This window comes from Paraglaciecola sp. G1-13, assembly GCF_055809255.1.
Genome location: NZ_CM147903.1, coordinates 1,959,403 through 2,017,073, shown reverse-complemented (window position 1 = coordinate 2,017,073; position 57,671 = coordinate 1,959,403). Strand labels below are relative to the sequence as shown.

General features: G+C 43.8%; 60 protein-coding genes (2 of these 60 only partly in view). 30 read left to right on the top strand and 30 right to left on the bottom strand.

Annotated elements, in window-relative coordinates; genetic code table 11:
* Positions 1 to 540, top strand: the end of a protein-coding gene (locus tag AC0L6N_RS08430; RefSeq protein ID WP_473480464.1) for a response regulator. It extends 1,665 nt beyond the left edge of the window; 540 of the gene's 2,205 nt are visible here — the last part of the coding sequence; the start codon falls outside the window, past its left edge; it ends in the stop codon at positions 538 to 540.
* Positions 541 to 624: 84 nt separating this feature from the next.
* Here AC0L6N_RS08430 and AC0L6N_RS08425 read toward each other — a convergent pair whose 3' ends face one another.
* The 5 genes from AC0L6N_RS08425 to AC0L6N_RS08405 form a co-directional block, all read right to left on the bottom strand.
* A complete protein-coding gene (locus AC0L6N_RS08425) occupies positions 625 to 1,515 on the bottom strand; it encodes a phospholipase A (RefSeq protein ID WP_473481288.1) in 891 nt (296 codons plus the stop codon).
* Between the two features lie 302 nt (positions 1,516 to 1,817).
* A complete protein-coding gene (locus AC0L6N_RS08420) occupies positions 1,818 to 2,918 on the bottom strand; it encodes an OmpA family protein (protein ID WP_473480463.1) in 1,101 nt (366 codons plus the stop codon).
* 607 nt (positions 2,919 to 3,525) lie between these two features.
* Positions 3,526 to 4,056: an RNA polymerase sigma factor gene (locus AC0L6N_RS08415; protein ID WP_011574885.1), complete on the bottom strand. Its 531-nt coding sequence runs from the start codon at positions 4,054 to 4,056 to the stop codon at positions 3,526 to 3,528.
* A 23-nt stretch (positions 4,057 to 4,079) separates the two neighbouring features.
* On the bottom strand, positions 4,080 to 4,910 hold the full coding sequence (locus AC0L6N_RS08410; protein ID WP_473480461.1) for a mechanosensitive ion channel family protein: 831 nt from the start codon (positions 4,908 to 4,910) through the stop codon (positions 4,080 to 4,082).
* On the bottom strand, positions 4,907 to 5,140 hold the full coding sequence (locus tag AC0L6N_RS08405) for a hypothetical protein (protein WP_011574883.1): 234 nt from the start codon (positions 5,138 to 5,140) through the stop codon (positions 4,907 to 4,909). The genes AC0L6N_RS08410 and AC0L6N_RS08405 overlap by 4 nt, the downstream gene beginning before the upstream one ends.
* 472 nt (positions 5,141 to 5,612) lie before the next feature.
* Between AC0L6N_RS08405 and bfr (AC0L6N_RS08400) the strand changes: the two genes are divergently transcribed.
* Together bfr (AC0L6N_RS08400) and bfr (AC0L6N_RS08395) are read left to right on the top strand one after the other, a co-directional pair.
* Entirely contained in the window at positions 5,613 to 6,092 is a 480-nt protein-coding gene (bfr, locus tag AC0L6N_RS08400) for a bacterioferritin (protein WP_473480459.1), read from the top strand.
* Positions 6,092 to 6,559, top strand: coding sequence for a bacterioferritin (gene bfr / locus AC0L6N_RS08395; protein ID WP_011574881.1), 468 nt, complete (start codon positions 6,092 to 6,094; stop codon positions 6,557 to 6,559). The genes bfr (AC0L6N_RS08400) and bfr (AC0L6N_RS08395) overlap by 1 nt, the downstream gene beginning before the upstream one ends.
* A 166-nt stretch (positions 6,560 to 6,725) precedes the next feature.
* Here the strand turns inward: bfr (AC0L6N_RS08395) and AC0L6N_RS08390 are convergent, their stop codons facing one another.
* Complete coding sequence (locus tag AC0L6N_RS08390) at positions 6,726 to 7,187, bottom strand: hypothetical protein (protein ID WP_473480457.1); 462 nt, start codon at positions 7,185 to 7,187, stop codon at positions 6,726 to 6,728.
* A 239-nt stretch (positions 7,188 to 7,426) separates the two neighbouring features.
* On the opposite strand from AC0L6N_RS08390, the gene ccoN reads away from it, so the two are divergent.
* The 11 genes from ccoN to AC0L6N_RS08335 all read left to right on the top strand — a co-directional run bounded on the left by ccoN (position 7,427) and on the right by AC0L6N_RS08335 (position 17,888).
* Entirely contained in the window at positions 7,427 to 8,866 is a 1,440-nt protein-coding gene (gene ccoN, locus AC0L6N_RS08385; protein ID WP_011574879.1) for a cytochrome-c oxidase, cbb3-type subunit I, read from the top strand.
* An 11-nt stretch (positions 8,867 to 8,877) separates the two neighbouring features.
* A complete protein-coding gene (gene ccoO / locus AC0L6N_RS08380; protein ID WP_011574878.1) occupies positions 8,878 to 9,483 on the top strand; it encodes a cytochrome-c oxidase, cbb3-type subunit II in 606 nt (201 codons plus the stop codon).
* 1 nt (position 9,484) lies between these two features.
* Positions 9,485 to 9,658 carry a CcoQ/FixQ family Cbb3-type cytochrome c oxidase assembly chaperone gene (locus tag AC0L6N_RS08375; RefSeq protein ID WP_006993928.1) on the top strand — a complete coding sequence of 58 codons (174 nt, stop codon included), beginning with the start codon at positions 9,485 to 9,487 and terminating at the stop codon, positions 9,656 to 9,658.
* Complete coding sequence (ccoP, locus tag AC0L6N_RS08370) at positions 9,651 to 10,604, top strand: cytochrome-c oxidase, cbb3-type subunit III (protein WP_006993929.1); 954 nt, start codon at positions 9,651 to 9,653, stop codon at positions 10,602 to 10,604. The genes AC0L6N_RS08375 and ccoP overlap by 8 nt, the downstream gene beginning before the upstream one ends.
* 71 nt (positions 10,605 to 10,675) lie before the next feature.
* Positions 10,676 to 11,185 carry a FixH family protein gene (locus AC0L6N_RS08365; RefSeq protein ID WP_011574877.1) on the top strand — a complete coding sequence of 170 codons (510 nt, stop codon included), beginning with the start codon at positions 10,676 to 10,678 and terminating at the stop codon, positions 11,183 to 11,185.
* Positions 11,185 to 13,560 (top strand): heavy metal translocating P-type ATPase, encoded by a 2,376-nt coding sequence (locus AC0L6N_RS08360; protein ID WP_473480454.1) that lies wholly within the window; start codon positions 11,185 to 11,187, stop codon positions 13,558 to 13,560. The genes AC0L6N_RS08365 and AC0L6N_RS08360 overlap by 1 nt, the downstream gene beginning before the upstream one ends.
* Positions 13,561 to 13,577: 17 nt before the next feature.
* Positions 13,578 to 13,826: a cbb3-type cytochrome oxidase assembly protein CcoS gene (gene ccoS / locus AC0L6N_RS08355; RefSeq protein ID WP_473480452.1), complete on the top strand. Its 249-nt coding sequence runs from the start codon at positions 13,578 to 13,580 to the stop codon at positions 13,824 to 13,826.
* On the top strand, positions 13,813 to 14,475 hold the full coding sequence (locus tag AC0L6N_RS08350; protein WP_473480450.1) for a sulfite exporter TauE/SafE family protein: 663 nt from the start codon (positions 13,813 to 13,815) through the stop codon (positions 14,473 to 14,475). The genes ccoS and AC0L6N_RS08350 overlap by 14 nt, the downstream gene beginning before the upstream one ends.
* Before the next feature lie 162 nt (positions 14,476 to 14,637).
* On the top strand, positions 14,638 to 15,573 hold the full coding sequence (gene uspE, locus AC0L6N_RS08345; protein ID WP_011574873.1) for a universal stress protein UspE: 936 nt from the start codon (positions 14,638 to 14,640) through the stop codon (positions 15,571 to 15,573).
* A gap of 364 nt (positions 15,574 to 15,937) precedes the next feature.
* Positions 15,938 to 16,894, top strand: a complete 957-nt coding sequence (gene ttcA, locus AC0L6N_RS08340) for a tRNA 2-thiocytidine(32) synthetase TtcA (RefSeq protein ID WP_473480448.1) — start codon at positions 15,938 to 15,940, stop codon at positions 16,892 to 16,894.
* Between the two features lie 10 nt (positions 16,895 to 16,904).
* The gene (locus tag AC0L6N_RS08335; RefSeq protein ID WP_473480446.1) at positions 16,905 to 17,888 is read left to right on the top strand and encodes a patatin-like phospholipase family protein; all 984 of its coding nucleotides are present in this window, start codon (positions 16,905 to 16,907) and stop codon (positions 17,886 to 17,888) included.
* Between the two features lie 218 nt (positions 17,889 to 18,106).
* On the opposite strand, the gene AC0L6N_RS08330 is transcribed toward AC0L6N_RS08335, so the two are convergent.
* From AC0L6N_RS08330 to cobB, 5 genes are all read right to left on the bottom strand, one after another.
* Positions 18,107 to 18,778 carry a DUF2987 domain-containing protein gene (locus tag AC0L6N_RS08330; RefSeq protein ID WP_473480444.1) on the bottom strand — a complete coding sequence of 224 codons (672 nt, stop codon included), beginning with the start codon at positions 18,776 to 18,778 and terminating at the stop codon, positions 18,107 to 18,109.
* Positions 18,775 to 19,635, bottom strand: coding sequence for a glucosaminidase domain-containing protein (locus AC0L6N_RS08325; RefSeq protein ID WP_473480442.1), 861 nt, complete (start codon positions 19,633 to 19,635; stop codon positions 18,775 to 18,777). The genes AC0L6N_RS08330 and AC0L6N_RS08325 overlap by 4 nt, the downstream gene beginning before the upstream one ends.
* The gene (locus tag AC0L6N_RS08320; RefSeq protein ID WP_473480440.1) at positions 19,628 to 20,371 is read right to left on the bottom strand and encodes a hypothetical protein; all 744 of its coding nucleotides are present in this window, start codon (positions 20,369 to 20,371) and stop codon (positions 19,628 to 19,630) included. The genes AC0L6N_RS08325 and AC0L6N_RS08320 overlap by 8 nt, the downstream gene beginning before the upstream one ends.
* Before the next feature lie 103 nt (positions 20,372 to 20,474).
* Positions 20,475 to 21,110: a LysE family translocator gene (locus AC0L6N_RS08315; protein ID WP_473480438.1), complete on the bottom strand. Its 636-nt coding sequence runs from the start codon at positions 21,108 to 21,110 to the stop codon at positions 20,475 to 20,477.
* Entirely contained in the window at positions 21,111 to 21,830 is a 720-nt protein-coding gene (gene cobB / locus AC0L6N_RS08310) for a Sir2 family NAD+-dependent deacetylase (protein WP_473481286.1), read from the bottom strand. It lies immediately after the preceding gene.
* A 320-nt stretch (positions 21,831 to 22,150) separates the two neighbouring features.
* On the opposite strand from cobB, the gene AC0L6N_RS08305 reads away from it, so the two are divergent.
* The 7 genes from AC0L6N_RS08305 (at position 22,151) to AC0L6N_RS08275 (ending at position 31,072) form a co-directional block, all read left to right on the top strand.
* The gene (locus tag AC0L6N_RS08305) at positions 22,151 to 22,969 is read left to right on the top strand and encodes a MurR/RpiR family transcriptional regulator (protein WP_011574865.1); all 819 of its coding nucleotides are present in this window, start codon (positions 22,151 to 22,153) and stop codon (positions 22,967 to 22,969) included.
* 143 nt (positions 22,970 to 23,112) lie between these two features.
* The gene (locus tag AC0L6N_RS08300) at positions 23,113 to 24,522 is read left to right on the top strand and encodes a class II fumarate hydratase (RefSeq protein ID WP_473480436.1); all 1,410 of its coding nucleotides are present in this window, start codon (positions 23,113 to 23,115) and stop codon (positions 24,520 to 24,522) included.
* A gap of 350 nt (positions 24,523 to 24,872) precedes the next feature.
* Positions 24,873 to 26,090 carry an amidase gene (locus AC0L6N_RS08295; protein WP_473480434.1) on the top strand — a complete coding sequence of 406 codons (1,218 nt, stop codon included), beginning with the start codon at positions 24,873 to 24,875 and terminating at the stop codon, positions 26,088 to 26,090.
* A 2-nt stretch (positions 26,091 to 26,092) separates the two neighbouring features.
* On the top strand, positions 26,093 to 27,679 hold the full coding sequence (locus AC0L6N_RS08290; RefSeq protein ID WP_473480432.1) for a gamma-glutamyltransferase family protein: 1,587 nt from the start codon (positions 26,093 to 26,095) through the stop codon (positions 27,677 to 27,679).
* Positions 27,680 to 27,740: 61 nt separating this feature from the next.
* Positions 27,741 to 28,562, top strand: coding sequence for a sulfite exporter TauE/SafE family protein (locus AC0L6N_RS08285; RefSeq protein ID WP_473481284.1), 822 nt, complete (start codon positions 27,741 to 27,743; stop codon positions 28,560 to 28,562).
* Positions 28,563 to 28,658: 96 nt separating this feature from the next.
* Positions 28,659 to 29,846, top strand: a complete 1,188-nt coding sequence (locus tag AC0L6N_RS08280; protein ID WP_198136287.1) for a pyridoxal-phosphate-dependent aminotransferase family protein — start codon at positions 28,659 to 28,661, stop codon at positions 29,844 to 29,846.
* Complete coding sequence (locus AC0L6N_RS08275; RefSeq protein ID WP_473480430.1) at positions 29,846 to 31,072, top strand: allantoate amidohydrolase; 1,227 nt, start codon at positions 29,846 to 29,848, stop codon at positions 31,070 to 31,072. Before AC0L6N_RS08280 ends, AC0L6N_RS08275 begins: the two co-directional genes overlap by 1 nt.
* Before the next feature lie 55 nt (positions 31,073 to 31,127).
* On the opposite strand, the gene AC0L6N_RS08270 is transcribed toward AC0L6N_RS08275, so the two are convergent.
* The 16 genes from AC0L6N_RS08270 to AC0L6N_RS08195 all read right to left on the bottom strand — a co-directional run bounded on the left by AC0L6N_RS08270 (position 31,128) and on the right by AC0L6N_RS08195 (position 48,250).
* Positions 31,128 to 31,439 (bottom strand): cupin domain-containing protein, encoded by a 312-nt coding sequence (locus tag AC0L6N_RS08270; protein ID WP_006993949.1) that lies wholly within the window; start codon positions 31,437 to 31,439, stop codon positions 31,128 to 31,130.
* 36 nt (positions 31,440 to 31,475) lie between these two features.
* The gene (locus AC0L6N_RS08265) at positions 31,476 to 32,093 is read right to left on the bottom strand and encodes a flavin reductase family protein (protein WP_473480428.1); all 618 of its coding nucleotides are present in this window, start codon (positions 32,091 to 32,093) and stop codon (positions 31,476 to 31,478) included.
* Between the two features lie 104 nt (positions 32,094 to 32,197).
* Complete coding sequence (locus tag AC0L6N_RS08260; protein ID WP_011574857.1) at positions 32,198 to 33,118, bottom strand: glutaminase; 921 nt, start codon at positions 33,116 to 33,118, stop codon at positions 32,198 to 32,200.
* A gap of 162 nt (positions 33,119 to 33,280) precedes the next feature.
* Positions 33,281 to 33,835, bottom strand: coding sequence for a GNAT family N-acetyltransferase (locus tag AC0L6N_RS08255; protein WP_473480426.1), 555 nt, complete (start codon positions 33,833 to 33,835; stop codon positions 33,281 to 33,283).
* A 178-nt stretch (positions 33,836 to 34,013) separates the two neighbouring features.
* Positions 34,014 to 35,489, bottom strand: a complete 1,476-nt coding sequence (gene modF / locus AC0L6N_RS08250) for a molybdate ABC transporter ATP-binding protein ModF (RefSeq protein WP_473480424.1) — start codon at positions 35,487 to 35,489, stop codon at positions 34,014 to 34,016.
* Positions 35,490 to 35,561: 72 nt separating this feature from the next.
* Positions 35,562 to 35,984, bottom strand: coding sequence for a MarR family winged helix-turn-helix transcriptional regulator (locus AC0L6N_RS08245; RefSeq protein ID WP_473480422.1), 423 nt, complete (start codon positions 35,982 to 35,984; stop codon positions 35,562 to 35,564).
* Between the two features lie 402 nt (positions 35,985 to 36,386).
* Positions 36,387 to 37,148: a glycosyltransferase family 2 protein gene (locus tag AC0L6N_RS08240; protein WP_473480420.1), complete on the bottom strand. Its 762-nt coding sequence runs from the start codon at positions 37,146 to 37,148 to the stop codon at positions 36,387 to 36,389.
* Between the two features lie 136 nt (positions 37,149 to 37,284).
* Positions 37,285 to 38,412, bottom strand: coding sequence for a pyridoxal-phosphate-dependent aminotransferase family protein (locus tag AC0L6N_RS08235; RefSeq protein WP_473480418.1), 1,128 nt, complete (start codon positions 38,410 to 38,412; stop codon positions 37,285 to 37,287).
* A 369-nt stretch (positions 38,413 to 38,781) separates the two neighbouring features.
* Positions 38,782 to 39,309, bottom strand: coding sequence for a gamma carbonic anhydrase family protein (locus tag AC0L6N_RS08230; RefSeq protein WP_473480416.1), 528 nt, complete (start codon positions 39,307 to 39,309; stop codon positions 38,782 to 38,784).
* Positions 39,310 to 39,323: 14 nt separating this feature from the next.
* A complete protein-coding gene (locus AC0L6N_RS08225; RefSeq protein ID WP_011574850.1) occupies positions 39,324 to 40,178 on the bottom strand; it encodes an acyl-CoA thioesterase domain-containing protein in 855 nt (284 codons plus the stop codon).
* Positions 40,179 to 40,220: 42 nt separating this feature from the next.
* Positions 40,221 to 42,071 (bottom strand): protein kinase domain-containing protein, encoded by a 1,851-nt coding sequence (locus tag AC0L6N_RS08220; protein WP_473480414.1) that lies wholly within the window; start codon positions 42,069 to 42,071, stop codon positions 40,221 to 40,223.
* 24 nt (positions 42,072 to 42,095) lie between these two features.
* Complete coding sequence (locus AC0L6N_RS08215) at positions 42,096 to 42,977, bottom strand: 23S rRNA (adenine(2030)-N(6))-methyltransferase RlmJ (protein WP_473480412.1); 882 nt, start codon at positions 42,975 to 42,977, stop codon at positions 42,096 to 42,098.
* Positions 42,978 to 43,145: 168 nt separating this feature from the next.
* A complete protein-coding gene (locus AC0L6N_RS08210; RefSeq protein ID WP_473480410.1) occupies positions 43,146 to 44,813 on the bottom strand; it encodes a dihydrolipoyllysine-residue acetyltransferase in 1,668 nt (555 codons plus the stop codon).
* A gap of 23 nt (positions 44,814 to 44,836) precedes the next feature.
* Positions 44,837 to 45,814 carry an alpha-ketoacid dehydrogenase subunit beta gene (locus AC0L6N_RS08205; RefSeq protein ID WP_473480408.1) on the bottom strand — a complete coding sequence of 326 codons (978 nt, stop codon included), beginning with the start codon at positions 45,812 to 45,814 and terminating at the stop codon, positions 44,837 to 44,839.
* A complete protein-coding gene (locus tag AC0L6N_RS08200) occupies positions 45,807 to 47,003 on the bottom strand; it encodes a thiamine pyrophosphate-dependent dehydrogenase E1 component subunit alpha (RefSeq protein ID WP_473480406.1) in 1,197 nt (398 codons plus the stop codon). The genes AC0L6N_RS08205 and AC0L6N_RS08200 overlap by 8 nt, the downstream gene beginning before the upstream one ends.
* A gap of 416 nt (positions 47,004 to 47,419) precedes the next feature.
* Positions 47,420 to 48,250, bottom strand: coding sequence for a DUF2189 domain-containing protein (locus AC0L6N_RS08195; RefSeq protein WP_473480404.1), 831 nt, complete (start codon positions 48,248 to 48,250; stop codon positions 47,420 to 47,422).
* Positions 48,251 to 48,575: 325 nt separating this feature from the next.
* On the opposite strand from AC0L6N_RS08195, the gene AC0L6N_RS08190 reads away from it, so the two are divergent.
* The 8 genes from AC0L6N_RS08190 (at position 48,576) to AC0L6N_RS08155 (ending at position 55,654) form a co-directional block, all read left to right on the top strand.
* The gene (locus tag AC0L6N_RS08190; RefSeq protein WP_473480402.1) at positions 48,576 to 49,805 is read left to right on the top strand and encodes a pyridoxal phosphate-dependent aminotransferase; all 1,230 of its coding nucleotides are present in this window, start codon (positions 48,576 to 48,578) and stop codon (positions 49,803 to 49,805) included.
* A complete protein-coding gene (gene yfbR / locus AC0L6N_RS08185; protein ID WP_473480401.1) occupies positions 49,802 to 50,413 on the top strand; it encodes a 5'-deoxynucleotidase in 612 nt (203 codons plus the stop codon). Before AC0L6N_RS08190 ends, yfbR begins: the two co-directional genes overlap by 4 nt.
* 162 nt (positions 50,414 to 50,575) lie before the next feature.
* On the top strand, positions 50,576 to 51,370 hold the full coding sequence (locus AC0L6N_RS08180; RefSeq protein WP_473480399.1) for a ThuA domain-containing protein: 795 nt from the start codon (positions 50,576 to 50,578) through the stop codon (positions 51,368 to 51,370).
* Between the two features lie 20 nt (positions 51,371 to 51,390).
* A complete protein-coding gene (locus tag AC0L6N_RS08175) occupies positions 51,391 to 52,785 on the top strand; it encodes an anti-phage deoxyguanosine triphosphatase (RefSeq protein ID WP_473480397.1) in 1,395 nt (464 codons plus the stop codon).
* Between the two features lie 87 nt (positions 52,786 to 52,872).
* Positions 52,873 to 53,871, top strand: coding sequence for a protein-methionine-sulfoxide reductase catalytic subunit MsrP (msrP, locus tag AC0L6N_RS08170; protein WP_473480395.1), 999 nt, complete (start codon positions 52,873 to 52,875; stop codon positions 53,869 to 53,871).
* Positions 53,871 to 54,518, top strand: a complete 648-nt coding sequence (gene msrQ / locus AC0L6N_RS08165) for a protein-methionine-sulfoxide reductase heme-binding subunit MsrQ (protein WP_473480393.1) — start codon at positions 53,871 to 53,873, stop codon at positions 54,516 to 54,518. The genes msrP and msrQ overlap by 1 nt, the downstream gene beginning before the upstream one ends.
* Before the next feature lie 67 nt (positions 54,519 to 54,585).
* Positions 54,586 to 54,969 carry a hypothetical protein gene (locus AC0L6N_RS08160; RefSeq protein WP_011574822.1) on the top strand — a complete coding sequence of 128 codons (384 nt, stop codon included), beginning with the start codon at positions 54,586 to 54,588 and terminating at the stop codon, positions 54,967 to 54,969.
* A gap of 208 nt (positions 54,970 to 55,177) precedes the next feature.
* Complete coding sequence (locus AC0L6N_RS08155) at positions 55,178 to 55,654, top strand: YchJ family protein (RefSeq protein ID WP_473480391.1); 477 nt, start codon at positions 55,178 to 55,180, stop codon at positions 55,652 to 55,654.
* Between the two features lie 297 nt (positions 55,655 to 55,951).
* Here AC0L6N_RS08155 and AC0L6N_RS08150 read toward each other — a convergent pair whose 3' ends face one another.
* Positions 55,952 to 56,203: a hypothetical protein gene (locus AC0L6N_RS08150; RefSeq protein ID WP_033187345.1), complete on the bottom strand. Its 252-nt coding sequence runs from the start codon at positions 56,201 to 56,203 to the stop codon at positions 55,952 to 55,954.
* Positions 56,204 to 56,355: 152 nt separating this feature from the next.
* Here AC0L6N_RS08150 and fabA point away from each other — a divergent pair, with 152 nt between their 5' ends.
* The gene (gene fabA, locus AC0L6N_RS08145) at positions 56,356 to 56,874 is read left to right on the top strand and encodes a 3-hydroxyacyl-[acyl-carrier-protein] dehydratase FabA (protein ID WP_006993975.1); all 519 of its coding nucleotides are present in this window, start codon (positions 56,356 to 56,358) and stop codon (positions 56,872 to 56,874) included.
* A 106-nt stretch (positions 56,875 to 56,980) separates the two neighbouring features.
* Here the strand turns inward: fabA and rmf are convergent, their stop codons facing one another.
* Together rmf and AC0L6N_RS08135 are read right to left on the bottom strand one after the other, a co-directional pair.
* Complete coding sequence (rmf, locus tag AC0L6N_RS08140; protein WP_011574819.1) at positions 56,981 to 57,154, bottom strand: ribosome modulation factor; 174 nt, start codon at positions 57,152 to 57,154, stop codon at positions 56,981 to 56,983.
* Between the two features lie 264 nt (positions 57,155 to 57,418).
* On the bottom strand, positions 57,419 to 57,671 hold the 3' end of the coding sequence (locus AC0L6N_RS08135; RefSeq protein WP_473480389.1) for a DUF3466 family protein. It continues 1,445 nt past the right edge of the window; the window shows 253 of its 1,698 coding nt (coding positions 1,446–1,698); the start codon falls outside the window, past its right edge; its stop codon occupies positions 57,419 to 57,421.

Sequence of the window (57,671 nt, the reverse complement as noted above, 5' to 3'; positions counted from 1 at the left end):
ACCAGTGCCCCGCCCTTTATCTTCATATCAGCTTCGCCTGAGTCCATTCGTCATGATCGATTTAATACCGAACATATGTGGCAAGGTTTCGCAAAACCAATGGATAAAAATCGATTTATTGACTCAATCAGAGTGCTGTCTGACAAAAGCTCTTTAAAAACAGAAGCCTTTGAGCCTGCTAGCGTACTTCTTGTGGAGGACGAGCCAATTAATGCAGAGGTCGTTAAAACAATGCTCGAGCGAAACGGACACACAGTCGAAGTGGCAACGACTGGTGCAGCGGCTCTTCATTTAGCAACAACGGTACCTTTCAACTTAATCTTAATGGATATTAACCTGCCTGATATGAGTGGTATTGAAACAACAAAATGCATTAAAGCCCAAGGTGTGGATACTGAAATTGTAGCGCTTACCGGCAATGCCTACGAAGAAGACAAACTGAAAACAAAGGAAGCTGGCATGAGCTATCACTTGGTGAAACCCGTTATGTATCATGAATTGAACAACGTGATTAAATTAGCTCTACGCGTTGTACATTAAGCTAGTGAGGACAAAATGCGTTAGCATGCTTAGAATTTAAGCTAACCGTCCACTTTATCACGCAGAGCCATTTACCGATTTCACTTATAACCAGTTGGTAAGTTTAACCCCAAGACCCAAGCGTTGAGTATGTTGATTGTAATAGATTAAGCTTTCTCCGTATCCATTGAAGTACTCCACATACCCTCTGAGATGACGAGTGATTGGAAAGGTCCAGCCCAGTTGCACTGCGCCGCGATTATCACTTCTAAAGTTATTTCTCAACAAGAGTTCTAAGGTGTGATTGTCAGATATACTCCATACTCCGCCAATTTCACCATACCCCATGTAGCGCTCGATATAAGGGTTGTCGTCTCCGTCTGGATCATCAAAAGACTGCTTATCTTCTTCTGGTATTCGCCACCATGTTCGTAAACCCCAAGTGACATTCGCATTCTGCGCAAAAACAACACCACCAATAATACGATTCCAACTTCTGGATAACTCGCCTGTTTGACCATTAGATTGATGGTTTAGCGATACGAAAGTTTGCTCTATCGGTAACCCGAGTAAAGTCCATGGACGGCTATAGTTAAAAATAATTTCAGGCTCGTAATTTGTTTCTCGAAATGGTGCCGATATCTCCCCATTGTAAGCTTGCCAATAGCTAGCGACCGTAAAGGCAACTTGTACATCAAGTCCATCCCACATTAAATCTTCAACCGCTAAATATTTCAAAGAGATTTGAAATTTTGCTTCTGTGTCTTGGTATTTTTCAGCTTTAGGATCTCCCTCGTAGGGCCGCTTGCTGATATTCGCAAAAGTAACGGGTAATAAGTAATTCGGTTTGTGAGGTAAGAGCGCAAATGGATTGAGTGACGCTCTATGTTCGAGGCGATCTCGTTTTTGCACACGGTTGGCGCTGTCTTGTGAGCAGATTGCTCGTATCTCCCCGAGCGTTATTTCATCGGCAGATAATTCCATTTGCTTGAGCATACATTGCTCCAACGATTTTTCACCAGAAGCAAGCTGCTGCGCCGTGCTTATGCATGGAATTAACGCTAAAGCGCAGGAAAATGAATAGGTTAAAAAGATTTGCACAATAAATACCTGTGTAGAGTTATCGTTTTATACAGTTCGCAATGTTAATGCTCAAGCATATTGATAAGGCTTGTTCTGCAAATAGTATGTCATAAAAAAGGCACTCATTAGAGTGCCTTTAGCATAAATATCGATATCACGACTGCTTTTACAGTGCTAATTAGTTAATGCAGTGCACAGCAAAAGACTAACGTGTTTTATTTTGATACTGCAATCTTAACCGTTGCTGTGACATAAGCTTCTATACGACGGTTTTTCTGGTGCGCTTCTCGGGTATTGGCCGAGTCCAATAATTTCGTTTCACCGTAGCCGACTGCTTCTAAGCGCGAGCCAGCAATGTTGTACTGAGCGACTAGATATTGACGAACATTTTGTGCTCGCTCAACTGACAATTTCATATTGTATGCATCCGTACCTGGCGCTGAAGCGTAACCTTCTATTACAGCGTTGGTTGTTCCGTAACGGCGCATAAAATCAACAAACTCTTGCACGCTAGCACTATCAATATTCTTTAACTTACTTGAATTATTGTCGAACATAATTTTTAGCGACATTGTTTTAGACTCTTCAGTGAAAATACTGCAACCTTTGTCATCTACTTTGTCGTTCATTGGCGTGTTAGCGCACGCATCTTTGGCATCGATTACACCGTCATTGTCGCTATCAACCGCTGTCATCGGGCAACCATCAACATCAACGCTTGTTCCATAAGGTGTATTCGGGCATAAATCGCGTTGGTCAATGACACCATCGTTATCTGAATCTTTACTGACTCGCTTACCACCGGTTTTACCAAAACTATACGCTAAACCAAGTTTGGCGCTGTACTCAGGGTTACCTTGACCAAAGTCATAGTACCCTGCAAGTTCGGTGATCACTTTCCATTTGTCGTTCAACTGCCAATGGGCACCTAAACCTAGATCAGCCATACGGTAGCTTTCGTCAAAGCGCTGGTTTTTCAGACCACCAAAAATGTAATAGTTGCTCTGATTGATGAAGTACATCGCATCTACACCGATACGCTCACCGGTTATGTTGCCATTACCTGTGTCGGCATCTATGTCTAACTTAGCCACTTCAAAACGAAAACCCCAATCTGGATTTAGTTTAATTCCAATTTCGCCGCCCCAGCCTAACCCACTGTCATAGTCAGTGTTAGGCTCAAATTTGTCAGGATAAACTGAGTAATACTCACCAAATACGCCGCCCCAAATCTCTTTTTCAGATGATGATTGAGCGTGAGCAGTTGCGCCAATCAAGGCACAAGAAATGGCTACTGCTAGCGTGTGTTTTTTCATTATTATTTCTCCATTAAGTGTTTATATTTTTATTTTTTAACGTCGCCAACACTGCTAAGGCTGCATTAGCGAGATAGTTGCTGAATAGACGCTGCCTATTCAAAAAAGTCACTGAATTGCCATTTATTTTTTCTGGGGCAGTAATTTTCTAAATGGAACGAGGGCCCCTATAATAATGCCGACAAGCAGCGTGCTTAAAATTAAAAGTAATCGCGGCATCGCAAAATCCCAAAAGAGAAAAGAGACATAATCTAACTGCATATTTTGCAACACAAATATGGCAAATAGGACGACCAACACTATGTAAGTGTTGCGTTTAAAATGGCCTTTGAATAAATTCACTGAATCACTCCTGTACTAGTCAATATTGCGCGTTAACGTCACGCAAAGGTTTCTATATACCCTTGCTGTTAACCTGCTTTGAGAAATAGACGCTGGTTGTAACCAAAAAGTCACAAATTCAATGTAAATGCAGAGGTTTATGAACAGAGGGGTTATTACTGGAGGAAGTCAATAATGGAGGAAGTTATAAACAGCGAAAATTATTAATCAATGTTCATAATATTATGACTTTGCTTAATGGTGACGGGTCTTATGAAGGCAGATGTCACTGCTGGGATAAATCGCTTTTCACTTTGTCGAGTGCGCGATAATAGCGCATCTTACTGGCACTTAACGCTAAACCTAACTGCAAGCTTATTTCGTCAAATGAGCACTCTAGTATCGCTTTCATGACCACTATTTCCCGGTCTAGGGGCTCCAAGCTTGCGAGCATTTGTTCAGTTGCTCCAAGGTCGAGCTCTTCCTCGGTTTCGGACTCCTCTTGATTTAACAGATGACTGATATCGTCTACGCGCTTTTTTTCACGTAATACATCCATAGCGGTGTTACGCGCAATGGTAACCACCCAAGGAAAAAACTTATCATGCTCTTTGAGTTGCTCTAGCTTGTGCCATGCAGTCATGAAGGTGTCTTGCAGTACATCGTCTACTAAGGACGAGTTGTACAGAACCTTCGCTGCAATATAAGCGGCGATTTTCCCTTGGTATCGTCCATACAGCTTAGCAAAGGCCATCGATGCATCGCCGCGGCGCTGCAAAGTACGTTTTACTAGTTGAACATCCGTTAAGTCATGCACATTAATTAACCGCTACATCAGGCTTAATGTATGGTTAGTCCGTCCAAAAACACCTTGTTATCAATCACTTTTAGGCTTTCGTCCGATGTACGAATAATGGTGACCACGGCCGTAATCTCTACTACGTTGCCCTTAATACCGTCCTTTGTAGTGACGGTATCACCAACTTTGACCGTGTCGGATATATATAAAGAGTAAATAATGTTCTGCGAAGCTTCACGGCTTCCTAAACCTAACGAGATAGCAGTACCAACCCCTAGCGTCGCCAGGGCAATGGCGATGATCGTATCCAGTAACACAGTGTCAATATCAAGCTGATTGATAGTCAAAGACAAGGTTAAAATAGCGACCAATCCATATGCCGCTTTTGACAACGGCCGAGCGAAATCAAACTCTGCGGCTTTGGCGGCATTGAAAATAGCGTTTTTAATTAAGTTGGCAGCGGCAAGTCCGAAAAGCAGGATTAACGTGGCAGCAATGATTTTAGGAATAAAACGTAGGAACTGATCCATCGTTTCGCCCAATTGTGATAAGCCTAACGAATCTGCGGCGGTTACGATAAAGACCAAAAAAGTAATCCAAAATACCAACATGGCGAGAGTGCTAGATACAGACACGTCTTTACCAAACTTGGCCAACTGCTGATCTATACCAGTGGCCTTCGCTAATTTGTCTAGGCCCACTTTATTCAATACTGCAAAGACTGCGAAGCGCAAAACCCGTGATATAAAATAGCCCACAAGCAGAATGACGAGTGCTGCAAATAACGAAGGGATGAATGCGGCGATTTCTTCTAGCAGCGCTGCAAGGGAGCCCGACACCGCTTCAAACCAAATACTAATATTCTCTTTCATTGAGGTTTAACCTTTTTCTTTAATAGTTTTTTACTGTGGCTCATCATCAGTGGGGCAAAGAGCGTTAACAACATAGAGAAAACACCATGCACGCCTAGGCGCACGAGTTCTTTTGATTTATCGTGCTTCACCACTTTCGCTGCCATGGCCTCAGGCTCTGGAAGCACTTGATTGGTCAATGCACCTTTAGCAAGCTGACGCTCAAGTGCTTTATATTCATCATCACTCATGTATTTTCTCCTACGTGCAGATGTACACTTTATCACCCGAACAGATCCCAACTAGGAACGTGTAACACTTTCCAGATAAGCGCTAGAGGCGATGTATTATATATTGGACGAAGTGCGACGCTAAAAAGTCACACATTTAATGTAAATTTCTGCACTCATCAGCAAGTTACTCATTAAGGCAAGTAAACATGGCGTTGTGTGATTTTATTCCCGACTATGCTGTCTTACGACACCACTGCTATTATACTTGCTGATTAACGACACTGAACGGAGTGTCGACTGTATCATTTTAGCCACGTTTTCTACGCGGTTAAGAATCAAGATACAATCATCAATTATTCTCATTTCTATTATCTATCTATATGAAATAAAAGGTTTTTTTGATTTGCTCGCAATAGTATTCTATACTCCGCGCATTCGGTTACAGATAGGGCTGCTTTGCACCTTATCACACTATTCAATAGGTGAAATTATGTTGCGCAGCAAAAAAGTTGTTTCTGCATTAAACGATGTGTTAACTGGCGAGCTTACGTCAATTAACCAGTATTTTCTGCATGCTCGAATGTATAAAAACTGGGGCTTAAATGCGCTAGATAAAAAATGCTATAAGAAGTCTATTAAGGATATGAAACAAGCGGATGCAATCATCGAGCGCGTATTATTCTTACAAGGCTTACCCAACTTGCAAATGTTAGGCAAGTTGTTGATCGGTGAAGACACCGAAGAAATGTTGCAATGCGATGCAACGTTTCAAAAACATCAGATCCCTGTGCTCAAAGACGCCATTAGTTTATGTGAGCAGGAGCAGGACTATGTGTCGCGCGAACTATTAGAAGATATTCTAGAGTACGAAGAAGATCATCTAGATTGGATTGAGACGCAAGAATATCAAATACAACACATGGGCTTGCAAAACTATCTTCAAGCTCAAGTGACTGAAGGGGAAGACTAATGAAAGGTAAAAGTAACGTTATTTCAGGCCTTAATGCCCTACTCGCTTACGAATTAGCTGCGATGGATCAGTACTTTGTACATTCACAAATGTACTTAGACTGGGGCTTAAACAAATTATATGAACGTATCAATCATGAGTTTGATGATGAAAAAGGTCATGCAACTAAGTTGATAGAGCGTATGTTGTTTCTTGAAGGCACGCCGAACATGGTTGATCGTGACGGTCTGGTGATTGGTACTGATGTTCCTTCGATGCTGGAAAGTGATTTGCGCGTAGAATATGCAGTGGGTGACAAACTAAAAGAAGTCATCGCTCTGGCAGAAACTGAACAAGATTATGTCACTCGGGACATGTTAATGGTTTTACTCGATGACACGGAAATGGATCATGCCCATTGGCTAGAGCAACAACTTGGTTTAATTAAACGTATTGGTCTGTCTAATTACTTGCAGTCTCAGATGTAAACTACAGCAGCAAATTATTTCTGTCATCAATGCCTAGTCAGCCCCTGTCTAGGCATTTTTTTGAGTCTGACGTGTACAACGAGTTCTCGGTTGCTTACTTTACACTTAACATTATCATCGTGCTTGAACCGCCCAATGACTAACCTTCGACATTTTCAATAGCCACTCAATAATGTGTTTCAAAGTTAAAGAACACTCGTTTCTCATCCTCTGTAGCTGGATTGACAAAAAGTAACACTAGTTGCCAGCGCATATCTCGTTCACTGCATGCCCCTAGAAACAACAGATTCTCTGAGATAGTTTTATTGTCTACGGTCGAAACATTGCTATTCAACAATGCAGTCTGGCCCATATACATATTCACACCTTGCACGTAACTCTGCTGTAAATCGTATTGACTTGGGTAGACCAATTCTATGCTCAGTTCCTCTTCAACTTCAGCATTTTGTAAAAAACGCCCAGAAAATCGCACGCCATTTAGATCTATCTGGCACTTGTTTGTGCCGCTTAACTGACACTGGGCTCCCTTTTGCGCACTCACATTAACGACTGAATTAACGTAAACAATACAAATGATGAGTAAAATTAATGCAAATGGCAAAAAACGAGTAATAATTATACGATTCACGAGCTGCTATTTTAATAACTTGATTTGTATCAAGTTTGCAATATAGAAACACGGCTTACAAGTGTGTTTGAGCCTATCTTTTTGGGCTCATTTTGATTATTATACGCGGGTTTTTAGCATGCTAATTTTGTGTATGGGTATTGCTTACCTTAAATGATGTACTTATACACAAAACGAACATGCGCTAGAACACACACGAGACACACATACATCCTTATTGAAGTGGAAGATTCATTAAAATGAGTGAAGCGATTCAAGTACACCCTGACTACAACTACAAAGTTGTTCGTCAGTTTGCAGTTATGACGGTCGTCTGGGGCATTATTGGCATGTCGTTAGGCGTGTTTATTGCGGCCCAGTTATATTGGCCAGCCCTTAATTTTGACACACCATGGTTAACGTTTTCACGTTTAAGGCCTTTACACACCAATGCCGTTATTTTCGCGTTTGGTGGGTGTGCATTGATGGCAACCTCATTTTATGTGGTTCAACGTACCTCTCAGGTACGTATATTCAGTGACAAGCTCGCGGCATTCACTTTTTGGGGATGGCAAGCGGTTATTCTTTCGGCGGTAGTCACCTTACCTATGGGTTTGACCTCAACCAAAGAATACGCTGAATTAGAGTGGCCTATCGATATCCTCATCGCATTAGTTTGGTCCGCATACATGATTAACTTTTTCGGAACGATGATTATCCGAAAGGTTTCTCATATATATGTAGCCAACTGGTTCTTCGGTGCATTTATCCTTACCGTGCTTGTACTTCACATTGGTAACAGTATGGCCGTGCCCGTTTCGTTGTTTAAATCTTATTCAATGTATGCTGGTGCGGTAGATGCCATCATGCAGTGGTGGTATGGACACAACGCTGTTGGTTTCTTCTTAACAGCCGGATTCTTAGGGATGATGTACTACTTCGTACCTAAGCAAGCTGGACGTCCGGTGTACTCTTACCGTTTGTCAGTTGTTCACTTCTGGGCTTTGATTTCACTTTACATTTGGGCTGGTCCTCATCACCTTCATTACACTGCCTTGCCAGATTGGACCCAATCTGTCGGTATGGTGATGTCCATCATCCTGTTCGTTCCTTCATGGGGCGGCATGATAAACGGTATTATGACCCTATCAGGCGCTTGGCATAAACTGCGCACCGATCCCATTTTGCGCTTCTTAGTGGTTTCATTGTCATTCTACGGGATGTCTACGTTTGAAGGCCCGATGATGGCAATCAAAACGGTTAATGCACTGTCTCACTATACTGACTGGACTATAGGACATGTTCACTCAGGTGCATTAGGCTGGGTAGCTATGGTGTCTATCGGCTCTATTTACCACCTTATTCCTGTGCTATTTAATAAACCCAAAATGCACAGCATCTACCTTATCAACGTTCACTTCTGGTTAGCGACAATTGGCGTGGTGTTATACATAGTGGCGATGTGGATGTCAGGTGTACTACAAGGTCTAATGTGGCGCGCGGTGAATGCTGATGGCACACTTACCTATAGCTTTGTTGAAGCGCTTGAAGCGTCTAAACCTTTCTACTTTGTACGCTTCCTAGGCGGTGTCTTTGTTGTCGTTGGTATGCTGATTATGGCTTACAACTGCTACATGACCATCCGTTCTAAGTCTGAAGACGAGACTGCTCGTTCAGACGCCGAAGTTCAACCAGCGTAGGAGTCGCATAGATGAAGAATGCACACGAGATAGTAGAAAAGAACGTTGGTTTATTAACAATCTTAATTTTGGTCGCCATCAGTTTTGGCGCCATGGTTGAAATTACCCCGTTAATGTTTCAACAACAAACAATGAAACCAGTGGATGGTCTTGAGCCGTACACTGCCCTAGAAATGGAAGGTCGTGACATTTACATTCGAGAAGGGTGTGTTGGTTGTCATAGCCAGATGATCCGTCCTTTTCGAGCTGAAACTGAACGCTACGGCCACTACTCTGTTGCTGGTGAGTCAGTTTGGGAACACCCATTCCTGTGGGGCTCCAAGCGCACAGGTCCTGATTTGGCCCGTGTGGGTGGTCGCTACAGTGATGAATGGCACCGTGTTCATTTAAGAAACCCACGTGATGTGGTACCTGAATCGAATATGCCTGGTTTTCCGTGGTTATTTGAAAATCAGCTTTCGGGCGATTTAACGGCGAAAAAACTTGCTGTATTTCGTGACTTTGGTGTGCCTTACACCGACGAAGATATTGCAGGGGCGAAAGCTGCGGTTGAAGGTAAATATGAGATTGATGCGTTGGTTGCATACCTACAGTCTCTTGGAACTGCGTTGAAGTAATATGGATTACGCAATTACAGGAACCATATTTACCCTAATCGTATTCGTTGTATTTATAGGTATTGTTATTTGGGCCTACAGCAAACGTTCTAAGGCCGGCTTCGACGAAGCCGCCAATTTGATTTTTGCTGATGAGGACAAAAAAGAAAAGCGGGAGTCAGGCACACATGAGTAGCTTTTGGAGCATTTGGATCACAGTTATTACACTGGGAACAATTATTGGATGTTTTTTGTTATTGCGGTGGTGTTTAAGCAATAAAACCGGCGTTGCTGAAGGTGAAGATATGCATCATGAATTTGATGGCATCATCGAAATCAACAATCAGTTACCTCGCTGGTGGACAATTATGTTTTACGCCACCATCGTTTGGGGCTTCTTGTACTTCATACTTTACCCTGGGCTAGGTAGTTTTGAAGGTGTGCTAGGTTGGAAGAGTTCTAACCAAGATATACGTTCACTGGCGGAGTCTGAACAAGCTCGCATTGATGCAAAAGAAAATGGCGACATCGTTCAATACGACCGCGAATTAGATTTTGCCGAAGAGCGTTTCGCACCTATTTTTGATGCGTATGCAAAGCAACCTATCGAAACATTAGCGAAAGATCCTGAAGCGTTAAAAGTGGGTCAGCGCTTGTTTAGCCAAAACTGTTCACAGTGCCACGGTTCTGATGCTCGCGGTCAGCGCGGATTCCCTAACCTAACGGATCACGATTGGTTATATGGCGGCACGCCTGCCAAAATTATTGAAACCTTGACCTTGGGCCGCCAAGCAGCGATGCCGGCACAGCTAGCGTCTATGGGTGAAAAAGGCATTGAAGAAGTTGCTGCGTATGCATTGAGCCTAAGCGGACGTCAGGTTGACCCAGACTTAGCTGAGAAAGGTAAAGTTCGTTTTGCTATCTGTTCAGCGTGTCATGGTCCTGACGGTAAAGGTAATCAAGCACTTGGTGCGCCGAACTTAACCGATAATATTTGGTTATATGGCGGCAGCCACAAAGCGGTAACGGAAACCTTAACCTATGGTCGTAACGGTGTAATGCCATCATTCAAGAAAACCTTGGGCGATGAGAAAATTCACTTGGTTGCAGCATATGTTTACAGTTTATCGCAAGATAAATAGCACCGTTTTCGGTTAGAATAAGCCTCGCTTGTGCGAGGCTTTTTTATATACATCATTTATTTAAGGTTGTTATGTCCCCTACTTCTGAGCCGTCCATTACAGATAACAAAAAATGGTATAAACAATTCTGGCCGTGGTTTCTTATTACCATTCCAGTGTGCTCCATGATTCTAAGCTTTAATATGCTGCGTTTCGCGTTTGACGGACAAGACGCCATGGTAGTCGATGATTATTATAAACAAGGTAAAGCAATCAATATTAGCCTTGAGAAAATTCAAGCTGCAAAAGCCCTTAACATTCAAACTGAGCTTAACGTCACTGAAAAAGATGTCAGTGTACGTTTTATCAGCGGTGCTCCCCAAACCGGTGCAGCTTTGCGTTTAGCCTTTTATCACGTCACGCAGGCGCCTAAAGATCAAACCATTGATTTGTTTCGCGATGCTCAAGGCATCTATCGTGGCAGTGCTGAAAATGACTTGACCGGTAAATGGCAGGTAGCATTGATGCCACACGATCAAGTATGGAAGATTCAACAGACACTTTCTTTTCCAAGTGACGACAGCATAGCTTTTAATCCCTAATGACTGACAGCGTATCTTGTTACCACTGCGGCCTACCTGCGGTAGATGGCGATAAATATAACGTCTCCGTTTTAGGCCAAGAGCGACAAATGTGTTGCCCAGGCTGCCAAGCGGTCGCCCAAGCCATCGTAGAGAATGGCTTAGACGATTATTACCGATTTCGTACCGAGCCTGGGGTAAAAGCCAATGACAATATTCAAGACACACTCGAGCAATTATCCATATTCGACGAACAGAGTATCCAACAAGATTTTGTTGTTCATCAAGGTGATATCAGCGAAATTCAACTTAGCTTGAGTGGGATCAGCTGTGCTGCATGTGGTTGGTTAATTGAAAAGCAGTTATCAAAAGTCAGCGGCATTAAGCAAGTCTCTGTTAACGTTACGGCGAACCGCGCATTAGTCAGTTGGTATTCTGACGCGTTAAGCTTGAGCCAGATCATGGCATCCATTGAACGTATTGGTTATCACCCTAGCCCCTTTCAACAAGAACAGCACGAGGCCCTATTTCAACAATCTCACAAAGCACAATTGAAACGTATTGGGCTCGCTGGCTTGATGACAATGCAAGTTATGATGCTTGCAATAGGCGTGTATTTTGATTTATTTGGTGATTTAGAGAGGGAAACTAGCTCATTTTTCAATTGGATCAGTCTGGTGTTGAGCACGCCAGTGGTGTTCTATTCGGGTGCGGGGTTTTATCAAAGTGCCTTTAAAGCCCTCAGGGCCAAAAGCGTGAACATGGATGTCCCCGTGTCAATAGCGCTCCTCGGCACCTATTTTTCTGGCGTTTGGGCGACAGTATTCGAACAGGGGCAGGTGTATTTTGAGTCCGTTTGTATGTTTATCTTCCTGTTACTCGTGAGCCGTTTTATTGAGCATCAGGCGCGGCACAAAGCAGCACAAATTTCGGCTAATATGCTGCAATATATTCCCCTCACTGCAAATTTGATGGTAGAAAACGAAATTCAGCCAACGCTTGCAAAATCACTGCAGCTCGACGATGTTATTTTAGTTAAGGCTGGCGAAACCGTGCCTATCGATGGCACTGTGCTAAGCGGGCAGGCGCAAGTTGATGAATCGCTGCTGACGGGAGAATTCTACCCAGTCAATAAAACTGTTGGCGATGCGGCATACGGCGGCACTATCAACAAAAGCGGTACTTTGACCTTAAAAGTCACCTCACAATTTAAATACGCTTTAGTCAATCAAATTGCCCGTTTGCAAGAGCAAGCCATGGCCAACAAACCAAGAATTGCCGCCATGGCAGACCAATTCTCCCAGTACTTCGTTGTCGCAGTACTGTTTTTTGCATCTGGCAGTTTTATTTATTGGTGGTTACAAGGTGATCCTGATGCATTTTGGATTGCTATTTCGGTACTTATCGCTACCTGCCCCTGTGCGCTAGGCCTAGCAACGCCCTCGGCGTTATCATTTGCTATGGCAAATTTGAACAAACAAGGGGTGCTGTTGAAGCGCTCCGATGTCCTAGAACAACTGACGCAGGTAGATCATATTGTATTAGATAAAACCGGCACCTTAACTGAAGGCGAAGTGTCACTAGCGGCCATACATAATATTTCTTTATTCGATGACGAAACGCTTCTTACGTACGCTCACAGTGTAGAACAATATTCTGAGCATCCTATTGCTAAAGCGTTTGAAGCATATCCGGTTTTCTCTGATGTGAAGGCGTTCTGCTTTACGTTGGGTGAAGGTGTGAGTGCGAACGTTAATCACAAACACGTAGAAATAAGTGCAGCCCATAGCCGTGACCTCCCTAATGATCCGGCCTTAAAAAGCAGCAGTGTGCTCATGCATATCGACGGTGACCTAGTCTGCGGATTTGAGCTAAGCGATACACTTAGACCTGATGTACCGGATATGCTGTTGCGAATGAGCCGCAAAGACATCACGTTATTAAGTGGTGACAATCAAAAAAATGTAAGTCAAATCGCATCAGATATCGGCATTTCAAATTGGCTAGCTCAACAAACGCCACAAGATAAACTAGCTTACGTTCAAAAATTACAAGCAAACGAGCATAGCGTGTTGATGATTGGCGACGGTATAAACGATGCCCCAGTATTGGCCCAAGCTGATGTGGCTGTCACCTTAGGTGCCGGAGCTGATTTAGCAAAATCATCGGCAGATATCATTTTGCTTAAAAATGCGTTAGGTAAGCTGCCCGATGTATTCATTGTGGCCCAGCGCTGCAAACAAAAAATCAGACAAAATATGGCATGGGCCTTAGGGTACAATATGCTGGTACTGCCCTTAGCCGTGAGCGGAGTTCTCACGCCTTGGATGGCAGTCATTGGTATGTCCCTTAGCTCCATTATTGTTGTGATTAATTCCGTGCGGTTACTTAAATAAACACCTAAGGCTTCATCATGAGTATCATTTATATCCTAATCCCGCTTGCTATTATCATTGTCGCTCTTGCCATCGGGATTTTTTTCTGGGCGGTCAAAAGTAACCAATTTGAAGATTTAGAGCGCCATGGCTACAGCATACTTTTCGACGATGATATAAAATCCGATTCAACGAAAAAGCGCCAGACGAGCCAACCGCAAGACGCCACTGAGCAAAAGAGCCGCTCCCAAGGCAAAGAAACCCAGAGTGACAATGAACAGCCTTAGTATTGCTTCGGCCTTTTTAATCGGATTAGCTGGCAGTGTGCATTGCTTTGGTATGTGCGGTGGCGTTGTCAGCGCCTTCAGCTTTGCGGTGCCAAAAGGGGCAAAGCAGTGGCCTTATGTTCTAACTTACAATATTGGTCGTATCGCCAGTTATACCGCTTTAGGTGCTCTGACAGGCTATTTAGGCAGTATTGTTGAGCGAGCTGAAATATTAAAAGCCATACCACTGCTACACACTATAAGTGCCCTATTTCTTATTGCAATGGCCTGTTATGTGGGGAACTGGTGGCGGGGTTTACATTATGTAGAAAGGGTTGGAGCAAAACTTTGGGTCCACATTCGCCCACTTTCCAAAGCATTATTGCCCTTTAAAAACCCGCTCTATGCCCTTCCCTATGGCGTTATTTGGGGTTGGCTTCCCTGTGGCTTGGTCTACTCGACACTGACTTGGAGTCTAGCCAGTGGTAACTCTATAAATGGCGCTTTAGTCATGCTGTTCTTTGGTTTGGGCACTTTACCGGCTTTGGTGGTTATGGCGGCGGGCGTAGAATCGATTAAACAGATTTTAGCGGCCCCTAAAACCCGTCAAGTGGTTGCAATATGCTTGCTGGTGTTCGGGCTATATATGCTTTGGCAAGCTTATGCCTAATCTGTTGACGTCGATAACCATACTCGTTTTCACCTACTGTTTCTAACTAACACATCGCCTTTTATCAAAATAACTTGCGTTAAATCAGTAAAATAGTAACTTAAATGGCAATTATAACGTTACTCTCATACACTCAAAGTGTCACATCAGCGACGGAGAATAATGATGAAATATCAAAAAATACTCGCAGTTATCGATCCTGAAGACGAAGAGCAAAAATCGCTTTTGCGTGCCATCGAAATCGCGCAAATAACCCGCGCCAAAATCACTGCGTTTTTACCCATTTATGACTTGTCATACGAAATGACCACTATGTTGTCCACTGACGAACGCGAAAATATGCGTTTCGCTGTGATTGAAGACAAGAGCGCTTGGCTCGCTGAAATGGTAGCGCCCATTGAGAAACAACACGGAATTAAAATTGATCTGAATGTAGAGTGGCATAATCGCGCGTGGGAAAGCATTATTTGCCGGGTTATCAAACATGACTACGACCTGATCGTGAAAGGCACGCAACTCAATGACACCCTCAAAGCGGTTATTTTTACCCCCACAGATTGGCACATTATGCGAAAAAGCCCTGTGCCGGTTTTATTGGTTAAAGATCATGATTGGCCCACAGGGGGCAAAGTACTTGCGGCTGTTAGCGTGGGTGTTGAAGATGACGACCATACCGCCCTCAACGATTGCGTAACACGCACTGCCAAAGCGTTTGCTGGGTTACTCTCAGCAGAAGTGCATTTAGTCAATGCGTATCCCGGCACGCCAGTTAACATTGCCATCGAAATTCCTGAGTTTGACCCACAAGTGTACAGTGATTCAGTCAAAGACCATCATCAAGGTGCCATGACGCGACACGCTCAAAAACACGCCATTCCTGAAATATGTAGTCATATTGAAGAAGGATTACCAGAAGACGTTATCCCTGCCCTTGCTGAAAAAATTGATGCTGAGCTTGTGATCCTTGGCACTGTTGGGCGTCAAGGTATTTCAGGGGTATTGATCGGCAATACTGCTGAACATGTCATTGATAAGCTAAATTGTGACGTACTGGCCATCAAACCTGACGGCTACGAGTCCCCGGTGGACTGTTCTTGAAAAGAATAATGAGTGATAGTCCACTTCTTTAGACCGCCGCGAAGGTTGCTTAGTATTACATTAGAATACCCTTTGTACTTGGGGTCCAGCGTGTTTTATCTAGGTCATCGGCTGTTAGCACATACCGCTTGAGGGCACTTTCGGTAAAAATGGGCAATTTAAGCGTGTTTCGCTCAAACTCAATGAAACTGAGATTTTTGAAATCGACCAAAACGATTTGACCTCTTCAGAAATAGTGCTCAAAAATTTGAGGATACGATAAGCACCTTTGTGCTTCAGCAAGTGAATGTCGCTTAAATTAAACCAATAACTTCGCTATAATCCGCTGGTACTTTCTTTTTATTATCCAACAGTTGCCTAATCCATGAACCATGTTTCTAGTACCAAACCTGACACCGCGCCAAGTAAGCACCTCACCTCATCACACATTGATGCGACAGACCAAAACGACAAGCGCCTAAAAAAACTCACAACAAAACTTCGTCGTAAAACCGGTCAAGCCATCGCTGATTTTAATATGATTGAAGAAGGCGACAAAGTCATGGTGTGCTTATCAGGGGGTAAAGACAGTTACACCATGCTCGACATGTTGTTACATATGCAAAAGGCTGCCCCGATTAGCTTTTCGATTATTGCTGTAAACCTAGACCAGAAACAACCAGGCTTTCCCGAGCACGTTTTACCAAATTATCTTGAGAGCCTAGGCGTAGACTTCGCCATTATCGAAGAAGATACATACTCAATCGTCGTTGATAAGGTGCCTGAAGGAAAAACGACTTGCTCGCTTTGCTCACGTTTGCGTCGCGGAATTTTGTATTCCAACGCGATTAAAATGGGCGTCACAAAAATCGCTTTGGGTCACCACCGGGATGATATGCTCGAAACATTGTTCTTGAACATGTTTCACAATGGACGTTTAAAATCTATGCCACCCAAGTTAACCAGTGATGATGGCCGCAATGTGGTGATCCGCCCCCTTGCCTATTGTGCTGAACAAGATATTGCGGATTATTCGATTTTATCAGGCTTCCCTATTATCCCCTGTAACCTATGCGGCTCTCAAGAAAACTTACAACGTAAGCAAGTTAAACTAATGTTAGCGCAATGGAATACGCAATTTCCTGGTCGTATTGAAACCATGTTTAAGGCGCTGCAGAATGTCGTGCCGTCACATCTAGCAGACCCTGGTGCGTTTAATTTCAATGATCTTGACCACAGCAACAGCACAAGCATTGAAGGCGATACCGCGTTTGATCCCCTTGAACTAACGCCCGTAACAAAAGTGGATACCTTGGCAGTCCCCATTACACGAATAGATTAGGAGCCACACATTGAAGATAGGAATAGCCCTCGGCAGTGGAGCCGCTCGTGGCTGGGCACACATAGGTGTGATCCAAGCGCTTGAAGAGCTAGGGATAAAAATTGATGTGGTTGCCGGTTGCTCAATTGGTGCTTACGTTGGCGCAGCCTATTCGTCGAACAAACTAGACCCATTAGAAGAGTGGGTTCGCAGTTTAACCGAGTGGCAAGTGTTCGCTTTAATGGGGGTCGGCTTGTACCGCGGCGGTTTAGTCAGCGGTTTGAAAGTTTTCAAAGCATTGCAAGATAACTTCAGTGAAGAAACGTTTGAAGAGCTATGTAAACCATTTGCTTGTGTCGCAACCGATTTATACAGCGGCCGAGAAATCAATTTTTTAACTGGCTCTGTGGTTGATGCGGTGCGCGCGTCTTGTGCTATTCCAGGCTTATTCCCCCCTACAACCTTCAACGACCGCTGGCTAGTTGACGGTGGTGTGGTTAACCCGGTCCCCGTAAACTTATGTCGTCATTTAGGTGCAGATATCGTTTTTGCCGTTAACCTCAGTGCTGATTTTCGGCCACAAGCTATGGATAACAACGAAAAAGAACGTGAGCGCAATCAACAAAAAATCTCAGACATGTTCAGTAAAAGTCAAAACTCACTGTCAAAATGGTTCAAAAGCGATAAGAAAGACAAAGACAGCAAAGACATTAATGAAGACAGAAAACCTGATGATCAAGATGATGTGGAGCTTCACAGTGAAGCAGCTCGCCCCCGGGCGGCTAAAAACCATCCCCCCAGCATGATAGGTGTTATGGCTGGCTCTTTAGATATATTACAAGCACGTGTCACCCGTTCACGTTTAGCCGGTAATCCCCCTGATATTCTGATAGAGCCACAACTACGTGATTTCGGCATGATGGAGTTCTACCGGGCGGGAGAACTAATTGAAGAAGGTCGAAACAGTGTAAAGCGTATTGCTGATCAAATTCGCTATCAATTACGCTTAGATTAGTTCAGACAACACACTACTAATGAGCCGTTTACAGTGGTTGCGTTAACGCGTTTACCTGAAGCGATTTGGCATCTGATTTATGACTAAATATGTTAGCTTTTTGCCTAGCATGGTGTCGATTGTATACTTTTTTGCTTCATAGCATCACAGATTATCCGCTTATAAGGCTAGCATCTTCACTAGCCTTTATAAAACAGACATTTAATATAAAAACCAGCTTACTTAGTGGTCTTAGCGGTTATGCGTAACGGTGAAAGCGGTAATTCCAAGCTGTGTTTCTCGTTCAACCAGTCCTTAGAAAGGTGCAAACTGCCATGTTCGATTACAGCACCGTCCGCAAGCGTTTTGTTGAGGGAAAGGTCAGAGAAGTGCACGACTAGCCCATCGACAGAGGGCATCAGAAACGACAGAAAACTGCCCATGTCATCAAAGAAAGTTTGGTATTGAGTGAACAAGGTTGCTAATTCGTCTGCAGTATATTGCCTTTTTAGCCACTCTGGCTTGGTTTCAAGCTGCACTGACATATCACATTGATTCGCAGGCTCAGTCAACGTTAACGCGACTTGGGCTTTCGCCATATTCAAGGCTTTTTCGCTAGGTACAGTAAAGCGTTGTTCGTTTGTAACCGTGAGTGGAATATCCTGCTTTTGAGTGTGAATATACGCCTGAGTAATATGACAAAGCGCTTTGCTCTGCACGTGCTTGAAGCCAAACGCAAATTGTAGAGCACTGGTATCTTTGTCATCCAATTTGCGCACATGACTGTAAAAACTGCTGTACTCAACATTTAATGTAGGCGTTTTCGCGATTGATGATTGATTGTGACTTTGTTGTTGCGCTACTGCGAAGCAGCTTGGTATGACCCAAGCGACTAATAACCACTTTTTCATAAATTCATGTACTCTTTATTGACTCTCATCATGCTTAATAATTCATCGATATAATCTTGGCCGCGCTCTGAATAGCTTTGCAAGCCATGCACTAACGCGCTAGCGGTAATTGTTTTATCTTGAGCGCGAAGGTCAGCGCGAATATCCCGTAGTTCCTTATAAGCATAATGTCGGTTTAGGTTTCTGATATAGGTTTTAACTGCGTGGGATAAGTCTTTAAATTTTGCCACTTCGTGCACAGTGCCTTCATTTCTGCGCTTAGGAACAAAACCGCAACCTTTTTTAAAACACCACAAGCCAAAGAAGTTATAGCCCTTTCTGGCGAAGCGAGATGTGCCCCATCCTGATTCGTTAGCCGCTTGAATGAGCACCAGCTCAGGGGGGATCATATCTACCCGATGCAGCAACACTGCTGTCGCTTGAAGATCTGTCAGACCCTTGTCAATCTTGTACTCGCGGCGCATATTTTTCAGCAATTTAACAGTAAAGGGGCTTAAAGTATGATGCGCTTCAAGTTGTTGGGCGATGCTTTTGACCGCGCGGCGCTTAATCAATGTTACCGTATTTTGATGTTGTATTTCAGGTAATAAATAGGCGAAAAATGCACGCTTCTTTTCAATGACGTCATCATATTTTTTGAAGTTTGGGATTTTTTTGGCCTCAAGGGAATGAGGGGAAGCTTGAGACTGCCGGCCAATATCATCAATTAAAATACGCATCTCATCGTCACTGAGTTGCAGTGCAGTATCAGGTAATTGGTTTTTAAAATAATCATCGGCAATATACATAATGGCGAACAGGCCACATGCGACTGCAAAATATCGAAATTTTTGATATGTTTTATGGGTGTTATGCATAAAAAACCGAGTCTTTATTGTCTGTTTTATCCGAAGGTTGGCCACTGACTTCAACACCAAACAAAGTACGGTACAACACGCCTTTAGTATGAAGATACCAAGGCACAATCCAAACAAGCGCAATACCAAAGGTAAACAGGCCTGCAATAAAGAGGACAAAAGAGACAATATAAAACTGGCTCAACGGCAACCAATAGCGATTAAACACGCGCATTGATACCAATATGGCTTGGCTGGGTCGGTATTTCTTTTCAACTAAAAGAATTAGGGTAAATCCGGTGGACATAGCCAGATATATCCCAGGCAAAATATATAAGCCCAATCCCAAATTGACGAGAGCACCTAGCATCAAAGCACAGAAAATCAACATAGCCGACCCCGCCATTCGCTTTACCAAGCTCATAAAGGCCACTTGTAGGCCAACGCTATGGCCAATCCCCATCATCATTAGCGCAGTGATAAGCGGCGTGGTAATGAGTGTAAAAAGCAAGTTTAGGCCGAAACTGAGGGACACCGACGGGTTTTGTAATTCTTCAATGCTGACGAATCGACCTATCAACATCAGCAACAGCAGGATCATGCCTAAGGTGAATAATGCCCCTTGCAAAATACGATAAAAGTGACGTTTTGACAGTAACCAGCCTTCTTTAACGCACGCATTGAGATCTAGCTGCGTATCGCCAGACAACGATTGATTAATATCACCGCCCAGTGTGTTTTTATTGTTTTGTTCCACCAAATTACCTTTTGCTCTTACGACTTAATTATTTTATCTGAAATGCAGAAAAGTTGCGAAGATAGACGCGTCAACGACGAACGCAAACGCGCGCTTATCTAGCTTACGTCATGACTAATTTTGCTGCCAGCAGCAAAAGAACTCCCCCCATGATGCGGTCAAACCAATGGCTATATTGGCGAATAAAGGCACGGACTTTTCGCGTGCCAAGTAAATATGACAAGAAGCAAAACCATACGCCTGTTGCTACTGCGAGATACAATCCATAGACCAATTTGATACTGCTTGGCGTTTCGGCTGATACAGCCACAGCAAATACCGATAAAAAGAACAAGGTTGCCTTGGGGTTCAATCCGTTCGTTAAAAATCCCACAGCAAATGCTTTTTTGTCACTGATGGTGCTTTGTGTCACGTTGGCCGACACCGGTGCAGTGTTATCTGGCGCCTTACTTTTAAGTGCGCCTATCGCGATATAGACTAGATAAGCCGCTGCTAAATAACTAAATATGGTGTAAACCAAAGGGTTCGTTTTGAGCAGCAGACCAATACCCAGCAAAGAGTAAGTCACATGCAAGAGTATCGCAGTGCCGACCCCCACACTGGTTATCATCGCGATGCGCCGACCATAACTGATGCTGTGCTTTAGCACAATTGCGAAGTCTGGACCTGGACTTGCCACTGCCAACAAGTGTACCCCGGCGATTGTTAAGAACTCGCCCCAATAAAGACTCAGCTCCATTTAATTACCCTTAATATATTTTTTTATGTAGTTAGGTACGACATCACTGGCTAAACCGTAGTACGCCTCTAAAAAATTATTATTCCCCTCACTTGGCGCTAAGTTAAGCTCAACAGTATGTGCTCCATATTCATTCGCTATTTGCACTAAACCCGCTGCAGGATAAACGTTGCCTGACGTACCGATGGATATAAACACGTCGGCCTCTTGCACTGAACGCTCTATCTCCTGCATATAAAAGGGCATTTCACCAAACCAGACAATATCCGGTCTAATATTTTGGCTTGGTGTACAACATTTACATCGGCTGTTGCCATCAAACTGGTTTTTCATCGAAAAGCGGCGTTGACTATGGCAGCAGCGAGCAGATAATAACTCACCGTGCATGTGCAATACATTTTTACTTCCTGCCCGCTCATGCAAGTCATCAACGTTCTGGGTAATCACCAATACTTGACCAGGTAGTACAGATTCTAATTGAGCAAGTGCAATATGTGCTGCATTCGGCTTTACATTGTCACTTTGCAATTGCGCTCTGCGCTGGTTGTAAAATCGATAGAGCAATTCAGGGTTTCGAACAAAGGCTTCTGGCGTTGCAACATCCTGTACTGAATGCTCTTCCCATAATCCGTTATTATCGCGGAACGTCTTTAAACCTGATTCCGCTGAAATGCCTGCCCCTGTTAAAATAACGATTTTTGGCCAACCCTCAGCTGCCATCGTAGGGCTAAATTGAGATCCTCTTTCAAACACTAGGAACGCTCTCTATTAGGTGTATCTAAATGAATGCAATGGCCTATTTTAACCTTATGGCTTTCTAAGCGCTATCATCGCGTGGTTAGGGTAGCTAGGTTTCATCGACCTAGGGATACAATTGCCGTCAAATACACCAAAAATTCTAATGGTCATTTATAGGGTATCGATCAAATTACCGGGCGAATTCTTCAAGCTGCAAAGAGCAACTGAGTGGAGCAATGGTTCCTTTATAACAACAAATTGGTATAAGCTATACAGCCACTTATTATAATGAACGCGACATTTTGGCAAAAATACCCTTCATTGAGCGCATTGAACAGCAGTATCAAGGCCTTTCTCCAAATGCCCGATTAATTGCCGATCATTTACAGCATACCCCGTTAGATGTTCTCAGTTGTTCTGTGGCGCAAATCGCCGAAAAGACACAAACGTCTAAAGCCACGGTGAGTCGTTTTTTTCGCCAATTAGGCTATGACTCACATCATGACGCCAAACAAGAGCTGAACACGTTTCGCGCCAATGGTTACCCCATGTATATGGAGTCTGATCAGGGAGGAGCCCTTAATCGGGAGATCCAGCGCATAGAGCAGACGTGGAGCAATCTTGATCAGACTCAGTTAAATGGCCTGATCCAATCTATTTGCCAGGCGTCTCGAATTACCCTCATTGGTTTTCGCAATAGCTATCCAGTTGCACTGCATTTTAGGCAGCAATTGCTGCAGATCCGCAGCAAAGTGCGCTTATTACCCCAACCAGGGCAAACTTTAAGTGAAGAATTACGAGATATAAGTGAAGACGAATTGGTTATTCTGGTTGGCTTTCGCCGCCGACCTAAAATATTTAAACCCTTACTGGATAAAATTCAACACCACAACGTGGCCTTATTAGCCGATCCCTCGGGGCAAATTTATGCTGATCAAGTGAAGCAATTGATAATCTGTCAACTAGGGCAAGAGCAAGCCTTAGATAGCTATGCAGCGCCCATGAGTGTGATATCAATTATCTGCAATCAAGTCTTCACCTTGCTTGATAAAACCGCTGATCGTCGCATCAGTGAAATCTCTTCTTTGTATGAAGAGTTAGACGAGCTAGAAAAACGCTAAAGACTACGTGGTGGGCTGCATGATGGCTTGGCTTTAAGGCTGACAATGAGTAAATAAGCAGTTGCTCCCTTGAAAACCATCTATTCACACCAAGGTCTACTGTAGATAATTTTTATTCCCCTACAGTACTGTAAGGAACACCTATGCATAGCCCACGTGACAAGAACGCTGATTCATCTCCAGAACATCTAACTTCACTAAGTTCATCATCTGAGACCTTATCTGGCGACACTCAAGCACCGGAAACGCTATATAAAGAGCAAACTTCCCTCGCGTTAGATAATTTCAAAATAAGCGGCACGCCCATGCCAAGTGAGTTCATTCATGCGTTAGCCTTACTAAAAGCAAGCGCGGCGTATGCCAATGCTGAAGTAGCTGGGTTAGACAGTGAAATAGCCATCGACATACAGCGCGCTGCTATGGAGGTTGCACAAGGCGATCACGATAACGCATTTATGGTTGATGTGTATCAAACAGGATCTGGCACCAGCACCAATATGAACGCCAACGAAGTTATTGCGAGCTTAGCCGAACGAAAACTTGGCAGGCATGTACACCCTAACGATCATGTGAACATGGGGCAAAGTTCAAACGATGTTATCCCTAGCGCTATTCATGTAAGCGCAACATTAGCCCTAAGCCAGCACTTAATACCTGGATTGCAAAGTTTACAATCAGCTGTTGATGCCAAAAGCATTTTGTATCGAGATACGGTGAAAACAGGTCGCACTCATTTAATGGATGCTATGCCGATCACCCTGGGCCAAGAATTAAGTGGTTGGAGCAAGCAGATTCAACAATCAATTAGCCGGCTAATTGAAGTGTTACCGCGTATTTCCGCATTGGCATTAGGGGGCACAGCCGTCGGCACTGGGATCAATACCCACCGCGATTTTGCCGCCACTGCGTGTCGCCATTTAAGTCAATTAACTGGCCTGCGTTTTATGCCAGTGGATAATTATTTTTCTGCCATCAGCAGTCAAGACACAGCGGTTGAAGTCAGCGGACATCTCAATACGCTGGCAGTAAGCTTAATGAAGATATGCAATGACCTCAGGTGGATGAACAGCGGCCCACTGACTGGACTTGGGGAAATAGCGCTAGATAAACTGCAAGCAGGAAGTAGCATCATGCCGGGGAAGGTGAACCCCGTTATACCTGAAGCTTTGGCTATGGTGTGCGCACAAGTCATGGGGTATCACCAAAGCATCACGATTGCAGGCCAGTCAGGTAATTTTCAACTAAATACCATGCTACCTCTTATTGGGTACAACTTGTTAACCAGCATTTCCATCTTGAGTAACGGCATTAACGCCCTCACCCATAAAGCGATTGTCACTATGAGGGCCAACAGTGATCGTATGGCCGAATCAATCAGCATGAACCCCATATTAGTTACAGCATTAAACAATAGAGTGGGTTATGAGAAAGGCGCATTGATTGCCAAAGCGGCGTATGAGGAAAAACGCCCAGTCATTGATGTTGCCGCACAAGTGACAGACATTCCTCGGGAGGAACTAGAAAAATTACTCGATCCTAAATCGATGACTTAATTAACGTATCGACGAAACCGCGCAGGTTTAATGAGGCCTTCCTCAAGTGGCGCAATCCACAGTAGCGCCTGCGCGGTGTTCCCATCTATTGTGAGTAGCCCCCTTCGCTAAGAGCAGCACCCACTCAGTATGATCTCAACCTAATAAACGATGATTTATGCCTATTTCGTTTCAAGCCTTGTGGCTCGCTCACGTTTCAGTTCATTGCTCTTTAGCCGCTGATTTATCGCGGTTATTTTATATTCAGCGCATAATGATCCCGATATAGTAAATATTACACATGTTTCTCTTGACTATTTGATGAAACATTTGTTTCATATAGGACCATTTGGTCAACTTTCTAAGTTTATATGAGTAACGCTGCATCGCATTTTATCAGTCAGACACCATACGTATTACAACTAAACCAAGAACCCGGCCAAGAATCAGACCAAAACAAGCAAAGCAGCGATGCATCCCTCAACGGTGTGTCGTTAGCGGTTAAAGACTTATTTCATATTAAGGGATTACCCACCACCGCTGGGAATCCAGACTGGTTAGCGAGCCACCCTACACCGCAGCAAACGTCGCCTGCAGTTAACGCTCTTTTACATGCCGGTGCATCTTTAGTCGGTAAAACCATCACCGACGAATTGGCGTATAGCTTAAATGGCCAGAATATTCATTACGGCACGCCATTTAATATATCCGCACCAGATAGACTGCCCGGAGGCTCATCAAGTGGATCGGCAGTGGCTGTGCGCGAAGGCAGCGCACAAGTAGGTTTGGGCACTGATACCGGTGGCTCAATACGTGTACCGGCTAGCTATAACGGCTTGTTTGGTTTGCGCCCCACGCATGGGCGTGTTAGCTGTGAGCATATGGTCAGCCTTGCACCGAGTTTTGATACTGTGGGTTGGATAACCCGGGATTTATCGACCTTAGATAAGGTCGCGCAGGTATTGCTTAACAAGGACGACGACCAAACACCTTGCTCAGTGAAAGACGCTAAAATCGGCTTCGCTGAAGAGTTAGCCGCCCAATGTGAATACTCTGACACACTGGGTACTGCGTACAATAGAATGGTTAAGCGCCAGTGCACTCTATCCTCCGGTTTATCTTCAGATTTATTAACACAGGCCAGCGGAACCTTTCGTATCTTGCAAGGCTATGAAATCTGGCAAACCCATGGGCAGTGGATAACAGAGCAAAAACCTACCTTTGCTCCTGATATACAAGAGCGATTCGAATGGTGTGCCACTATCACTGAAGATCAGCAGCAAAATGCAAAGAAAAAACAAAAACAATTTATTTCTCACATCCAACATCTATTTAGTCAATGCGATGTGATATTTTTACCAACAACGCCCGGCGCCGCGCCACTAATAAATACGCCGAGTGAACAATTAGCCACTTATCGGAATACCCTGATGAACCTTACCTGTATTGCAGGTCTATGTGGTCTACCTCAGTTACATATTCCGCTAGCCATTAACCCGCAGGCGCCTATTGGATTTTCATTAATTGGCCAAAAAAATCATGACAAACAGTTAATCGAAATCGCACGCATGCTTTTAGAGAATGAATAATAATGAGTAACACATCAAAACCTGTCGCATTTACAGCGCCACATTACGCAGCGAGTCAAGTTGGACAAAATGTCTTGCAACATGGTGGTACCGCCATAGAAGCCATGGTGGCTGCTGCTGCGTCTATTTCAGTGGTCTACCCACACATGAACAGCATGGGCGGTGACGGCTTTTGGCTAATCAGTGAGCCCGGAAAAGCCCCCATAGCGATTGATGCCAGCGGTACGGCGTGTAAAAACGCTACTCTTAGTTATTACGCTGGGCAATCTGCTATTCCTTCAAGAGGTTCTAAAGCCGCGTTGACCATGGCAGGCGCTGTCGCAGGTTGGCATAAAGCACTGGAGATCAGTAAAACATGGCAAACACCTTTGCCGCTGAGTGAACTACTCGCCCCAGCGATAGGCCAAGCTGAATGGGGTATCGAAGTCACACAAAGTTTGCAAGACGCCAGTGAAAAAACCTTCGAGGAATTATCAACAATCCCTCACTTTGAACAATTTTTGATCAAAGGTAAGAGTTTGAAAAAAGGGAAGATCCTAAAACTGCCAACCATCGCAAAAACCTTGAACAAATTAGCAGAAAATGGATTGCAGGATTTTTACCAAGGCGAAATAGCCCAGGCGTTAGCAGAAGATTTGCACGCAGCCGGCTCCCCTATCACCCTTGAAGATATTAACGCTTACGAAGCTAAAATTGTTGAGCCGCTCTCGGTAACCACATCCGTAGGTACCTTATACAACTTACCGGCCCCTACTCAAGGCGTTGCTTCGTTATTAATACTGGCTTTATTCGATAAAGTACAACACTTGGCCACAACAGAAGCCGAGTTTGTGCATTTGTTAGTGGAGTGCACAAAGCAAGCCTTTATCAAGCGCAATCAATTTGTCGGTGATGCCAGTCGCTTGAACGTCGAGTTGCAAAGCCTGCTATCGGCAGAATCACTAGATAGTATGCTAGCTGACATCACCCTTGAACACGCGTTACCTTGGCCACATCAAGCGAAACCCGGAGACACAATATGGATGGGAGCATGTGATGGTGAAGGCCGAATGGTTAGTTACATCCAAAGTATTTACTGGGAATTTGGTAGTGGTGTTGTCTCGCCACAAACGGGGATTGTGTGGAATAACCGTGGCACATCATTCTCGTTAACCCCTGATAACTTGCAAGAACTGGCCCCAGGCATGAAACCATTTCATACCTTAAACCCTGCCTTTGCTGAGCTGAAAGACGGTCGACGCTTAAGCTATGGCACCATGGGCGGCGAAGGCCAACCTCAAACACAAGCCGCCTTGTTCGCGCGCTATATTTATCAACAAAAGTCGTTGCCTGAATCTATTCGCTTAGGTCGCTGGTTACTTGGCAGAACTTGGGGTGATGAGAGTCACAATTTGAAAATTGAGCAAGACTTAGCAAATACTATTCAAAACGAACTCATAGCTAAAGGTCATGATATTGCGCTGGTTGATTCATGTAATGAATTAATGGGTCACGCTGGCGCGGTTGTTAAACGACCTGACAATACGGTAACAGCTGCCACCGACCCTCGCAGTGACGGAAACGCATTTGCAGCACACACTTTAGAGTAATCGCGCTACACGCATAACTGAAAACATACTTTACAACTTTATAGAGACGAATAATAAAATGATGGAATTAGTGTTAAACAACCTGCCAACAATCGCCGCATTGATCGGCACAGGCATTTTCGCAGGTTTACTGGCAGGATTGCTTGGTGTGGGCGGCGGAATAGTGATCGTACCCGTGTTGTTTTTCTTGTTCCAGTCCTTCGGTGTCAGCCCAGAAAGTGCCATGTATATTGCAACAGGCACCTCCTTAGCAACCATTATTCCGACCTCTATCAGCTCGATTCGCTCACACCGCAAAAAAGGCAATGTTGATGCAGACTTACTCAAGCAATGGGGGTTATTGATTTTAATTGGCGTACTGATTGGCAGTTGGCTTGTGACCAAAGTAGATGGCCGATACCTAACAACCTTATTTGGGATCGTAGCGACGCTATCTGCCCTTAACATGTTGTTCAGAACAGGAAAATCAGCGCTAGCGGATAGCTTACCTGGCCGTATAGGTCAATCTATTATCGCAGGTTGTATCGGTTTTTTCAGTTCAATGGTAGGCATCGGTGGCGGCACGTTATCCGTGCCGATTTTAACCGCTTTTAATTATCCTGCCCACAAGGCCGTGGGCACGGCTGCTGCGATTGGCCTGATCATCTCGTTTCCTGCTGCACTTTACTTACTGATTTTCGGCCAAACACCGCAAGATGCACCACTTGGCACTTTCGGTTACATCAATCTTGTAGGCTTTGCTTGCATTGTGCCGTTAACCGTTATTTGCGCGCCTATCGGTGCAGGTATCGCCTCTAAACTTGATGCCAATATGTTGAAAAAAATCTTCGCCGTGGTGTTACTCATCACCGGCACACGCATGCTTGCACAGTTATTTATATAACGGTGTGAGTAAAACCCATTTTTAATTTTATCTTTTAATGTTTACCTTGGAGCGCAACGCATAGTGAAACACCTTACTCCCCCTCCTCGCCTGCTAATGGGCCCTGGACCAATAAACTGTTATCCCCGGGTGTTGAGTGCCATGTCTACGCAACTGATCGGTCAGTACGACCCAGTTATGACCGGTTATATGAACGAAGTCATGAGTTTATATCGTGATGTGTTTATGACCAAAAATAAGGCTACGCTATTGATTGACGGTACCTCAAGAGCTGGAATTGAAGCTGTTTTAGTGTCATGCATCGAACCAGGAGATAAAGTTCTGGTACCCATTTTTGGTCGTTTCGGGCATTTACTTAAAGAAATTGCCGAACGAGCAGGCGCAGATGTGCACTGCATTGAAGCCACATGGGGCGAAATATTCGAGCCTGAGCAAATTGAAGAGGCGATTAAGCGCGTTCAACCTAAAGTCCTCGCTTTAGTGCAAGGTGACACCTCTACTACCATGTTGCAGCCGCTTGAGCACATAGGTGAAATTTGCCGTCGCCATGATGTCATTTTTTACTCAGACGCCACCGCCTCCATTGGCGGCAACCCTTTTGAAACCGATAAATGGCAATTAGATGCAGTGTCCGTTGGTTTACAAAAATGTTTAGGCGGCCCCAGTGGAAGTGCGCCAATTACACTAAGCGAACGTTACGTCGAATTAGTCCGCGGGCGTCAACATGTTGAGGCCGGCATAAAAGCCGATCATCATAATGCCGGCAATGGTAGCCGCATTCGTTCGAACTACTTTGATATTCCCATGATCCTTGATTACTGGGGAGAAGAGCGCTTAAACCATCACACCGAAGCAACGTCCATGCTTTATTGTGCCCGCGAATGCGCGATAAATTTGTTAGAAGAAGGCGTTGAAGCGTCCATCGCCCGTCATGAATTACACGGAAATGCCATGCTGGCTGGTATTCAAGGGATGAACCTGAAACCTTTTGGGGACTTACGTCACAAGATGAACAACGTGGTCGGGGTCTATATTCCACAGGGTGTCGATGGTGAACAAATTCGTCATCAATTACTGCACGATTTTAATATAGAGATCGGCACGAGCTTTGGGCCGCTACACGGTAAGATTTGGCGTATCGGCACCATGGGTTATAACGCTCGTCAGGACACGGTATTGCATACGTTGCAATCCCTTGAAACCTTACTGCGCAGAGCCGGCCACACATTACAGGCTGGCCAAGCCATTGATAGCGCGTTCTCTGTGTACAGCGGGAAAGGTTAATGACCACATTAGCCCCCTACGCTATTCAAACATACGAGCGCTGTGATGTGCTCGCCCATTTTAGTCAAGACCCGGATTGTATTGACCGGCAGTACCTAACGCCTGAGCATTTACAAGCTAACCGCCAGGTGGCTTTATGGATGGAACAAGCAGGCATGGAAACCTGGCAAGATGCAGCCGCCAATCAATGGGGGCGTTATCCAAGTAGTCATCCTGATGCCAAAACGTTAGTCATAGGTAGCCACTTAGATACCGTGCCCAATAGCGGAAAATACGATGGGATCTTAGGTGTATTGGCGCCATTGAGCTTAATTCATTATCTACATGATCATCATATCGAGTTACCTTTTCATCTAGAATTAGTGGGGTTTGGTGACGAAGAAGGCACACGATTTGGAGCAACCTTATTAGGTAGCTGTGCGGTTGCCGGTACGTGGCAAGAAAAATGGAACGATTTGACTGATGAAAATGGTGTGTCGTTGACCCAAGCGTTTCTCGATGCTGGGCTTGATATTGCCGAAGTACACAACGCATCCCGCAGCCAATCTAATGTCAGCGACTTTTTCGAGTTTCATATCGAACAAGGCCCAGTACTTGAAGACAACGATTTAGCCGTTGGTGTGGTCAATGGCATTGCTGGAGCAAAACGTTTTGCTATCACCCTAAAAGGCTTAGCAGGTCACGCGGGGACAGTCCCCATGCCCATGCGCCAAGATGCACTTGCTGCAGCGAGTGAAATGATTTTAGCCATTGAGCGTTTGGCCACAGAAAAAGGCATAGTGGCGACTGTGGGTCATCTAAAATGTTTGTCAGGTGCGGTTAATGTTATATCAGGCGCGACCACTTTTAGCTTAGACATACGCAGTATTGATGACGCCCTAAGGGATGAGACCTTAAAACTCATCATTGATGAATTAAACCTTATCGCACAGAAAAGACGTGTAAAAATGGATATCGCGCCAACGCACCAAGCGCCAGCGGTAAAATGTGACGAGAATTTGCAGCAACAATTGTTGAATGCGTGTAAAACTAGTGAAGTTCTGCCTTTTACGCTCGCATCTGGTGCTGGGCATGACACCATGGCCATGGCTGATGTATGCCCCGTTGCTATGCTGTTTATGCGCTGCGAAAAAGGATTAAGTCATCATCCTGGCGAAGCGATAGAGGTGCCAGATATAGAAATCGCACTGAAAGTCATGTTTGCATTCTTACAAAATTATGCATAAGCAAGCCACCCGAGTCGTCGCCTCGACTTGGGCTTAGCATTACACTAGATAAACCTTAAATACTGCCTTCAGTTTCCACCACTAAAATACGTGCTTCCCCCACCGGGCTGGCGACATGCTCGGTTCCCTCATTGGCATAAAAAATATCACCTTGATTGAGCAAGCTGGTGTGCACCACCCCGTCCTTCATGTATTGCATTTCAACCATGCCATCGAGTACGGCAAACACTTCCTCACCTTCATTAACATGCCAGCGATAGGGTTCGTTTGCCCAATGCAGCTTAGTGGTTATCCCGTTCATGTTAGCTATTTTCATTGATCCCCAAGGAAGTGATGCGGTAAATTTTTTACTTCTGATAATTTCCATATTTCCTCTATATCAAGTATTTCATTAGCTTCTTTATTATGGCCTAGATAAGGTAAATTTCTGTTCGGGATCGATTTTAAAATAATCCCCGGCTCCACCGCCTCGTAATACGGGCTTTGCTAATGCTGTGTTATAAACTTCATCAACAATGAATGCTGTATCAATATGTACACCGACTACTTCACCCATTACCATCCATGTATCGACCAACTTCCCATCGGCACCAGTCAACTGAATGATTTGACTTTTTCGGCACTCCAAAACAGATGGGCTCGCCGCGACGTGAGGTACATCAATCACATGTGATTCACCTAATGCCAAGCCAGCGAAGTCAAATTCACTCTCACGGCTTGGCAGGGTTGCGCTGGTCTGATTCATCGCTTGAGCAAGCGATTCCGTCACTAGGTTCCAGCAGAACTCGCCACTTTGTTCGATATTTTTAACGGTGTCTTTATAACCGATACTGGCAAAACCGATGATAGGTGGATGATAGTTGAACGCATTAAAAAAGCTGTAAGGAGCGAGGTTTAATTCCCCCGAAGATGCTTTAGTAGAAATCCACCCAATAGGACGCGGCGCGACTATCGCATTAAAAGGATCATGTTTTAATGCGTGCCCTTGATGAGGCTGATAAAAATGACGATGGGTTGACATGCAGTTTCCCTAACGAGGCACAATAAAAAAGCAGGTTATAGCTAGAGTGCTACCTAAAGCCGTATCTCCTTATTTTATATACTATTTTTAGAAAAGGTAGTGTCTTAGTGGCCGAAAATGGACCAACCAGTTTCTTGTACTAGCATTTCCAACGCTTCAGTACCTAATTTACTGTTACCAATCTTGTCTAACCCAGGGGACCACACTGCGATAGACGCTTTGCCAGGGGCAATGGCCAAAATACCACCGCCTACTCCACTTTTACCCGGTAAGCCTACTCGATAAGCAAACTCCCCTGAACCATCGTAATGACCACACATCAACATTAATGAATTAATGCGCCTGGCACGATGCTCAGGTACAACACGCATACCCGTGCAGTGATTAGTGCCGTTTGACACTAAAAACATGCCAGCTCTGGCCAATTGTTCTGTGGTCATGGATATCGAACAGTGATGAAAATAGGTGCCCAGTACCTTGTCTACTGGGTTTTCTAAGCGCTCAAAAGACGCCATAAAATGCGCTAGAGAGGCATTTCTGCTGCCCGTCATCATTTCTGATTGAGCGACCTTCTCATCAATTGAGATACTGTCATCATTTGCCACAAAACGCACAAAATGCAGGATTTCAGCTAAGGTTTCTTTAGGTTCATTGTGGCCCATAATAGCATCAGCGACCGCAATGGCCCCGGCGTTAATAAATGGGTTTCGCGGGATCCCGCCTTCATGCTCAAGCTGAACAATGGAGTTGAATGGGTCACCAGAGGGCTCTCTTCCTACTTGTGCCCATAAAGCATCGCCTAGTTTGCCTAATGCCATCGTTAGGGTAAACACTTTGGAAATACTTTGAATAGAAAACAAAGTCTGTGCACAACCAGCACTAAACACCTCACCTTCTTGAGTGACCACGGTCAGCGCGAATTGGTTGGGATCAACACAGGCTAGTTGCGGTATGTAATTAGCGACTTTGCCGCGATCCGTGCGACTACGCATCTCTTGGTAAATGCTATCCACAATATTTTGCATTTATAGCCCTTCTTATTTTTCTCTTTATCCTGCTTTTTTATCGCGATTTTAACGCGCCATTGCAGGTGTTTGACATACCTGTAAGCAGTAGTGTTAAAACGCGCTTACGCCTTGTTTATGTGTCGCTAGGTAAAGTAACCCCATACCGATGAGCAAGGTACCTCAACAGCGGGACAAGTCACAGCATTGCATAGAGACTTTTTTATGTGTTTTGACATTAATTTCATCATCAGCCGTTAATGTCGCTGTGCTGCTCTTATTAAGAGGCAACCATTGAAAACCCACTTCTTTGAAACCTAATCGTTGATGAAATTTGGCTGATGGCAGATTCGGTGGCATCACATTATATTCGCACACGACATGGATAACGTTTTGTTCTTGAGTCCATGAAAATAGATCTTGATATAATAGTTGTCCCAGTCGCTTACCTTGGTATTCGGCATCAAGCACAATGCGATCGATGTACATATAGCTAGGATAATGCACTTTAAACCATGCATAATTGTCATTTATGTAAGGGCTCTTAGGCCCCATAGCGAGTAAAAAACCAGCAATGATATCGTCAAACATTATGACTCGGTGGTAGGCTGATATGGCATGCAAACGCGCTACGTCTTCAATGCTCATGGTGCTGGTATGTGCCACTTCAGCAAGGTTAAGTTCGACAATTCGCTCAAAATCTTGTTCGCTGACATCTCTGATCTCAATATTGCTCATTTTTCTTTATCTCTTTTGTTCATTCGCGCTTTATCCAGCGACTTCTGCCCTGCGTTCTCACTATTTGAAAGGGAACAACCATTACTACATAGTAACGCCTTAATCAAAAACGCTGGACGCATTCTGAGGGGCATTTATTAATGCGGATTGGTATAAACTCCTAGGGGCAGATCTTTAGTTATGCATCACTGCAGGCATAACGAACTTCACAGTCAGGAGAATCGCCATCCAGTAAAATGTGGTTAGTGATACCATCAATCACGTCATCACTGTGATGGTTGACGTAAATAACCGATGTACTAGTAGACTTAGCGATAGTTTCAATGACCGCGAGAATACGTTGACGATTGATTTCGTCAAGACCATTACACGGCTCATCTAAAATCAACAAAGGTGGGTGTTTGACCATAGCCCTTACAATGAGGGCTAACCGCTGATCGCCAAATGATAATTGCTGAAAAGGCGTGGCTTCGTGATCGGCTAAGCCAATCACGCCTAACCATTGTTGCGCTAACTGTATTTGTTTTTTCGTCGGCTGTTGATACAAACCGATACTGTCATAAAACCCAGAAAGCACCACATGCACCAAGCTGCAATTTACTCTGTATGAAAGGTGAAACGCATTGGAAAGAAACCCTATGTGCTTCTTAATGTCCCAGATACTTTCACCACTTCCACGTTTAAAACCGAACACAAAAATATCGTTTATATAACACTGAGGATGATCGCCAGAAATAAGCTGCAAAAGACAGGTTTTACCCGAGCCATTAGGGCCACTTAACTGCCAATGTTGCCCCAATTTTATCTGCCAAGACAAATCTTCGATTATAGCTCCTTGTGGATAATTGATGGCGACTTTATTAAGGGAGACTATTGTATTTCCTGGCACGAAAGAGTTACGCGTAACATCGGAATCAGCTTCAGGCAGCACAAAATAAGACTGCTGAAGGGACAATAAGCGCGATAAATCCCCAACGGCTGATGTATCTTTCGCTGAGATAGTCGCCTGTAATTCCCCCCGGGAAACCAGTGCGTAATGAGAGACAAATTGAGGAATTTCCGACCAACGATTGAGGACAAAAACTAGGGTAATATCCACTGAAAGCTCATCTAATAACTGACGTAATCTGAGCTGCATATCAGCGTCTAAACCATCAAAAGGTTCATCCAAAATAAGCAAGTCTGGTTTGGCCAATAGTGCTTTAATAAGCAATAGTTTTCGCGTTTCTCCAGTCGACAACGCCACAAAATCTCTTGATAAAAGGCCGCTAAACTTAAACAGTTCAATCAGCCTAAGACACAATGGTGACTGCAAGCTGGTACACCCACTTCCATCAGCGGCACACAGTAGTTCATGCACCTTGGTGGGAATCGCTATGGCATCTAAAATATCAGCAGAGTCTTTTTCTCGTTCTTTTTCAATCAACGCTTGTTGGCTTTCATAGGACACGAGCTCGATACGTTTGAAATCTGAAGTTAGCGCTCCGTCTTGCAGCTCCCCGTAGCCTGCAAGCAGTGCGGCTAAGGCGGACTTTCCCGCACCGTTATGGCCTACGAGCACCCAATGTTGACCTTTTTCAATGGACCAATTGATTTCATGCAACCCAAACGTTGATGAAAACTCGGCGCTAACGTTTAATAAACTGATACTCATGTACGTCCTTTCTCTTATCCCATTGTCATTCAATGTATCTTTGCAAAAATTGGCAAACAGATGCGCTTTTGCTTAAGAAAGTTTTTTCAACACGTCTAATACGGTTGATAGCTGCTTAGGGCTGATATCTTTAACGGCTTCATCAAACGTATTTTTACAACTGAGAAATGCGTACTTGTATATGTCACGCCCTGTGAAAGTCAGTTTAACCAAACTGACCCGTGCATCTCGATTGTTTTTTTCTTTTTCAACGAGATGGATCTTCTCCATCGGTATCAATAGGCGTGTCACCCCCGACGCGGTGAGGTTGACAGCATCAGCAAGCTCGGTGCGACTCATCACTTGATTCTGAGCATAATGTAAATGATGCAGCACCATAAATTCACTCAAACTAATGCCGTGTACACCAAGCGCACGGTCTGCTTTTTTACTTAATTTCCCGACCGTTCCCGACAATGAGAATAGTAACGCTAAAGAGGAAGGAAGTTGTTCCATGCCGTTTTCTCCAATTGAAAAAGTACTCGTTGAGTGCCCCTAGACGAATACTTTACAACAAAGAACAATGAATGACAAATGCTTGATTAATCAAGTATACATGAAGCATTAATCAATTAATTAAAAAGGAAGCCTCAAAAAAATAAACTAAGGGTATATTCTTAAATCCACTACTAGCATGACTTTAAATGGTAGTCAGCGCTTGCTAGCTATCTACTGTTCGAGAATATATTATGTTTGGAAGGTGTTTGATTGAATTTTGGCCGAGAAAACAGTAACTACTTTATATTAAGTTGTAGGCAAGCAGCCGGAGGGAAGAACCTTCAAAGCGCGTTAGATTTTGCCATACCATATCAAACTTGGTTGCTGAGACTAGCAACCAGGTTTTAGTGTGGAATTGAGTTAACTGTTAGTTAGATATTTAAACTTTAAAAAATTGTATTTATTGAATGTGTATTGCATTTGGATCTTAGCGATTAAATATCCATGGTAACCGTCCAAGAACCCTAACTGAATTACATAATGACGTATGAAAGCAAAAAGAGAGTGAGAGATAATAGAAAATACACTTACCTTTTTGCCCTGCTCATACTTGCCTTTAGCCCATGCCTTAGCGTATCTATTCCGTTTATCTATATACTCCTCTAGCGAGTCAAAAGTGTAATGGTAAAGTTTACCGTCAATGTTCACTTTCTCTGCGGATTTGCAAGATACCGTTTCATGTACAATTTTATCATTAAAAGTATAATTCTTTTTGTTAAATAAGCGTACGATGCGGCTTGGATACCACCCGCTGTGATAGATAAATTTCCCACAAAAATGGGTCAATCGATTGATGCGATAAACTTTTTCATTGTCTAGTGAATCTAAGTGCGATAACAACTCAGCTTTTAATTCTTCGCTCACCACCTCATCTGAGTCAAGGGACAAAATCCAATCATTAGTGGCTTTGCTCACTGCTAATTTTTTTTGGTACCCAAATCCTTGCCAATCAGTATTAACAAATATCTTATCGGTATACTCTGACACAATGTCGATTGTTTTATCTGTACTACCAGAATCAACGATTACAATTTCATCTGCCCACGTTACTGACTCTAGACAGCGCTTTATAATTCGCTCTTCGTTTTTACAAATAATAACCACAGATAATTTATTTTTCATTTATACATATACTTGATTAGATAGGGATAACATGAAAATCGATTGTATAACAGTCGCTTAACTGTTGTATAGAATGGAATTTTGAATTTATAGTGAAGTAAGCAGACCCATTTATCTGGGTCTGCAATTTTATTAATTAGCGCTTAAGCACGCGTGTGAGTGCACTCACGCAGTAATCAACGTTTTTCTTGTTGCTACCATATCCCATCAGGCCGATACGCCATACTTTTCCAGCCAACTCCCCTAGCCCGGCACCAATCTCTAAGCCAAATTCATTTAACAATTGGCTGCGGACTTGTGCATCGTCCACGCCGCTTGGAATGCTCACCATGTTGAGCTGCGGTAAACGATAGCCTTCATCAACAACAAACTCCAGGCCAATGCCTTCGAGGCCTGTCTTTAATGCTTGATGCATGTCTGCATGGCGTTTCCATGCCTGCTCAAGCCCTTCGTTATGTAAAATGCGTAACGATTCGTGCAAGGCATATAAACTATTTACTGGTGCTGTGTGATGATACGCGCGTTTGCCGCCCTTGCCCCAGTACCCCATCACCAAATCCATATCCAAAAACCAACTTTGCACGGGGGTCTTGCGATTTTTGATCACTTCTACGGCAGTCGGGCTGAATGAAACAGGTGATAGGCCAGGTACACATGACAGACACTTTTGAGTTCCTGAATAAATAGCATCAATATTCCAACCATCAACGTCCAGCTCAATGCCGCCCAATGAGGTGACCGCATCGACTATGGTTAAGCAATCGTATCGCTTTGCAAGCTCACAAATTGCCTTGGCATCGTTACGCACACCGGTGGAGGTTTCTGCATGAACGAATGCCACAGCTTTTGCATCAGGATTTGCCTTAAGGGCATCTTCGACCTTGTGTAAATCGGTTTGCTTACCCCATGTATCCTGAACCATGACAGCTGTCGCGCCGCAGCGCAGAACATTTTGCTGCATACGGCCACCGAACACGCCATTTTGGCACACAATGACCTTATCTCCTGGCTCAAGCAAGTTTACAAAGACGGACTCCATACCTGCTGATCCGGGCGCAGACACGGGCATTGTCAATTGATTGTCGGTTTTGAATGCAAATTGCAGTAATGATTTAACTTCGTCCATCAACTGAATAAACGCTGGGTCTAGGTGCCCAAGTGTCGGACGAGAAAGTGCGTTTAAAATACGAGGATCGACATCTGATGGCCCTGGGCCCATTAATGTCCTAACAGGTGGAATAAAAGTATTGAATTGCGCTGTCATGATTATCCTTAGCCTTATATAAGTTGGTATAAGGCCATGTTACCTATAAATAAGTTCGCAACAAGAGGTGGATAATCGACATAAACAGCATGAATAGATTATCAGGTAGAGTTTCGTTCAGTGAATATACTTTTGAAAAAACATGAAAATCACTCTAGCGCTGAGGGTGTGTCAATCCACACTCATAGTGAATTAGCGCTTCATTGAGAAATTTATTTGCTCGTACATAAGTTAAATGGCAATAAAATAGTAAATTCCAGTAACTCTTCTACACTCTATAAGTACATTGGATATAGTTAGCGCAAGGCTCTATATGAGCCATACCCTCTGCTCGGATCTGTCCTTACGATCCGAGCATTTTTTTGTCTGCTACTCCTGCTCTTGTACTTTTAGGTCTGCCAAAAAACGCTTAGCATTCTCAACATAATGTTGACCAGACGCTTCAAGCATCTTTTTCTGAGGATCAGGAATACTCTTTACGACTTTGGCTGGCGAGCCCATCACTAACGAACCATCGGGTATCACCATATTCTCTGTGACTAGACTATTGGCACCAATCACACAGTGCTTGCCAATTTTAGCGCCGTTTAAAATCACGCTATTGATACCTACGAGCGTGTAGTCACCTACTTCGCAACCATGCAACATAACTTTGTGACCAATGGTAACGCCCTTACCAACGGTCAGAGGCACACCAAAATCAGTATGCAGCACACTGCCGTCTTGCACATTACTGCCCTCACCAATCGAAATAACGTCACAATCGCCACGAAGAACAGCGTTAAACCAAACACTGGCATTGTCTGCTAAAACCACTTTGCCCATAACATGACTACCAGGCGCGATAAAAACATCTTTACCAACGCTAACGGTGTCCTTTCCTAATGAATACAACATGATTCCTCCTTAGATTAAATTTTGCGCATTAAGCCTTCTTGCATACTTGACGCAACAAGCTTGCCCTGACGATTAAAGAATTGACCACGCACCAAACCACGTGCACCGCCGCTAAACGGGCTTTCAGCGCAATATAAAACCCAATCATCAAAATCGAATGGATGGTGAAACCACACCGCATGGTCGATTGTCGCCATAATTAGATTTTTATCTCGAACGGACACACCGTGGGGCTGAATGGCAGTAGACAGAAAATGATAATCTGACGCATATGACAGCATCGCTTGGTTCAAATGAACATTACCAAGCAACGCCTCCTCCGCTTTCATCCAAATATAGCGTTTTGGCTCATGCACACCTGGATTCACCGGATCAATTTGCTGAACAGAGCGCATATCTAAGGGTTTATGATAGGCAATGGCTTCGCGCATGCGTGTTGATAACTTTCCCAATTCCTTATCATCAAATGTGGTGTCTCTGGGCAAATCTTCTGGCATGGGTACATCTGGCATTTGGGCAAACTGGTGCTCTAATCCTTGCTCCGGTTGCTGAAAAGACGCTGTCATATAAAAAATACTGCGACCATTTTGAATAGCTTTTACCCGACGAGTCGAAAAACTGCGCCCGTCACGTACGGTTTGCACATCAAACACCACTGGTTTTTTAGCATCCCCTGGTAACAAAAAATAGGCATGAAATGAATGCGCAACTCGCCCCTCTGGCAACGTTAATTGCGCCGCTGCTATAGCTTGTCCCATCACTTGGCCGCCAAATAAAGCACGAAAGCCAAGATCCCAGCTTTGTCCGCGAAATAACCCGTCTTCTATTTTTTCTAGGGTGAGTAAATCTACTAATTTAATATCGCTCATAATCTCTCAAAGGTATGCATAATGTGTGTTGTGTTAACAAACTCACGAGCCTGCTGCTCGGTCAATGTAAGGGTTTCGTGGATAAAATTTATCAGGTAAATGGGCTTGATGCTCGAAAAAACGCGTATCTTTGTAGGGTAGCTTCATAAAACCTGACATGCCGATCCCTTCAATGGTTGGTACTAAGGCAATAATTTCACTCAGTAAATGAGCAAATTCAACTTCTGATGTGTGATCAAGTAAGGTGTAATAACTGTGAATTTTAAGGTGGGTCGGCAAGGCCTCGAAAATGATACAACCAGTGTGATGAATTGCGTTTAGCTGGTGAATAATACTCATCAACTCATCGGGCAAAGTTAGCAGCTCATCAGGATCAGCCCCATCTTCGAAATAGGAATGCATGCGACTTTCATCTTCTTGCACTGATATGTTGTTAAGCTCATAAGCTATACGCATGTTGGGCTCTGGGACAAAGGGCGTGTTCTCATCATCCCGTTCAATATGTAAGGTATCACGTGCGTTGAACATGCAACTTTTAAATACCCCTACCCGATGAATAGAGCGCGCTAATGTCACAATGTTATTCACCGTGGCATCAAATGCGCTTTTTAGCTGTGGATCGTAAATGTTTAAGCTGGAGTCGATATACACCCCTTGCTGAGTCCAGCGCACGGCTAAACCGCCCACTACTGGGTATTTACCTAAGCGACTGACCTCTGAAATAAAGGCTTTTTCAGTTTCACCCATCCCTTGTAAGTAATTCTTATAATAGCGTTCAAATTGTTCGTCGTTGAGATAACGCAATTCTTCAGTGCTTTGGTATGCTTCGGCGCGCAAAAATGACTTTCTTGAGCTGTATACGACCGTGTCTATCTCTCGAGATTTTTGATGACTCCAACCTGGGATCATAGCTGTGGATTGTGGAGGATCCTGCGGACTAAACACCAGATTTTTTAAATACTGAATATTGTTGAGTAAATAATCACCACCCTGAGCGCGCTTTTGCTTATCATCACTGAGCATGGCGGTTAATATCTCAGCCAACATTTTAGGTAATCCCAACGCGTTCGGCCTGATAACTTGTGCCCCAAAACGACTAGATTGACCAGACGCCAACGCGTATAAGGTACTTGCCAAACCTTGTTCATCAAATCGAGGGGATGATAAATTACCGCTCAGTTGTTCTGGTCCGATGAAGTATACATCCCCTAACCTAGCATTGGTCTGCTGCATATCATTGGACATAAGGTCCATCACATTATTTGCCAAATAATTGCCCTGGGCATCTAGTTGAGCAAACACAGATGAGCCCCAATCGATTAAACCCACTTCTTCGGTCTTGGGGTCAAACACAATGTTAGACGGTTTTATGTCCCCATGTACTATCGGCTTTGGGTGTCCATTTTGGCTAAAGGTGCGCAATGTTTGCAGAATATCAGCTAACTGCACGGCAATTTTTACTACCAGCCTTGGGGATAATGGCCCGTATTCTAGAGACACTTTTTCCAGATCTTTACCTTGGGCTCGTTGCATTACCAAGATAGATTGCTTTTTGATACGCTGGAAAGTGACTAAGCTCGGAACGTGAGCGTGGGCAACATGACCCAGCATATACGCTTCTTCTTCGAGGCGATCTTGAACGTGCTGAGGTAAGTTGGCCCGGGAGAACTTAAACACATAATGCTTTGACGGATCATGCGTTGGCTTACCCGCAAAGGCAAAACCAAACGCGCCTTTACCGATAAGCTCTATGTCTTGATATCCCAATCGTGTTAGCTGTTCAGTACACAGCTTGAACCAATCTTTTAGCTTTTGCGCGTCCTTGTGGGATAACAAATAGATAGACTGTTCATCAGGGATATAAAAGTGTTTAAGATCTGTTTGGGCAACCATATATTCCTTGAGACTGCGAGCGCCTTAGGCCTCTTCCACCAGCCAGTTAACCACAAATGAAGCGTGTTTGTGTTGAGCCATAACAGGTGTTAGTTCGCCCAAGCAATCACGAATTTGCACGTCTAACTGCCACGGCGCATTGATGATCGCCATACCTGAGCCATACATTCCGGCAAATGTATCAGGGTTTTGAACCGCCAGCTCGACTTGCAGTACATTCTTAAAGCCTTGCTGAGTAAGATCGTCGAGCATTTTTTGACTTTTCTTATGCTTAGTCGTGGCCCGTTCAAAACCATCATTTTGGTCTTCATCGCGTTTCGATAGCAAAGGATACCAAATAGCATAAATAGCAGTCGGCCAACGTTTATAGGCCTTACTGATAGCGTCAACCACTAATTGATAATCTTCTGGTGTTTCGTATGACGGATCTGTCAGCACGAGGCCGCGCTTTAGCTTTGGAGGCGTCAACGCAATCAAGCCTTCGTAGCCATCTCTGTGATGAACTGAAATATGCGTGCCTTTTATTTGACGCTTCAGATTAATCACCTCTTGATTATTCCACTCCATCAGGTGCAGCTGGTCTTGATCTCGCATTAACACACGGGCAATTTCAGGTGATCCAGGATATTGCTGATGCTTTAAATAACGACTGGTAAGCGCTTGATATGCCAAAACCGTTAGTTCAGCCCCCGAATAATCAGCTAACCGTGAAATACCTTGCTGAAACTCATTGGTCTTTAAAGATTGTTCAGAGGACAAGTCGTACAAGCCCGCGCCACTGTGGGTGTCAATATAAGTGAACCCTTTATCTTTTTGTTTTAACTTGTCAATGATCAACATCTGGCAAATATGTTTCAACACATCTGCGTGATTACCTGCATGGTAGCCGTGGCGATAACTAAACAACTGATTGACTCCTTGATAACTCGATACTTTTTTTGGCGTGATAGTTTTGGCGTGATAGCCAATAGGGCCTAGTTTACCTTGTCATTGACGTTAAGCAAAAACAAACCCGCATGTAGCGGGCTTGGGGTTTGGCCATATTCTCAGTATCTTACTTCGCTGATGTACACGCTAACGCAGTGTGCTTAGCATTTTTATTGGTTGTTCAATATACGACTTCCATAGGTTATTAAACCTGACCATAGTGGCGCCATCGATAATGCGATGATCACCTGACCAACTTACATGCATGATGTTCACAGCTCGCACCTGATCGTTTTCATCAAAGCGCGGCAAACGCTGAATTTTCCCTAAGGCCACAATCGCGGCTTCAGGATGATTGATCACCGGGGTTGCGACGGTGCCACCCAGTACACCGATATTTGAAATACTAATAGTACCACCAGAGATATCAGCCGTTTTTAAACGCCCTTCTCTTGCCTGCTCAATCAACTCAGAAGCACGCTTGGCAATATCGAATATCGACATATCTTGCACGCCTTTGATGTTTGGTACCATCAAACCGAGTTTTCCGTCCACCGCAAACCCAATATTGTGCTCGTTGAAATAAGTTAGCTGTGTACAGTCATCGTTAACTTGACTGTTGATCACAGGATAGGCTTTCAATGCCAATGATAAGGCTTTGATGAAAAACGGCATAAAACTTAATTTTACACCCTGTTCACTAAAGTCATCTTTCAATTGACTGCGAAGGGCAATTAAAGCATCCATTTGGATCTCTTCACTGACCGTAAAATGCGGAATAGTCGACACACTGTGCTTCATCTGCCTAGCCATCGCGGCCTTTATCCCACTAATACGCTCTACTCGCGTTCCACCTTGTACTTTACTCTGGTTGACGCCTACAGAATCACTTTGCGTTTGCGCGCTAACAACACTAGCCTTCGTCGGCTGCTTCGTTAAATCGCATTTCAAAATACGCCCTTTTTCTCCTGACCCTTGCACGTTAGATAAATCAATGTCTTGCTCTCGGGCGACACGACGAACCGCTGGGCTAGCCAGAACTTTGTGATTTACCTTTGACACCTTAGACGAAGTATCCAGCTTCGCTTGGACGCCAGCCAATGGGGTTGACGTCTGTGTTATCTCAGTTGTTGATGTCATTGGCGTAGCACTTGCCAATGGCGGCAGCGCTTTGTCGTCAGCTCCAGCCACACGCATGGTAAAAAGTGCTGAATGAACGTTAGCGATATCACCTTGCTGGTAACACAGGCTAACAATCGTACCACTGTGCTTAGCCGGAATTTCAACCAATGCCTTGTCGGTCATAACTTCCACCACGGGCTGATCTTCAATTACGTCTTCACCTTCGCTTACCAGCCACTTGACGAGTTCGCACTCTACAATTCCCTCCCCAATATCTGGCAAAATAAAAGTTTCTAAGGGACCATCTGGAGCTGCTTCAAACGCTGTCGCCTGGCCATTTTTGTTATTTTGTTGATTAACGTTACTGGTTTTTTTACTGGGGTCATTGTCGTTAGCATGATCAGTAGCGCATTTATCTGTAGTGTCGTCTAAATCGATGGATGGGCTACTTTCGTGCCCTTTAATATCCATGGCAAACAAAGGTTTGTGCACCTGGGCTATTTCACCGGCTTGATAGTAGAGTTTCTTTACCGTGCCACTGTACATAGCGGGAATTTGCACTGTGGCTTTGTCTGTCATGACCTCAGCGACGGGCTGATCTTCTACTATGCTATCGCCTTCACAGACGAGCCATTCTAACAATTCACACTCTACGATCCCTTCACCAATATCTGGCAAAATAAAGTCTTTCATTTCATTTTCCTCGATATGGTTGATTAAAAATTCACGCAGCGCTTAATGGCTTCGTAAGTTTTAAGATGATCCGGCATGTATTCTTTTTCATGTGCCAGCGGATACGGCGTGTCTAATCCACACACTCGGGTTATCGGTGACTCTAAATACAAGAAGCAACGCTCTTGTACGGTAGCGGATATTTCACTGGCAAACCCGCCCGTTTGCGGTGCTTCATGGTTAATAAGTAATCGCCCGGTCTTTTTCACCGACTCGCTCACCGTCTGGGCATCCCAAGGCAAAATGCTGCGTAAATCGATAATTTCACACGAAATGCCATCGTTTTCGGCCATTTCAGCTGCTTTTTCGATGACCTCAACCTGAGCCCCCCAGGCCAGTAAGGTAATATGCTCACCTTTTTTAACCACTTCGGCTTTACCTAAAGGTAGCTCATAATCGTCCTCAGGTACGTCACCTACAGACGCGCGGTATAACCGCTTAGGCTCCATGAACAAAACAGGGTTATCGTCACGAATAGAGGCCAGCAGCAAGCCTTTAGCTTGATAAGGATTACGCGGGATAACGATTTTTATGCCGGGTATGTGAGCAAAAAAAGCTTCTGGAGATTGTGAGTGATATAAGCCACCAGCAATACCACCGCCATATGGAGTACGAATGGTCAGGGTGCCGCAGGTGAACTGACCACCAGAGCGATAGCGAAATTTGGCAGTTTCATTCACAATTTGATCAAACGCAGGGAAGATATAATCACCGAATTGAATTTCAGCCACCGGCACAGACCCTTGAGATGCCAAGCCATTAGCAAAACCTATAATCCCCTGTTCAGTTAACGGTGTATTAAAACAGCGACCTTTACCAAATTGGTGCTGTAAATTACTGGTCGCTCTAAATACACCACCGAAGTGACCTACGTCCTCACCAAATACCATGACTTTTTCATCATCAGACATGGCCGTAATCAAGGCATTATTGATCGCCTGTAACATGTTCATTTTAGTCATGGCGGATCCTCCCAGCTGTTTTCGGATACGCTTCTGGGTACAAACTGATGTGTTGTTTCAATTGGCTCAATTGCTCCTTTAAATGCCAAGGGGGGGCGTCATACACATCGTTAATCAAATCATCAATGTCACAAATATCGACTTGCTCCGCTTTTTTCATTGCGTTGAGCACGTCTTGACGGGTTTGTTCAACAAATTGCTTGTGTTGCTCTTCGTCAATCCAATCTTTGCTTTTCATCCAGTTTTCGAAGCGTTGAACAGGGTCTTTCTCGCGCCATTTTTGTTCTTCTTCTTTTGAGCGATAACCCGTTGGATCGTCTGACGTAGAGTGCGCGGCCAATCTGTACGTCATGGCCTCAATTAATACTGGGCAATGCTCTTTAAGGGCTATTTCCCTGGCTTTTTGTGTTGCGAGGTATACGGCAAGTACGTCATTACCATCGACTCGAATCGTTTTGATGCCATAACCTAATCCGCGAGATGCAATACCATCACCGCTGAATTGCTCATTGGCCGGTGTCGAAATGGCGTAGCCGTTATTTCGGCAAAAGAAGATTACGGGGCAATTTAACACCGAAGCCATGTTCAGGCCGGCGTGAAAATCCCCTTCAGAAGCGGCACCCTCGCCAAAATAACAAATGGTTAAGGCTTCATTTCCTGCCATTTTTTGGCCATAGGCATAACCTGCTGCTTGGGGAATTTGCGTACCTAATGGTGATGATATGGTCATAAAGTTAAGGGCTTTATCACCGTAGTGAATCGGCATCTGGCGACCTTTGTTAGGGTCAAGTTTATTACTAAACATCTGATTCATGAATTGTTCAGTACGATAACCTCGATAGGCTAATGCGCCTTGCTCACGATATTGCGACATTATCATATCGTTATCACTCAGGGCCGCAGCACTCCCTATGGTAGATGCTTCTTCGCCGCTGCACGCTAGATAAAAACTGATACGACCTTGGCGCTGAGCCCCGACCATTCGCTCATCCAGAACGCGTATATAGTGCATAGTCCTGAAAATCTTTAACGCTGCCTCTTTATGAATTTCTGGCATGTCTGCGTCACTGTGCACACTGCCATCTGGCCGCAATATTTGCAGCATAGGGATATCAACCGTGCCCTTATCAATAACATTGACCTTGTGACTGATCCCCACATCCGAGAGATGATTTCTTTCGTCCACCATAAACCCTCTTATATAACCAACACCGCCAAAATTGATGATGTTTATAAATTGTTATTTGAGTGTTAATGCTAGTGCAATTGCTAGGATGATTCGTTTCCAAATTCCAAGGGAAATTAACAAAAGATGGAATAAGCATTCTAATTAATACGCCGAAACATGATGTTTATCCGCTTTTTAAATAGCAACACTACTATGACCGTCAAAGTTGATTGGCGGTTAAGAAATAAGACGTCGAGATGAATAAAGGTTCCAATACACAATTAGCCGCTCAGGGAAAATTACGTATTGGAATTGGCTCAAGGAAATAGAAGGCACACAAAAACGTGTAAGACATAGATAAACATCCTATGCAAAGAGCGATGCCTCTTTCTACCCTTACTACATAGATAGAGGCGACGCATTCTGCTAAAACTGGATTAGTTACCTTTTGCAGCTCTTATTGCATTTGCCTGTAAGGCATATAGGCGTTTGCGTTTAACTTCAATGCAGTCGATATAGCCGTGCCACGTGGCATAGCCAATCAAGGGCATAAGAATGATAAAACCAAAGAACTGTGTGGCGAAACCAATCAAAACGCTTACAAAAATAATACTGGCCCAAAATAACATGGGAATTTTATTGCTCCACACTGCGTTCATACTTGTTAGTACCGCAGTGGCCAAATCGACTTTGCGCTCCATTAAAATAGGCTGAGTAAAAGCGCTTAAAAAGAACACCAGCAAGGTAAAGCCCGCTCCGATCACTCCTCCTAATGCAAGAAATGGAAATAGATTCGCGTAGTTTTCATCCAAATAAGGCGGGTAAAGTGCATGGATCAACGATGCAACACGTAACCAGAAGATCATTAACACCATTAATAAAATGCCCAATCCCCATTCGTTCACGGCGTTGCGTTTAACTGCTTTAATACTATGCCACAATGAAGGCTTATGCCCCTTCTCAAGCTCCCAGGAAATGTCATAAAGACCGGCGGCCAGAAAGGGACCAATCAACATAAAACACACGATTGCCGGCATAATCACTAAATGCCAACCCGTTAGTTTGACTAAATATGTGATAAACCATGGAATTGCGGCAAAGAAAACACCAAAAATTAACGTTAATATGGGTGCTCGCATGGCATCTTGAAATGCGAGCTTAAGCCACGTGATGGGATCAGATATCGACAATTGGCGGCATGGTATAACGCGGGCAATACGACTATCTGTAATCGCATTTTGCGGGGCGTCTTTAAAAGACTGTGACATAGTGAGGTACTCCAAACAAAATAAAGAAATTTATCGTCTGTTTTGTTTTACAGCTCTTTTAGACTAATCCTATATACGGGACTTGTCAGGTAAAAAGATCTAACTCATAACATTTGTCGATTAATTGCAACATATTGATTGTATATTGGTTGTGTTGTATCGCCTGTTACAGGTTTAGTCGCAAAATTAACCTCCTCTTCCATTAGCTTTAAAATTTCATGTATCTCCTATGACGAAATAAACGCACAGAACATACATTTATGCTTAACATCCCCTAGTGCGCTGTATTACTCTTGGGGTCACCTACCGTTAGCTAACGTAATTCATGCGCACTTTCAATAAATCTAAAAAGCTCGATAATGTTTGTTATGACATTCGTGGTCCCATTCTAGAGCAAGCACAAAAAATGGAAGACGAAGGTCACCGTATTTTGAAGTTAAATATTGGTAATCCGGCACCTTTTGGCTTTGAAGCTCCCGATGACATTTTAAAAGACGTTATCCATCATTTACCTAAATCCCAAGGTTACTCTGATTCAAAGGGGATTTACCCTGCTAGGGTTGCGGTGATGCAGTACTACCAGCAACAACGCATTAAAAACATCTCAGTTAATGATATCTACATTGGTAACGGTGTGAGCGAGCTTATTGTCATGGCGATGCAGGCGTTATTAGATAATGGCGACGAAGTACTTCTCCCTAGTCCTGACTATCCGTTGTGGACGGCTTCGGTCAGCCTGTCATCAGGTAAGCCTGTGCACTATCGCTGTGACGAAAATGCCGATTGGCAGCCTGATATAGAAGATATCAAGAGTAAGATCACTGAGAACACCAAAGCAATTGTGTTGATCAACCCCAATAACCCGACAGGGGCGGTTTACAGTAAAGCATTGCTTTTACAGGTGATCGAAGTGGCGCGTGAGCACGGCTTGATGGTCTTCAGTGATGAAATTTACGACAAAATTTTGTACGACCAAGCTAAGCACCAGTGTATAGCTGCGCTGGCAGACGATATTTTCTTTATCACCTTAGGTGGCCTGTCTAAAAACTACAGAGTAGCCGGTTTTCGCGCTGGTTGGTTAGTGGTAAGCGGGCATAAAGCGTTAGCCAGCAATTATATTGATGGCTTAAATATGTTGTCTTCAATGCGCATGTGCGCCAATGTTCCAAGTCAACATGCGATACAAACGGCACTGGGTGGGTATCAAAGCATCAATGATTTAATTGTTGATGGCGGGCGCTTAAAGCAGCAGCGAGACCTTGCTACTTCGATGCTCAACCAAGTAGACGGCCTCGAATGCGTGGCACCTATGGGGGCTATGTACTGCTTTGTTAAGGTGGATGCTCAGAAGTTTAATATCACCAGTGATGAACAAATGATCATGGACTTACTGCGCAGCGAAAAAGTACTGCTTGTGCACGGCAACGCCTTTAATTTAATCCATGGCTGTTATTTCCGTTTAGTCTTCTTACCCCACATTGATGTGCTGCGCCCTGCCATCGAACGTATCGCCAATTTCTTTAAACACTATCGTCAGGCAGACCCTTTATTATGAGTACCCCACAAAAAAGCCATTTTTTCGCCCATTTAGCCCGCATGAAACTCATTAACCGCTGGCCATTGATGCGTAACGTACGTACTGAAAATGTGCAAGAGCACAGTTTACAAGTGGCCATGGTGGCGCATTCGTTAGCGTTAATCCGCAACAAGTATTTTAATGGCAGTGTTAACCCATACAAAATTGCCACTCAAGCAATGTTCCACGATGTATCGGAGGTTCTTACGGGCGATTTACCTACCCCGGTAAAGTATTACAATCCGGCCATTCAAACTGAATACAAGAAGATTGAAAAAATTGCTGAGCAAAAATTGATTGATATGGCACCTGCAGACTTTAAAGAAGATTATGCAGCGCTTATTCAGCATGAGGGTCAAGACGAAAGCGAAGCATTCATCATTAAGGCCGCCGATGTAATCTGTGCGTATCTAAAAACACTAGAAGAACTTTCAGCCGGTAACCAAGAATTTGTATTGGCTAAAAAACGCTTAGACAAAATTCTAAAAGATTATCACTCAGAAGAGGTGGACTATTTTATGCGAGCTTATGTGCCAAGCTTTAGTTTGAGTTTGGATGAAATCACTCAAGAAGAGCATGAGTTGTAAACCAAGAATGGCCATATAAGCGACGCGTTAGCTAAACGTTGCTCAATAAGTGAATCAAACCTGAAAAAAACAAATAACAGAGGCCGAAAACCAATTAACTGAATACATTAACAAACATTGGCGATTAATATGTTTGGTCACTTTAAAAAATGGACAGTATGTATGCGTCGTCTCTGTAAAATATTGATTAAAACCGTAACCCACTTATTTGCCGCCAGCATTGTTATTACCTACTCCTCGCTCGCTTATTCAAACCAATTTAACGTACTGCTATTTACTAAAACAGCTGGCTGGCATCACAAATCGATTAATGGTGCGGTTCAAGCCATAGAGCAATTAGGAGAAAAGCATCACTTTGGCGTTGATTGGCAAGAAGATGCAAGTTTAATTCATGATGAAAATCTTCAGAAATACGATGCGATCGTTTTTCTTCTCACCACCGGTGACATTTTAAATACCCAACAAGAAGCAGCACTACAACGGTTCATTGCATCAGGAAAGGGGTTTGTGGGGATCCACAGTGCAACTGATACCGAAAAAGATTGGCCTTGGTACACTAAACTTGTGGGCCACGTATTCAAGATCCATCCAGAAATTCAAAGTGCCCAACTTAACGTCGAAACAAGAAACTTTCCCGGGCTCGAATATTTTCCGAACTCGGTGTTGTGGACGGATGAATGGTACGAGTTTGGCCCCGCAACAGTTAATGATTTAACGTACTTACTTACGGTGGATGAGAGAACATTTAATCCCGAAGCTAAGTGGGGAGATAACATTGGCAAGGGTATGGGCACACTTCATCCTATTGCCTGGTACCACGAGTATGCTGGTGGACGTGCTTTTTATACCGCCTTGGGGCACAAACCCATTACCTATCAAGATAATGCGTTTTTACAGCACATATATGGTGGGTTATATTGGGCAGCGACCGGTAAAGGAATAAGTGTTACTCCATAATTGATAAGGTGAACAGCGAGATGCAGCGAAAGGCGCAACATACTACCCAAAAAGTAACGCAAGAAATAACGCAACTGGACACGATGTGGTCAGCCCGCCATTTTTCGCAGCATGTTCTACGCGACGGTGATCACCGTTCACCTTTTCAACGCGACAAAGCCCGAATTCTTCACTCCGCCGCATTTAGGCGTCTTCAAGCAAAAACACAGGTATTGGGTGTAGGTATGAGCGATTTTTACCGTACTCGCCTCACTCATTCGTTAGAAGCGTCACAAATTGGCCAAGGAATAGCAGCGCAACTTCGCCAGAAACACCCTCAGTTAACCGAAACCTTAGGGTTAAACGATACGTTGATTGAAGCGCTGTGCTTGGCACATGACATCGGACATCCTCCTTTTGGTCACGGTGGTGAAGTTGCTTTGCATTACATGATGCGTGATCACGGCGGTTTTGAAGGCAATGGCCAAACTTTTCGAATAGTGACACAACTTGAGCCCTACACGCCTGAAAATGGGATGAACCTAAGTCGGCGAACATTGCTTGGGCTGGTTAAGTACCCTAATTTTATTCCCGCGTTGGCTAATATTACACCTTCAGACACTGAGAGAGCACGGTCACATCTTAATGTAAAAGCAGCAGACTGGGTGCCACCCAAGGGATTATACGAATGTGATAAAAATATGTTCGATTGGTTGGTGGCGCCGCTTTCACAAGAGGATCAGTCGTTGTTCGGCCAGATACTCAGCAGCCCATCTGAACAGAGACATCATAAAACCAAATATAAATCCTTCGATTGCTCGATTATGGAGCTCGCCGACGATATCGCTTATGGCATTCATGATTTAGAAGATGCCATAGTCATGGGTATTGTTAATTTACAGCAATTTGAAGCCCAGATAGTAGAGCCAATTGAGGCATTAAGTGACACTTGGTTGGCGGGACATATTTCAATGCTAGCCAAAAAACTGTTCAGCCAACACCACCATGAACGTAAAGACGCTATCGGTGCATTGGTCAATAGTTTCATCACGCACATTGATATCACCCTCACCGACCCTGCCTATCAAAATGACCTATTAAAGTACAACGCGGTTTTTTTAACTGAATACGAGCAAGCTTTGGCTATTTTTAAACAATTCGTGTACAGGCAAGTGATACGTAAACCTGAGATACAGATGCTTGAATATAAAGGTCAACAAGTAGTGATGGGTTTATTTGAAGCGTTCGCCTCAGATCCCGAACGATTGTTACCTGAGAACACACGTCAGCGCTGGTTGAAAGCACAAAGTCGCGATAACGGCATGCGCATAATCAGCGATTATATAGCCGGTATGACAGATGAATTTGCCTCTCGACTCTATGCCAACTTGTTTATTCCTAAGAGCGGGGCGAGTGCGGATAGTATTGGAATTTAACACCTAGATAAAAACAATTGAAATTTTTGGTCTTAATTCATTGTCTTAAGTAGTAATCAGTATGGTTTATGTTGAATTAAGGCCGATATGTTAATTAAAACCCCGAAAGCAAGTGTTATCCGTGAAAACCAGATAACAGACGAAAGCGTATACAACCAAAGACGCGACATTATTAAATCTATGGGCTTTATGGGCGCTTCAGAGCTGCTTACCAGCACACCCGCTCGTGCGAGCTTTTTCGGTGGTGACGATGCTGAAACGTTCAAAACTGAAAAACTTAGCTTTTCGGCCTCCCCTAAAAAAACCAGTACCGCGTTAACGCCTGAAGAAAAAATCATTTCTCACAATAATTTTTACGAATTTGGTACCAGTAAGTCTGACCCCGTGGAAAATGCGCAGCAGTTTAAGGTTAATCCTTGGCGCTTGAGTATTGAAGGGTTGGCCGAAACGCCCTTTACGTTAGATTATGATGATTTATTTAAGCGTTTTCCGTTAGAAGAACGGATATACCGTTTACGCTGCGTAGAAGCATGGTCAATGGTCGTGCCTTGGGTTGGTTTCTCTCTGGCTTCTTTGATAAAAAAAGCCAAACCCTTGAGCTCAGCAAAATACGTCGCATTTGAGACCTTATACGATCCTAAACAAATGCCTGGCCAAAGGAGTCGTTTTACTGGAGGAGGAATAGACTACCCCTATATTGAAGGTTTACGGATAGACGAAGCGATGCACCCCCTCACCATACTCTCGGTAGGTCTTTACGGCAAAACACTGCCAGCCCAAAATGGCGCGCCAATTAGATTAGTCGTGCCATGGAAATACGGCTTCAAAAGTATTAAATCTATTACCCGGATCCGTCTAACGAATAAGCGCCCACCTACAAGCTGGAACCGGTTAGCAGCTAACGAGTACGGCTTTTACGCAAATGTTAACCCTAAGGTTGATCATCCCCGTTGGAGCCAAGCCAGCGAGAGACGCATTAGCGGTGCTGGTCTATTCTCCAGAAATAGAATTGATACTAAGATGTTTAATGGCTACGAAGAAGTCGCTGCTTTATATCAAGGCATGGATCTAAGAAAGCATTTTTAATGGCGCAACTACATTTTTTTAAACTTAAACCTACACACCTGCCCTGGTTAAAGTTGATTATTCATTCGAGCGCGCTCGTTCCATTATTATTAACCTTTTTTCATGCATTTAATGATGAATTAGGGGCGGATCCTGTCAGCGCATTACTGCATTTTACTGGCTTAGGTGCATTTAAATTACTGCTGCTTTCATTGCTAGTGACCCCTTTAGCGCGTTTTTTAAAACAAGGTCCATTAATGCATGTTCGTAGACTTCTCGGGTTATACAGCTTCACTTATGCGCTAGCCCATATCGCTAGTTACGTGTTGTTCGACTTACAACTTGACTGGCCCCTACTGGTAAGTGAAATAGTGAAGCGCCCATACATCACCCTAGGCTTTGCTGGTTGGCTTATTCTGCTAGCGTTAGCACTCACATCCACTAAAAAAGCACAGCGAAGATTAGGTAAACACTGGCAAAGTCTGCATAACTGGGTGTATTTAGCAGTGATTCTAGTATCGATACATTTTTTATGGTCCGTTAAGTCAGCCATATTAGAGCCTACAATTTATATGGTATTGACCGCTTTTTTACTGGCCTACAGACAAGATAAGCTTAAGCGGTGGTTTAAAAAGCGAATAAAAAGCAACCAAATTAGAAAGAAATAACTTGCATGTATTTTTATACAGTACTATTGTTACCTCAACTACTGTATAAACAAACAGGTATAAACACATGGCGAGCGTACACGCAATATCAGTCTCTAAATCCAGTCACTTCGATAGCGTTTCGGTTTTCAATCAGCAACGGTTACAAGCCATACACAATAGTGCAGATAAGGCGAAGTGGTCTTATCTTATTGCAGATAAAATTGCATTCAAGCAAGCGGATGAGCATTGCATTAAACTCAACATGCCTAGCCCTGAGCAATTAGTCATGTGGCTAGAAAAATTAATTACTTGCGGCCAATGTGCCAATATATTCGTTGAGCATGTAGTGCTAGATGAGATGAGTCAGGCTCGCCTTAGCCAGCTTTGTGTTCTACACAATGTTAATCTAGTAAACGTCATGACCCATGCCCACGGCGACGTTGTAAGAGGACCTTGGCTAAATAGCTGAGCTCGTTTGTTGTTTCGTGTAACTGGGTAACGATTGGAGCAAGATAATCTTGCAAGCCGATACACCTATAGTGATTCGCTTGTGCTGGCTAGAATTTTTATAAGTTAAGGTCATGGGCTATTTTTAGTCTCTAACCGTGTATGATCAGCTCATATTGAAAATAACGCGTTAGAAGGATCAGCTCACTAGAGGCTGATAATTTAGATTAATGAATTTACATCTGTGTTTTTGTCATAGCGGTCTTCGCTATGAGCAGTGCTGCGAACCTTACCTACAAGGTTTGAGCTCTCCTGATACACCTGAACAACTCATGCGTTCGCGTTACAGTGCATACGCAACCAGCAACTACCAATACGTATTAGATACTTACACTGTCAATCAGCGTGAATCGTTGACACTTGAAGACCTTCAGCGAGGCGGAAATGAAACGCAGTGGTTACGACTTGATGTGCTGAACACGCAGACCTGTAAAGATGATCTCAGCGGGCAAGTTGAATTTGTCGCCTACTATCAAGTAAACGATACGAAATATAAATTGCACGAACGCTCGACTTTCTATCGGGAAAACAATCTGTGGCGCTACGACAATGGTACCTTGTTCGAAGATGGTGGTTTATATAAGCCACAACGCAACGATCTATGTTTGTGTGGCAGTGGTAAGAAATATAAAAAGTGTTGTCTTTAACACACCTAATATCAATGCCAATAAATAATGGTCCAGTGGTTAATTATTTACTGGCAGTGGTATACGAACAGCGTACAAAAGTGTGCTCCATAATCAGAGCACTCTTGGCATTGAGTCTCTAATCATGACGGGCCAATCACTAAAATGCTTATCTATTTGATTTCTTACACCACAATTCTTTGCTCGTTTGACCAGCGAGCCACACTCCAGGAATAAAAATAAGTAAAAGGCACCTAAAGCAGACTCCAGCAGCAAAACGAGAATTCTTACAGAGGTTATTTACACGGTATAGCGGGATTACTTATCGTTATCTTTGAGCCACTCATTTAAGAGCTTTATTTGCCCACACTTGTAGGCTGCATAGGTTATGCGTAACGCATTGGATAACAGCTCACTATCAGACCATCCAGTCTTAGCAGATAATTCTTTATAGCTTTCCATGCCTTGGGGGGAAACGTAGCCGCGAACTTGCTGTTTTCCCTGTTCTTTCTGTCTTTCTCTGAATCTGCGTTGCTTTTCTGCGTTGGCAACCATTTTAGGGTTTTTCATTTGGGTGTCATTTTTCACTATTAAAAGGAGGATAATTTCGTGGTTATCATCCTTTACTATGACAAAGATGTAAAATAATTCACTGTTCAGAGTTGTTTAGCGTACAACTGTTCGCTAAATTACGTCCTTTCAAATATTAAACTCGGAATACTATGACAATCAACCAAGACAGTTTTACAAAAGAAGAATTATTGGCCTGTAGTCGAGGTGAGTTATTTGGCCCAGGCAATAGCCAACTACCCGCCCCTAACATGTTAATGATGGATCGTATCGTCAAAATATCTGAAGAAGACGGAGAGCACGGAAAAGGGGTCATTATTGCTGAATTAGATATTACGCCAGATCTATGGTTCTTTGACTGTCACTTCCCTGGCGATCCTGTTATGCCTGGATGTTTAGGCTTGGACGCTATGTGGCAATTAGTTGGTTTCTTTTTAGGTTGGTGTGGCGGACCGGGCAAAGGCCGTGCGCTAGGTGTGGGCGAAGTAAAGTTCTCTGGTCAAATTCTGCCAACCGCTAAGAAAGTAACCTATAAAATCGATATGAAGCGTGTCATTAAACGTAAATTATTTATGGGTATCGGTGATGGTGAAGTGTCTGTAGATGGACGCGTTATCTATCAAGCGAAAGATCTAAAAGTAGGTTTGTTCCAAGATACCAGCAATTTCTAATTTCATTCTGGTGAACTAATCCTGTGCCTATAAATTGCGCGTTTATATAACGCGCTTTTTTATTGCCTCGTTAAAATGATAAAGCCCCGTTAGGGGCTAAAATTAACTAGAGTTTAAGGCCAAAGCTTCGGTCTCCCATCGCTTCTCGCCACCCTCCTAACCATTCTGAACGAGCTTCTGAAGCTTGAAATGGACATATTTCTTTAGATTTGCCGGATATGCCAGCGTGGTACCCTTTTGAATGCGCTCTGGAAAGTTTGTCTCTCTTTTGTCTCTTCATTTAATCGAGTTTCCTTTTTACGTAGCTATCTAAAATCGTGCTTTAAATAAGCACGTGTATAGAGATAGTTGAACTGTCTTTTTGGTTCAATAATGTTTGTTGATCTTAATACCTATTAGTAGGTAACCAATTGAATTTCATTAAATATTTTTATTAAACCTATTTAGAATAGCAAAGGTACTGCTTATGATTTTTTGTAATAGTAATGTCATATAGGCATAAAAAAGCCCGCTAGATGCGGGCTTCACAGAGGTGTAGTTTTCTCTACGCTTTAAAACGTCTGCGGATTGCCACAACCACTAAACCGAAAAGTGATAGCACACCAAAACCAGCACCTTTACGGTCTGAATCATTACCGTCACTAGGGTCTTCTCCTGGCTCAGTCACATCACAATCTTCAACGGTCCCACCCATTATTGGCTCAAGGCGAACACTGATGACTTTATCAACTATAACTTCGTCACCATTGCTGTCTAGTAATGTCTCCCCCAAAATATTTTTGGAAGGTACACGCGTT

Bases quoted from the DNA above. Each gene is read 5' to 3' on its own strand.
- AC0L6N_RS08230 (WP_473480416.1), bottom strand. From the start codon at position 39,309: ATGTTGTATTCATTAGGAAAGGACACCGTTAGCGTTGGTAAAGATGTT.
- ccoS (WP_473480452.1), top strand. From the start codon at position 13,578: ATGAGTATCATTTATATCCTAATCCCGCTTGCTATTATCATTGTCGCT.
- fabA (WP_006993975.1), top strand. From the start codon at position 56,356: ATGACAATCAACCAAGACAGTTTTACAAAAGAAGAATTATTGGCCTGT.
- AC0L6N_RS08315 (WP_473480438.1), bottom strand. From the start codon at position 21,110: ATGGAGCTGAGTCTTTATTGGGGCGAGTTCTTAACAATCGCCGGGGTA.
- AC0L6N_RS08225 (WP_011574850.1), bottom strand. From the start codon at position 40,178: ATGAGCGATATTAAATTAGTAGATTTACTCACCCTAGAAAAAATAGAA.
- msrQ (WP_473480393.1), top strand. From the start codon at position 53,871: ATGGCGCAACTACATTTTTTTAAACTTAAACCTACACACCTGCCCTGG.
- AC0L6N_RS08295 (WP_473480434.1), top strand. From the start codon at position 24,873: ATGAGTAACGCTGCATCGCATTTTATCAGTCAGACACCATACGTATTA.
- AC0L6N_RS08190 (WP_473480402.1), top strand. From the start codon at position 48,576: ATGCGCACTTTCAATAAATCTAAAAAGCTCGATAATGTTTGTTATGAC.
- AC0L6N_RS08425 (WP_473481288.1), bottom strand. From the start codon at position 1,515: ATGCTCAAGCAAATGGAATTATCTGCCGATGAAATAACGCTCGGGGAG.
- AC0L6N_RS08160 (WP_011574822.1), top strand. From the start codon at position 54,586: ATGGCGAGCGTACACGCAATATCAGTCTCTAAATCCAGTCACTTCGAT.
- AC0L6N_RS08405 (WP_011574883.1), bottom strand. From the start codon at position 5,140: ATGAGTGATGATGAATATAAAGCACTTGAGCGTCAGCTTGCTAAAGGT.
- AC0L6N_RS08325 (WP_473480442.1), bottom strand. From the start codon at position 19,635: ATGCATAACACCCATAAAACATATCAAAAATTTCGATATTTTGCAGTC.
- AC0L6N_RS08245 (WP_473480422.1), bottom strand. From the start codon at position 35,984: ATGGAACAACTTCCTTCCTCTTTAGCGTTACTATTCTCATTGTCGGGA.
- AC0L6N_RS08155 (WP_473480391.1), top strand. From the start codon at position 55,178: ATGAATTTACATCTGTGTTTTTGTCATAGCGGTCTTCGCTATGAGCAG.
- AC0L6N_RS08260 (WP_011574857.1), bottom strand. From the start codon at position 33,118: ATGCAAAATATTGTGGATAGCATTTACCAAGAGATGCGTAGTCGCACG.
- ccoP (WP_006993929.1), top strand. From the start codon at position 9,651: ATGAGTAGCTTTTGGAGCATTTGGATCACAGTTATTACACTGGGAACA.
- AC0L6N_RS08420 (WP_473480463.1), bottom strand. From the start codon at position 2,918: ATGAAAAAACACACGCTAGCAGTAGCCATTTCTTGTGCCTTGATTGGC.
- ttcA (WP_473480448.1), top strand. From the start codon at position 15,938: ATGAACCATGTTTCTAGTACCAAACCTGACACCGCGCCAAGTAAGCAC.
- cobB (WP_473481286.1), bottom strand. From the start codon at position 21,830: ATGGCAGCTGAGGGTTGGCCAAAAATCGTTATTTTAACAGGGGCAGGC.
- AC0L6N_RS08360 (WP_473480454.1), top strand. From the start codon at position 11,185: ATGACTGACAGCGTATCTTGTTACCACTGCGGCCTACCTGCGGTAGAT.
- AC0L6N_RS08200 (WP_473480406.1), bottom strand. From the start codon at position 47,003: ATGGTGGACGAAAGAAATCATCTCTCGGATGTGGGGATCAGTCACAAG.
- AC0L6N_RS08285 (WP_473481284.1), top strand. From the start codon at position 27,741: ATGGAATTAGTGTTAAACAACCTGCCAACAATCGCCGCATTGATCGGC.
- ccoN (WP_011574879.1), top strand. From the start codon at position 7,427: ATGAGTGAAGCGATTCAAGTACACCCTGACTACAACTACAAAGTTGTT.
- AC0L6N_RS08210 (WP_473480410.1), bottom strand. From the start codon at position 44,813: ATGAAAGACTTTATTTTGCCAGATATTGGTGAAGGGATCGTAGAGTGT.
- msrP (WP_473480395.1), top strand. From the start codon at position 52,873: ATGTTAATTAAAACCCCGAAAGCAAGTGTTATCCGTGAAAACCAGATA.
- AC0L6N_RS08180 (WP_473480399.1), top strand. From the start codon at position 50,576: ATGCGTCGTCTCTGTAAAATATTGATTAAAACCGTAACCCACTTATTT.
- bfr (WP_473480459.1), top strand. From the start codon at position 5,613: ATGTTGCGCAGCAAAAAAGTTGTTTCTGCATTAAACGATGTGTTAACT.
- uspE (WP_011574873.1), top strand. From the start codon at position 14,638: ATGATGAAATATCAAAAAATACTCGCAGTTATCGATCCTGAAGACGAA.
- AC0L6N_RS08350 (WP_473480450.1), top strand. From the start codon at position 13,813: ATGAACAGCCTTAGTATTGCTTCGGCCTTTTTAATCGGATTAGCTGGC.
- AC0L6N_RS08175 (WP_473480397.1), top strand. From the start codon at position 51,391: ATGCAGCGAAAGGCGCAACATACTACCCAAAAAGTAACGCAAGAAATA.
- AC0L6N_RS08195 (WP_473480404.1), bottom strand. From the start codon at position 48,250: ATGTCACAGTCTTTTAAAGACGCCCCGCAAAATGCGATTACAGATAGT.
- bfr (WP_011574881.1), top strand. From the start codon at position 6,092: ATGAAAGGTAAAAGTAACGTTATTTCAGGCCTTAATGCCCTACTCGCT.
- AC0L6N_RS08365 (WP_011574877.1), top strand. From the start codon at position 10,676: ATGTCCCCTACTTCTGAGCCGTCCATTACAGATAACAAAAAATGGTAT.
- yfbR (WP_473480401.1), top strand. From the start codon at position 49,802: ATGAGTACCCCACAAAAAAGCCATTTTTTCGCCCATTTAGCCCGCATG.
- AC0L6N_RS08410 (WP_473480461.1), bottom strand. From the start codon at position 4,910: ATGAAAGAGAATATTAGTATTTGGTTTGAAGCGGTGTCGGGCTCCCTT.
- AC0L6N_RS08300 (WP_473480436.1), top strand. From the start codon at position 23,113: ATGCATAGCCCACGTGACAAGAACGCTGATTCATCTCCAGAACATCTA.
- AC0L6N_RS08235 (WP_473480418.1), bottom strand. From the start codon at position 38,412: ATGACAGCGCAATTCAATACTTTTATTCCACCTGTTAGGACATTAATG.
- AC0L6N_RS08270 (WP_006993949.1), bottom strand. From the start codon at position 31,439: ATGGAAATTATCAGAAGTAAAAAATTTACCGCATCACTTCCTTGGGGA.
- AC0L6N_RS08240 (WP_473480420.1), bottom strand. From the start codon at position 37,148: ATGAAAAATAAATTATCTGTGGTTATTATTTGTAAAAACGAAGAGCGA.
- ccoO (WP_011574878.1), top strand. From the start codon at position 8,878: ATGAAGAATGCACACGAGATAGTAGAAAAGAACGTTGGTTTATTAACA.
- AC0L6N_RS08375 (WP_006993928.1), top strand. From the start codon at position 9,485: ATGGATTACGCAATTACAGGAACCATATTTACCCTAATCGTATTCGTT.
- AC0L6N_RS08255 (WP_473480426.1), bottom strand. From the start codon at position 33,835: ATGAGCAATATTGAGATCAGAGATGTCAGCGAACAAGATTTTGAGCGA.
- modF (WP_473480424.1), bottom strand. From the start codon at position 35,489: ATGAGTATCAGTTTATTAAACGTTAGCGCCGAGTTTTCATCAACGTTT.
- AC0L6N_RS08290 (WP_473480432.1), top strand. From the start codon at position 26,093: ATGAGTAACACATCAAAACCTGTCGCATTTACAGCGCCACATTACGCA.
- AC0L6N_RS08275 (WP_473480430.1), top strand. From the start codon at position 29,846: ATGACCACATTAGCCCCCTACGCTATTCAAACATACGAGCGCTGTGAT.
- AC0L6N_RS08220 (WP_473480414.1), bottom strand. From the start codon at position 42,071: ATGGTTGCCCAAACAGATCTTAAACACTTTTATATCCCTGATGAACAG.
- AC0L6N_RS08280 (WP_198136287.1), top strand. From the start codon at position 28,659: ATGGGCCCTGGACCAATAAACTGTTATCCCCGGGTGTTGAGTGCCATG.
- AC0L6N_RS08205 (WP_473480408.1), bottom strand. From the start codon at position 45,814: ATGACTAAAATGAACATGTTACAGGCGATCAATAATGCCTTGATTACG.
- AC0L6N_RS08265 (WP_473480428.1), bottom strand. From the start codon at position 32,093: ATGTCAACCCATCGTCATTTTTATCAGCCTCATCAAGGGCACGCATTA.
- rmf (WP_011574819.1), bottom strand. From the start codon at position 57,154: ATGAAGAGACAAAAGAGAGACAAACTTTCCAGAGCGCATTCAAAAGGG.
- AC0L6N_RS08150 (WP_033187345.1), bottom strand. From the start codon at position 56,203: ATGAAAAACCCTAAAATGGTTGCCAACGCAGAAAAGCAACGCAGATTC.
- AC0L6N_RS08330 (WP_473480444.1), bottom strand. From the start codon at position 18,778: ATGAAAAAGTGGTTATTAGTCGCTTGGGTCATACCAAGCTGCTTCGCA.